General features: G+C 69.3%; 49 protein-coding genes, 2 tRNA genes and 1 pseudogene (1 of these 52 running past the window's edge). 36 read left to right on the forward strand and 16 right to left on the reverse strand.

What is annotated here, in order from left to right:
• Nucleotides 1–225 precede the first annotated feature (225 nt).
• Both HT102_RS13620 and HT102_RS13625 read left to right on the forward strand, forming a co-directional pair.
• On the forward strand, nt 226–612 hold the full coding sequence (locus tag HT102_RS13620) for a DUF3817 domain-containing protein (protein ID WP_192039992.1): 387 nt from the start codon (nt 226–228) through the stop codon (nt 610–612).
• 85 nt (nt 613–697) lie between these two features.
• The gene (locus HT102_RS13625) at nt 698–1660 is read left to right on the forward strand and encodes a tetratricopeptide repeat protein (RefSeq protein WP_192039993.1); all 963 of its coding nucleotides are present in this window, start codon (nt 698–700) and stop codon (nt 1658–1660) included.
• A 7-nt stretch (nt 1661–1667) separates the two neighbouring features.
• Here HT102_RS13625 and HT102_RS13630 read toward each other — a convergent pair whose 3' ends face one another.
• Nucleotides 1668–3008: a neutral zinc metallopeptidase gene (locus tag HT102_RS13630; RefSeq protein WP_192039994.1), complete on the reverse strand. Its 1341-nt coding sequence runs from the start codon at nt 3006–3008 to the stop codon at nt 1668–1670.
• Nucleotides 3001–5313, reverse strand: coding sequence for a 1,4-alpha-glucan branching protein GlgB (gene glgB, locus HT102_RS13635; RefSeq protein WP_192039995.1), 2313 nt, complete (start codon nt 5311–5313; stop codon nt 3001–3003). Before glgB ends, HT102_RS13630 begins: the two co-directional genes overlap by 8 nt.
• A gap of 136 nt (nt 5314–5449) precedes the next feature.
• Between glgB and HT102_RS13640 the strand changes: the two genes are divergently transcribed.
• The 6 genes from HT102_RS13640 (at nt 5450) to HT102_RS13665 (ending at nt 11339) form a co-directional block, all read left to right on the forward strand.
• The gene (locus HT102_RS13640; RefSeq protein ID WP_192039996.1) at nt 5450–6271 is read left to right on the forward strand and encodes an ABC transporter ATP-binding protein; all 822 of its coding nucleotides are present in this window, start codon (nt 5450–5452) and stop codon (nt 6269–6271) included.
• Nucleotides 6272–6306: 35 nt separating this feature from the next.
• Complete coding sequence (locus tag HT102_RS13645) at nt 6307–7086, forward strand: enoyl-CoA hydratase/isomerase family protein (RefSeq protein WP_192039997.1); 780 nt, start codon at nt 6307–6309, stop codon at nt 7084–7086.
• A 53-nt stretch (nt 7087–7139) separates the two neighbouring features.
• On the forward strand, nt 7140–8156 hold the full coding sequence (locus HT102_RS13650) for a class I SAM-dependent methyltransferase (RefSeq protein WP_408611365.1): 1017 nt from the start codon (nt 7140–7142) through the stop codon (nt 8154–8156).
• Nucleotides 8157–8171: 15 nt separating this feature from the next.
• Nucleotides 8172–9341, forward strand: a complete 1170-nt coding sequence (locus tag HT102_RS13655) for a THUMP-like domain-containing protein (protein WP_192039998.1) — start codon at nt 8172–8174, stop codon at nt 9339–9341.
• Between the two features lie 40 nt (nt 9342–9381).
• Nucleotides 9382–10491, forward strand: coding sequence for an alanine dehydrogenase (gene ald, locus HT102_RS13660; RefSeq protein WP_192040142.1), 1110 nt, complete (start codon nt 9382–9384; stop codon nt 10489–10491).
• Between the two features lie 89 nt (nt 10492–10580).
• On the forward strand, nt 10581–11339 hold the full coding sequence (locus HT102_RS13665) for an acyltransferase (protein ID WP_192039999.1): 759 nt from the start codon (nt 10581–10583) through the stop codon (nt 11337–11339).
• A gap of 233 nt (nt 11340–11572) precedes the next feature.
• On the opposite strand, the gene HT102_RS13670 is transcribed toward HT102_RS13665, so the two are convergent.
• The 4 genes from HT102_RS13670 to HT102_RS13685 all read right to left on the reverse strand — a co-directional run bounded on the left by HT102_RS13670 (nt 11573) and on the right by HT102_RS13685 (nt 16093).
• Nucleotides 11573–12415: an SDR family NAD(P)-dependent oxidoreductase gene (locus tag HT102_RS13670; protein ID WP_192040000.1), complete on the reverse strand. Its 843-nt coding sequence runs from the start codon at nt 12413–12415 to the stop codon at nt 11573–11575.
• 71 nt (nt 12416–12486) lie between these two features.
• On the reverse strand, nt 12487–13716 hold the full coding sequence (locus HT102_RS13675; RefSeq protein WP_192040001.1) for a glycosyltransferase family 4 protein: 1230 nt from the start codon (nt 13714–13716) through the stop codon (nt 12487–12489).
• Nucleotides 13713–15275 (reverse strand): 1,4-alpha-glucan branching protein domain-containing protein, encoded by a 1563-nt coding sequence (locus HT102_RS13680; protein ID WP_225443693.1) that lies wholly within the window; start codon nt 15273–15275, stop codon nt 13713–13715. The genes HT102_RS13675 and HT102_RS13680 overlap by 4 nt, the downstream gene beginning before the upstream one ends.
• Nucleotides 15276–15319: 44 nt before the next feature.
• Nucleotides 15320–16093, reverse strand: coding sequence for a class I SAM-dependent methyltransferase (locus HT102_RS13685; protein ID WP_192040003.1), 774 nt, complete (start codon nt 16091–16093; stop codon nt 15320–15322).
• Between the two features lie 306 nt (nt 16094–16399).
• On the opposite strand from HT102_RS13685, the gene HT102_RS13690 reads away from it, so the two are divergent.
• From HT102_RS13690 to HT102_RS13740, 11 genes are all read left to right on the forward strand, one after another.
• Entirely contained in the window at nt 16400–17185 is a 786-nt protein-coding gene (locus tag HT102_RS13690; protein WP_192040004.1) for an electron transfer flavoprotein subunit beta/FixA family protein, read from the forward strand.
• A 42-nt stretch (nt 17186–17227) separates the two neighbouring features.
• Nucleotides 17228–18181 (forward strand): electron transfer flavoprotein subunit alpha/FixB family protein, encoded by a 954-nt coding sequence (locus tag HT102_RS13695; RefSeq protein WP_192040005.1) that lies wholly within the window; start codon nt 17228–17230, stop codon nt 18179–18181.
• A gap of 240 nt (nt 18182–18421) precedes the next feature.
• Nucleotides 18422–19267 (forward strand): GNAT family N-acetyltransferase, encoded by an 846-nt coding sequence (locus tag HT102_RS13700; protein WP_192040006.1) that lies wholly within the window; start codon nt 18422–18424, stop codon nt 19265–19267.
• Nucleotides 19264–20142: a lysophospholipid acyltransferase family protein gene (locus HT102_RS13705; RefSeq protein WP_192040007.1), complete on the forward strand. Its 879-nt coding sequence runs from the start codon at nt 19264–19266 to the stop codon at nt 20140–20142. The genes HT102_RS13700 and HT102_RS13705 overlap by 4 nt, the downstream gene beginning before the upstream one ends.
• A 65-nt stretch (nt 20143–20207) precedes the next feature.
• Nucleotides 20208–21413, forward strand: a complete 1206-nt coding sequence (locus HT102_RS13710; protein WP_192040008.1) for a cysteine desulfurase family protein — start codon at nt 20208–20210, stop codon at nt 21411–21413.
• Nucleotides 21413–22549 (forward strand): tRNA 2-thiouridine(34) synthase MnmA, encoded by a 1137-nt coding sequence (gene mnmA / locus HT102_RS13715; protein ID WP_192040009.1) that lies wholly within the window; start codon nt 21413–21415, stop codon nt 22547–22549. Before HT102_RS13710 ends, mnmA begins: the two co-directional genes overlap by 1 nt.
• Nucleotides 22546–22803: a hypothetical protein gene (locus HT102_RS13720; protein ID WP_192040010.1), complete on the forward strand. Its 258-nt coding sequence runs from the start codon at nt 22546–22548 to the stop codon at nt 22801–22803. Before mnmA ends, HT102_RS13720 begins: the two co-directional genes overlap by 4 nt.
• Before the next feature lie 72 nt (nt 22804–22875).
• Nucleotides 22876–23547, forward strand: coding sequence for a uroporphyrinogen decarboxylase/cobalamine-independent methonine synthase family protein (locus HT102_RS13725; RefSeq protein ID WP_192040011.1), 672 nt, complete (start codon nt 22876–22878; stop codon nt 23545–23547).
• Between the two features lie 209 nt (nt 23548–23756).
• On the forward strand, nt 23757–25844 hold the full coding sequence (gene ligA / locus HT102_RS13730) for an NAD-dependent DNA ligase LigA (protein WP_408611366.1): 2088 nt from the start codon (nt 23757–23759) through the stop codon (nt 25842–25844).
• Entirely contained in the window at nt 25841–26341 is a 501-nt protein-coding gene (locus tag HT102_RS13735) for a GNAT family N-acetyltransferase (protein ID WP_192040013.1), read from the forward strand. Before ligA ends, HT102_RS13735 begins: the two co-directional genes overlap by 4 nt.
• Nucleotides 26342–26383: 42 nt before the next feature.
• Nucleotides 26384–26887 carry a GNAT family N-acetyltransferase gene (locus HT102_RS13740; protein ID WP_192040014.1) on the forward strand — a complete coding sequence of 168 codons (504 nt, stop codon included), beginning with the start codon at nt 26384–26386 and terminating at the stop codon, nt 26885–26887.
• Nucleotides 26888–26956: 69 nt separating this feature from the next.
• On the opposite strand, the gene HT102_RS13745 is transcribed toward HT102_RS13740, so the two are convergent.
• The gene (locus HT102_RS13745) at nt 26957–27607 is read right to left on the reverse strand and encodes an ACT domain-containing protein (protein WP_192040015.1); all 651 of its coding nucleotides are present in this window, start codon (nt 27605–27607) and stop codon (nt 26957–26959) included.
• Between the two features lie 423 nt (nt 27608–28030).
• Here HT102_RS13745 and gatC point away from each other — a divergent pair, with 423 nt between their 5' ends.
• The 4 genes from gatC to gatB all read left to right on the forward strand — a co-directional run bounded on the left by gatC (nt 28031) and on the right by gatB (nt 32489).
• On the forward strand, nt 28031–28330 hold the full coding sequence (gene gatC, locus HT102_RS13750) for an Asp-tRNA(Asn)/Glu-tRNA(Gln) amidotransferase subunit GatC (protein WP_192040016.1): 300 nt from the start codon (nt 28031–28033) through the stop codon (nt 28328–28330).
• Nucleotides 28327–29808, forward strand: a complete 1482-nt coding sequence (gene gatA, locus HT102_RS13755) for an Asp-tRNA(Asn)/Glu-tRNA(Gln) amidotransferase subunit GatA (RefSeq protein WP_192040017.1) — start codon at nt 28327–28329, stop codon at nt 29806–29808. Before gatC ends, gatA begins: the two co-directional genes overlap by 4 nt.
• A gap of 40 nt (nt 29809–29848) precedes the next feature.
• Nucleotides 29849–30880 carry an ATP-dependent 6-phosphofructokinase gene (locus tag HT102_RS13760; protein WP_192040018.1) on the forward strand — a complete coding sequence of 344 codons (1032 nt, stop codon included), beginning with the start codon at nt 29849–29851 and terminating at the stop codon, nt 30878–30880.
• A 73-nt stretch (nt 30881–30953) separates the two neighbouring features.
• Nucleotides 30954–32489, forward strand: coding sequence for an Asp-tRNA(Asn)/Glu-tRNA(Gln) amidotransferase subunit GatB (gene gatB / locus HT102_RS13765; RefSeq protein WP_225443694.1), 1536 nt, complete (start codon nt 30954–30956; stop codon nt 32487–32489).
• 268 nt (nt 32490–32757) lie between these two features.
• On the opposite strand, the gene HT102_RS13770 is transcribed toward gatB, so the two are convergent.
• Nucleotides 32758–33897 (reverse strand): PQQ-dependent sugar dehydrogenase, encoded by a 1140-nt coding sequence (locus tag HT102_RS13770; protein ID WP_192040019.1) that lies wholly within the window; start codon nt 33895–33897, stop codon nt 32758–32760.
• Between the two features lie 92 nt (nt 33898–33989).
• Here HT102_RS13770 and HT102_RS13775 point away from each other — a divergent pair, with 92 nt between their 5' ends.
• Nucleotides 33990–35138 carry a DoxX family membrane protein gene (locus HT102_RS13775; RefSeq protein WP_192040020.1) on the forward strand — a complete coding sequence of 383 codons (1149 nt, stop codon included), beginning with the start codon at nt 33990–33992 and terminating at the stop codon, nt 35136–35138.
• Nucleotides 35139–35202: 64 nt separating this feature from the next.
• On the opposite strand, the gene ilvD is transcribed toward HT102_RS13775, so the two are convergent.
• Both ilvD and HT102_RS16195 read right to left on the reverse strand, forming a co-directional pair.
• On the reverse strand, nt 35203–37044 hold the full coding sequence (ilvD, locus tag HT102_RS13780; protein ID WP_192040021.1) for a dihydroxy-acid dehydratase: 1842 nt from the start codon (nt 37042–37044) through the stop codon (nt 35203–35205).
• A gap of 134 nt (nt 37045–37178) precedes the next feature.
• The gene (locus tag HT102_RS16195; protein WP_192040022.1) at nt 37179–37640 is read right to left on the reverse strand and encodes a PH domain-containing protein; all 462 of its coding nucleotides are present in this window, start codon (nt 37638–37640) and stop codon (nt 37179–37181) included.
• A gap of 317 nt (nt 37641–37957) precedes the next feature.
• Here HT102_RS16195 and HT102_RS13790 point away from each other — a divergent pair, with 317 nt between their 5' ends.
• The 3 genes from HT102_RS13790 (at nt 37958) to ilvC (ending at nt 41583) form a co-directional block, all read left to right on the forward strand.
• Nucleotides 37958–39967: an acetolactate synthase large subunit gene (locus HT102_RS13790; RefSeq protein ID WP_192040023.1), complete on the forward strand. Its 2010-nt coding sequence runs from the start codon at nt 37958–37960 to the stop codon at nt 39965–39967.
• On the forward strand, nt 39964–40467 hold the full coding sequence (gene ilvN, locus HT102_RS13795) for an acetolactate synthase small subunit (RefSeq protein ID WP_192040024.1): 504 nt from the start codon (nt 39964–39966) through the stop codon (nt 40465–40467). The genes HT102_RS13790 and ilvN overlap by 4 nt, the downstream gene beginning before the upstream one ends.
• A 102-nt stretch (nt 40468–40569) precedes the next feature.
• The gene (gene ilvC / locus HT102_RS13800) at nt 40570–41583 is read left to right on the forward strand and encodes a ketol-acid reductoisomerase (RefSeq protein WP_192040144.1); all 1014 of its coding nucleotides are present in this window, start codon (nt 40570–40572) and stop codon (nt 41581–41583) included.
• 108 nt (nt 41584–41691) lie between these two features.
• Here ilvC and HT102_RS13805 read toward each other — a convergent pair whose 3' ends face one another.
• A complete protein-coding gene (locus HT102_RS13805) occupies nt 41692–42342 on the reverse strand; it encodes a trypsin-like serine protease (RefSeq protein WP_192040025.1) in 651 nt (216 codons plus the stop codon).
• A 244-nt stretch (nt 42343–42586) separates the two neighbouring features.
• Here HT102_RS13805 and serA point away from each other — a divergent pair, with 244 nt between their 5' ends.
• Together serA and HT102_RS13815 are read left to right on the forward strand one after the other, a co-directional pair.
• On the forward strand, nt 42587–44182 hold the full coding sequence (gene serA, locus HT102_RS13810; protein ID WP_192040026.1) for a phosphoglycerate dehydrogenase: 1596 nt from the start codon (nt 42587–42589) through the stop codon (nt 44180–44182).
• 61 nt (nt 44183–44243) lie between these two features.
• Entirely contained in the window at nt 44244–45254 is a 1011-nt protein-coding gene (locus HT102_RS13815) for a 3-isopropylmalate dehydrogenase (RefSeq protein ID WP_192040027.1), read from the forward strand.
• A gap of 27 nt (nt 45255–45281) precedes the next feature.
• Here HT102_RS13815 and HT102_RS13820 read toward each other — a convergent pair whose 3' ends face one another.
• Nucleotides 45282–46517 carry an MFS transporter gene (locus HT102_RS13820; protein ID WP_192040028.1) on the reverse strand — a complete coding sequence of 412 codons (1236 nt, stop codon included), beginning with the start codon at nt 46515–46517 and terminating at the stop codon, nt 45282–45284.
• 113 nt (nt 46518–46630) lie between these two features.
• On the opposite strand from HT102_RS13820, the gene HT102_RS13825 reads away from it, so the two are divergent.
• From HT102_RS13825 to HT102_RS13840, 4 genes are all read left to right on the forward strand, one after another.
• Nucleotides 46631–47416, forward strand: a complete 786-nt coding sequence (locus tag HT102_RS13825; RefSeq protein WP_192040029.1) for a fumarylacetoacetate hydrolase family protein — start codon at nt 46631–46633, stop codon at nt 47414–47416.
• Nucleotides 47417–47498: 82 nt separating this feature from the next.
• Nucleotides 47499–48977 carry a glutamate--tRNA ligase gene (gltX, locus tag HT102_RS13830; protein ID WP_192040030.1) on the forward strand — a complete coding sequence of 493 codons (1479 nt, stop codon included), beginning with the start codon at nt 47499–47501 and terminating at the stop codon, nt 48975–48977.
• 104 nt (nt 48978–49081) lie between these two features.
• Nucleotides 49082–49153, forward strand: a tRNA-Gln gene (locus HT102_RS13835).
• Nucleotides 49154–49252: 99 nt separating this feature from the next.
• Nucleotides 49253–49325, forward strand: a tRNA-Glu gene (locus HT102_RS13840).
• A gap of 394 nt (nt 49326–49719) precedes the next feature.
• On the opposite strand, the gene HT102_RS13845 is transcribed toward HT102_RS13840, so the two are convergent.
• Nucleotides 49720–50421: an IclR family transcriptional regulator gene (locus HT102_RS13845; protein WP_192040031.1), complete on the reverse strand. Its 702-nt coding sequence runs from the start codon at nt 50419–50421 to the stop codon at nt 49720–49722.
• A gap of 196 nt (nt 50422–50617) precedes the next feature.
• Between HT102_RS13845 and leuC the strand changes: the two genes are divergently transcribed.
• The 3 genes and pseudogenes from leuC to HT102_RS13860 all read left to right on the forward strand — a co-directional run.
• Entirely contained in the window at nt 50618–52060 is a 1443-nt protein-coding gene (gene leuC / locus HT102_RS13850) for a 3-isopropylmalate dehydratase large subunit (protein WP_192040032.1), read from the forward strand.
• A gap of 80 nt (nt 52061–52140) precedes the next feature.
• The gene (gene leuD / locus HT102_RS13855) at nt 52141–52743 is read left to right on the forward strand and encodes a 3-isopropylmalate dehydratase small subunit (RefSeq protein ID WP_192040033.1); all 603 of its coding nucleotides are present in this window, start codon (nt 52141–52143) and stop codon (nt 52741–52743) included.
• A gap of 136 nt (nt 52744–52879) precedes the next feature.
• A pseudogene (locus HT102_RS13860) lies at nt 52880–53620 on the forward strand (HU family DNA-binding protein); the annotation flags it as partial.
• Nucleotides 53621–54013: 393 nt separating this feature from the next.
• On the opposite strand, the gene HT102_RS13865 reads toward HT102_RS13860, so the two are convergent.
• The 3 genes from HT102_RS13865 to cofC form a co-directional block, all read right to left on the reverse strand.
• Nucleotides 54014–54955: an NUDIX hydrolase gene (locus tag HT102_RS13865; RefSeq protein WP_192040035.1), complete on the reverse strand. Its 942-nt coding sequence runs from the start codon at nt 54953–54955 to the stop codon at nt 54014–54016.
• A 2-nt stretch (nt 54956–54957) separates the two neighbouring features.
• Entirely contained in the window at nt 54958–57102 is a 2145-nt protein-coding gene (locus HT102_RS13870) for an RNA degradosome polyphosphate kinase (protein WP_225443712.1), read from the reverse strand.
• 121 nt (nt 57103–57223) lie between these two features.
• Nucleotides 57224–57671: the 3' portion of a 2-phospho-L-lactate guanylyltransferase gene (gene cofC, locus HT102_RS13875; protein WP_192040036.1), read on the reverse strand. 305 nt of this gene lie beyond the right edge of the window; only the last 448 of its 753 coding nucleotides appear in the window; its start codon lies off the right edge, out of view — the gene reads right to left on this strand; the stop codon is at nt 57224–57226.

The following is a 57671-nucleotide window of genomic DNA, read 5'->3' on the forward strand; positions in this document are numbered from 1 at the left end:
CGTGCCAGGTGGTGTCTCACCACCAGCCTGGCAAACTACGAACTTCTATCGCGTTTGGCCGGTTCCGGTGCTTTTGCCGTCCCGCGGCCGTCCCGCGGCCAGCCGCGGCCGTCCAGCAGCCAACCAACGCCGCCCCGCGGCCAGCGCTCGGGGGTAGCAGCATGAGGGGCGTGATGTCTACGACATGATGTCGTAGCGATTGGCGTCGTGCGGCACAATGGCGGCATGCGCGCATCCCCCTACTTCCAGGACCTGTTCTCTCTCGCGACACCGGCCAAGCGGTTCCGGCTCATCGCCGTGATCGAGGCCCTGACCTGGGCGGGCCTGCTGGTTGGCATGTTCCTCAAGCATGTCACCCACACCACCGAGCTGGGTGTGCAGGTATTCGGGGCGCTGCATGGTGGCGCCTTCATGCTGTTCATCGCCATCACCGCCGCGACCGCCTGGAGCTTGCGCTGGAACTGGCGGGTCATTGCGCTCGCGCTCCTGTCGAGCATCCCGCCCCTGGCCACGGTTGCCTTCGAGGTGTGGGCGGCACGCCGCGGGCACCTGGCGGAGCTCTCCGCCGCGGTGCAGCAGGACGAGACCGTCGGCGCTCGCCCCCAGCGATAAGCCCCCAGGGATAGGCGCCCAGGGATAAGCCAACGGCGAACGCTCCTGGCTGTGAGCACGGCCTCGCTCATGCCAGACTAGGAACGTGACTGGACCTGGACGACAAACCCCTGCCGCCTCATTCGCTGGTGCCGTGGATCTCTCGGCGCTCAAGGAACGCGCTGCCCGCCGCTCCGCGCCACAGCCCAGCGCCCCCGCTGCTTCGCGGTCCGCATCGGACTCGCCCGCCGCGGCCTCGTCGGGCGTGCCGGTGATCGTTGATGTCACCGAGGCGACCTTCGAGGCTGAGGTGGTGGAGCGCTCTCACCAGGTGCTGGTGGTCGTGGATCTCTGGGCTCCCTGGTGCGAGCCGTGCAAGCAACTGTCCCCGGCGCTGGAGAAGCTGGCGCGGGAGGGCAATGGCAGCTGGATCCTCGCGAAGGTCGATGTCGAGGAGAACCCCCGCATCGCGCAGGTCTTCGGCGTGGAATCCATCCCGACGGTGGTGGCCATCGCTGGCGGCCAGCCGGTCCACGCGTTCTCGGGCGCGCAGTCGGAGGACCAGATCCGCAACTGGCTGGCCGAGCTGAAGAAGGCCATCGGGGACAAGCTTCCCGGCCTGCCCGCCGAGGGGGAAGCCGCGCCAGCGGAGCCTCCTGCCGATCCTCGTTTCGAGGCTGCCGAGGAGGCCCTCAACGAAGGGGACTTCGACAAGGCCGAGGCCGAGTACCAGAAGATCCTCGTCGAGGAGCCCCGCAATGCCGAGGCGAAGTCCGGGCTGAACCACGCTCGCTTCCTCGCCCGCGTGCGGTCGATCGATCCCGAGGCCCCGCGCAAGGCCGAGGCTGACCCGTCCGATATCGAGGCGCAGCTCGCAGCGGCTGACCTGGAAATCATCTCGCAGCAGCCCGGCAAGGCTTTCCAGCGGCTCATCGACGTCGTTCGTGCCACCGCTGGTGATGATCGCGCCGTGGCCAGGGAGCGGTTGCTCTCGCTGCTCGAGATGTTCGATCCCGCTGACCCGACCGTGCTTGCCGCGCGGCGGGATCTCGCTGCCGCCCTGTTCTGAGTGCCCGTCATCGGCTGCTGCATGCGGCTAGCCCGTCGCGGAAGCCATCCCCGAACGTGGCGATGCGGGTGATTCCTACGGGGATGGCGGCGGCGGCGAGGCTGTTGAGCGCTGGGTCGAGCAGGGCGGTGAGCGCTTCGTCGAGGTCGCCGGGAGAGAGATAGATCCTGCCGACGTCCTCGCGCGCGGTGGCGGCCGCCCATGCGCCCGCCTGGCAGAGGCCTCGTTGCACGGTCTCCGAACCGAGGTCGTCGGGTGATTCGAGGGCGTGCTGGGCCAGGATCGCGTGCAGCGCGATGATGCTGAACGCGCTGAAGTCGCCGTGTGGCCTCGCTGTATCGCGCGCTTCCGCCGCGTTCTGGAGCTGGGGGAGATCGAGCTCGAGAGCGTTGGTGCTCGGGCAGTGCTCCACTGGCGGCTGGAGCGCGCGGTCGAGGCACTCGCTCGCCGCCCGCGTGACCACCGCGGGCGGCGCTGGCCAGTCCAGGAACTCGGCCACGGAGGAGATCACGAGCCGCGCTGTTCCCTCGGTGACGGGCAGCTCTCCGCGATCGAGGGCATGCGCGTACCGGTCGGGCATCCCGGCCCTGCGCTGCTCGATCGTCCGGGCGGTGATGCTGGTGCAGGCTCGTGCCCCGTGATGCACGCCGATGGCGAAAGCGTCGATGCGGTCGAATCCGGTGCCGTGCCGGGCTTGCCCGATCGGGGAGGGGTCGCGCACGGTGAGCAGCGCGATGAGCACCGCGTCGAGCGCGTCGCTGGTATTCATGCGGAATCGTGCCGAGTGGCCACGCATGATGCTGCCCAGGTAGGTGCCGGCGAAGCAGTCTGCTTGTTGCTCCCACACGAGCGGATCATCGTGCATGCCGGGCAGTCCGCGCGTCGTGCTGATCGCGTGCCCGTGCTCGTGGGCGAGCACGAGAACGCCGGCGAGCGGGCCGAACTCGTCGATCAGCGCGGGGAAGCGGGCGGTGCGGTCCCATCCGATGGTCCGGGTGGCTGGGCAGTAGGCGGCGACTCCGAGGCTCGCCGCCGGGGCGGAGCAGAACATCATCGTGGGACTGGTGCTGTCGTATGGATCGATGGCTAGGTCTGCCGCCGCCGGTTCCAGCTCGTCGGCCCAGAATTCCGCGAGATCGGTGAGGGCGTGCGCGGCGATGATGTCGGCAGCGTGGTCTCCGGGCGGGCCCGCGAGCTCCACGGTGGGCGCGGGCGCGCCGGGCCGGACGCCGCTCGGCCCATAGGTGACGGGCAGGGGAGCGGCCTCCTCGCCTGGGGGCGAGGAGCACGCCGCGGCAGCGAGGGCACAGGCCACCAGGAGGCCGGGCCAGCGGTGCGGGCTAGCCATCGGTGTCGGGCCCGGCCCAGGCAAACCACATCGTGGTCAGCGCTGGAATAGTGATCACCGCGCATGCCTGGTGCCCGTGCCAGGGCGTCGGGAACGCCTCGGTCCTGCCGAGGTTGCCCTTGCCGCTGCCGCCGTACTCGCGCGCCGCGGTGTTGAGCACCTCGTTCCACTGGCCAGGCCTTGGCAGCCCGACGCGGTAGTGGGCGAGATCGGTGCCGCCGTGATTGGTGATGCAGGCCAGCAGGTTCTCCTCGCTGGCGCGGAGGAAGGACACGACACTGTTGCGTGAGTCGGCCGCGTCGATCCAGGCGAACGATTCGGGTGCTCCTTCCGAGCGCGAGAGCGCGGGGAGGTGGCGGTAGAGGTGGTTGAGGTCGCCGACGAGCAACTGGATGCCGCGGTGCAGGGAACTGTCCGCGGAGCCGGTCGAGATCTCGAACCAGTCGAGCCCGCGCATCTCGCTCCATTCCGCGGTCTGCGCGAACTCCTGGCCCATGAAGAGGAGCTTCTTGCCCGGATGTGCCCACATCGACGCGAGGAGCGAGCGCACGGTGGCTGCGCGCTGGCTGGCGGGGCCGGTGGCCCGGGACCACAGGGTGCCTTTGCCATGGACGACCTCGTCGTGGCCGAGGGGTAGCACGTACTGCTCGGTGAGGCTGCTCATCAGCGAGAACGTCACCTCGTTGTGGTGGTAGGCGCGATGCTCGGGCGATCGGGCGTGGTAGCGGAGCGCGTCGTTCATCCAGCGCATGTTCCATTTGAAGGTGAAGCCGAGACCGCCGAGCCGCACGGATCTAGTGACGCCGGGCCATGAGGTGGAGTCCTCGGCGATGGTGAGGCAGCCCGGGGCGTGGTGCTGCACGCTGCTCGTGAGCTCGCTGAGGAACTCCACAGCCTCGAGGTTCTCGCGCCCGCCGAGCTCATTGGGCGTCCAGCCACCGGGTGGCCGCGAGTAGTCGAGGTAGAGCATCGAGGCGACGGCGTCTACGCGCAGCCCGTCGATGTGGAACTCGTCGATCCAGTAGAGGGCGCTCGAGATCAGGAAGTTGCGCACCTGCGGCTTGGACCAGTCGAAGATGTAGGTGCCCCAGTCGGGGTGCTCGCCGCGTTGCGGGTCGGGGTGCTCGTACAGCGTGGTCCCGTCGAACCGGGCGAGGGCCCACTCGTCGCGCGGGAAGTGGGCGGGGACCCAGTCAAGGATCACCCCGATGCCCGCTGCATGGCAGGCATCGATGAGATAGCGCAGGTCATCCGCGGTGCCGTGGCGTGCGGTGGGCGCGTAGTAGGAGGTGACCTGGTATCCCCAGGAGCCGCCGAAGGGGTGGCCGGCCAGGGGCAGGAACTCGATGTGGGTGAAGCCCCGCGCCCGGGCATAGGGCACGAGCACATCGGCGAGATCGCGGAACGTCGCGGCGCCCTCGGCGAGCTCGCGCGACCACGAGGCCGCATGCACCTCGTAGATGCTGATCGGCTCGCGGGTCCAATCGGTGCGGGCGCGGGCGGCGAGCCACGCGGAGTCGCTCCACTCATGAGTCGCGGGCGCGGCGATGCGGGAGGCGGTGCGCGGCGGAACCTCGGTGTCGCGGGCGAGGGGGTCCGCTTTCTCGTGGACTTGCCCATCGTGGCCGTGGATGTGGAACTTGTAGAGCTCGCCGGGCTGGGCCGACGGCACGAGCACCTCCCATACGCCCCCGTCGAGCTGACGCATCGGGAAGGTGCGGCCCGACCACTGAGCGAAGTCACCTGTCACTGTGACGCCAGCGGCATGGGGCGCCCAGACGGAGAACGCGACTCCGGTCATGCCCTCGAGGGTCACGGATCGCGCGCCCAGCACTTCCCACAGTCGAGCGCAGCGCCCCTCTCCCAGCGCAGCGAGGGCGGCGACCGATAGAGAGGGAGCGAGCCGGTACCCATCGGCGGTGGTGTGCTCGCCGTTGGCGTAGCGGGCGGTGACCCGGTAGTCGAGTCGCGCGGCCTGGGTGCCATCGGGCAGCCGGGCGACGAAGATCCCGTCGCCCTCGGGCTCGAGCGGGAGCGGGCTGCCTCCGGGCAGCGCGGGGCCGGTCAGCTCCACGGCCAGCGCGTAGGGGCGCAGCACCCGGATCGTGCTTCCATGCGGTCCGAGGATTGCGTGCGGGTCGGGGTGATGGCCGCGCAGCAGGTGCTCGCGCTCGGCCGGGTCCACTGGAGCGGGGGGCACGGTAGCAGGGGGCACGGGAGCGGGGCCGAGCGGCGCGGGCGCGGGGGATCCCGCCCGGTGGTGGTCCCGCGGCCGGGCCTGCCGCTCGCCCGGGGGAACCGTCATCGCTTGCCCCGTCCGGTGATCCGCACCTATCCAGTGTGCCAGCCAGGCCCGGTAGCGCTGGAGCGGGGCCGCGCCTCGCTGCGCTTTCCGACACACTGGGGGTCCAGGCGTGTGGGCGGGGCGGATGTGGGACAAGATGGTAGCCGTGGGTGAACCGAATCCTGACCTGTTGCTCGAGTTCGATGACGTGCTGCTCCGCCGCGGCCGCAATACCCTCGTGGGGCCCGTTGATTGGCGGGTGGCGCCGGGGGAGCGGTGGGTGGTGCTCGGTCCGAACGGCGCGGGCAAGACGTCCTTGCTGCGGATCGCGGCCGCCGAGCTGCATCCCACGGCGGGCGAGGCGCACTTGCTGGGCGAGACCCTGGGCCATACCGATGTCTCGGAGCTGCGTCCCCGGATCGGCTTGTCGTCCGCGGCGCTGGCCCTGCGCGTCCCCGGCGAGGAATCCGTCGCTGACCTCGTTGTCTCCGCCGCCTACGCGGTGCTGGGCCGCTGGCGGGAGGACTACGACGAGATCGATCACGAGCGGGCGCGCGAGATGCTCGACGCGGTAGGGGCAGGACACCTCGCGGACCGCACCTATGGCACGTTGTCGGAGGGGGAGCGCAAGCGCGTGCTGATCGCCCGGTCCCTGATGACCGATCCCGAGCTGCTCCTGCTCGACGAGCCCGCGGCCGGCCTCGACCTAGGTGGCCGGGAGGACCTAGTGGCACGCCTGGCGGAGCTGGCGGCCGATGATGCCGCGCCGGGGATCGTCCTGATCACCCATCACGTGGAGGAGATCCCGCCCGGGTTCACGCATGCGCTGCTGCTGCGGGAAGGGCGCGCGGTCGCGCAGGGCCCCCTCGAGCAGGCCATCACGGCGGAGAACCTTTCCGAGGCGTTCCACCAGCCGATCAGCCTGACGGTGGAGCACGGCAGGTTCTTCGCTCGCCGCAAGTCATCGCACCAGCGCTGATCGGGAAGCGGGGTAGAACAGGGTAGCCTTCCAGCATGGCTGAATACGTCTCCCTCGAAGTGTCCGATGGAATCGGGACCATCTGGCTTGCCCGGCCCCCCATGAACGCGCTCAACCGGCAGGTGCAGGGCGAGCTGCAGGAAGTGGCCCGCGAAGCCACGCGCCGCGCTGATGTGCAGGCGGTCATCGTCTATGGCGGCGAGAAGGTCTTCGCCGCGGGCGCGGACGTCAAGGAGATGGCGGGCATGTCCTTCCAGGAGATGTCGGATGCCATCGCGGACCTGCAGGCCGGGCTCGGCGCGATCGCGACGATTCCCAAGCCGACCGTGGCGGCCATCACGGGCTATGCGCTTGGTGGCGGCCTCGAGGTCGCGCTGGGCGCGGACCGCCGCATCGTGGGCGACAACGCCAAGCTGGGCGTGCCCGAGATCCTGCTCGGCGTGATCCCTGGTGGCGGCGGCACCCAGCGGCTCGCGCGGCTGATCGGCCCTGCCCGCGCCAAGGACATGGTCTTCACCGGTCGTTTCGTGGGCGCAGAGGAAGCGCTCTCCATCGGACTGGTCGATGAGGTCGTCGCGCCCGACGAGGTCTACAACGCGGCGCGTGCCTGGGCGGGGCGCTTCGTGGGCGCGGCGGGCCGGGCGCTGGCTGCGGCGAAGGCCTCGATCGATCAGGGGCTGGATACGGATCTGGGCACCGGCCTGGCCATCGAGCGGCACTTGTTCGCCTCCTTGTTCGCCACCGAGGATCGCGCTATCGGCATGGAATCGTTTGTCGAGAACGGCCCCGGTAAGGCAAAGTTCACCGGCAAGTAGTGCCGGTACGAGGCCACCAGGACGACCATCTCCACGAGACAAGCAGGAAACACATGACGATGACTTCGAACGAGCCCACCCCCGTTGATGCGCGTGGCGAGGATCCCGCGCCCCGGCCGCACGCCACGGCGGAGGAAGTGGCGGCCGCCTTCGAGGACACCAAGCTCGCCCAGGTGCTCTATCACGACTGGGAGGCGGAGACCTACGACGAGAAGTGGTCCATCTCCTACGACGAGCGCTGCGTCTCCTACGCGCGGGGCCGGTTCGAGGCCATCGCGGGCGAGGATCAGCCGCTGCCTTATGAGCGCGCGCTCGAGCTTGGCTGCGGCACCGGGTTCTTCCTGCTCAACCTCATGCAGGCCGGAGTGGCCCGCACCGGCTCGGTGACCGACCTCTCGCCCGGGATGGTGAAGGTGGCGCTGCGCAACGCCGAGAACCTCGGCCTCGATGTCGACGGCCGCGTCGCGGACGCGGAGCGCATCCCGTATGACGACAACACATTCGACCTCGTCGTGGGCCACGCGGTGCTGCACCACATCCCCGATGTGGAGCAGTCGCTGCGCGAGGTGCTGCGCGTGCTCAAGCCGGGCGGCCGGTTCGTCTTCGCTGGCGAGCCCACCACTGTGGGCAACCTCTATGCCCGCAGGCTCGGCCAGCTGACGTGGTACGCCACCACCAACATCACGAAGCTGTCGGCGCTGCAGGCCTGGCGTCGTCCGCAGTCGGAGCTCGACGAGTCCTCGCGGGCGGCCGCGCTCGAGGCCGTCGTGGACCTACACACCTTCGAGCCGCGCAAGCTCGAGCGCACTGCCCGCAACGCTGGGGCCGTGGACGTCAAGGCCCGCACCGAGGAGTTCGCCGCCGCGCTGTTCGGCTGGCCCGTGCGCACCTTCGAGGCCGCCGTGCCCGCTGACAAGCTCAGCTTGCAGTGGCGGCTGTTCGCCTACCAGGCGTGGCAGAAGCTCAGCTGGCTCGATGAGACCGTGATGCGGCGCGTGGTTCCGCGCGGATTCTTCTACAACGCCATGATCACCGGTGTGAAGCCCGCGCCCGGGAACACCGCCGGCTAGGCCGCGCGCGGCGCCGTGGCCTACGAGTTCACTCTTGAGGATGTGGAGTTCCTCCGTTCCCCGCGCGGGACGGAGGAACTCGCCCGCGTCGACCACATGCCACTGACCGACCAGACCCTCGTCCGCGATATCACGAGGGCCAGGGAGCAGCATGGCTCCCGCGCCGGGGCACTGATCGAGACGATCCGGCTGCGCCGCCGGGCGCGGATCAAGCTCGATAGCCAGCGGCCATGGTTGCTCACCGCCGATGCCCTCGAGCAGGCCACGCCGGAGGTGGTTGCCCGGCACCGCGCCCAGCGGCTGCACGGCCTCGACATCCATGATGTGACGTGCTCCATCGGGGCGGATCTTGCTGTGCTCGCCGAGCATGGCGGGAGGGTCATCGGCAGCGATATCGACCCCGTCCGCGCCGCCATGGCCGCCCGCAACGCTCCCGCCGCGCTGGTCGTCCGCGCGGACGCGCTCGTGCCCTGCAGCCGCGGCGCAGTGGTCGTCGCTGACCCCGCGCGCCGGGCAGATGGCCGCCGGACCCATGATCCGAGCAAGCTTGTCCCCCCGCTGCCGGATCTGCTTGCCGCCTACGCGCGCCGCGACCTCGTGGTGAAGTGTGCCCCGGGGATCGACTACGACGCGCTGGGCTGGCCTGGCGAGGTGGAGACCGTCTCGCTCGATGGCGGTGTCCGGGAGACGACGCTCTGGTCGCCGGGGCTCGCGGGGCCGGGCGTCACGCGGCGGGCAACGCTCCTCCGTTCCGATGGTGCTCGCGACATGATCACCGATGCCGAGGCCGATGACATTCCCGAGCGTGCCGAGGGCGAATGGATCGTCGACCCCGATGGCGCCATCGTGCGCGCCGGGCTGGTCCGCCATTACGCCGCGCGGGAGGGCCTCTGGCAGCTTGATCCGCGCATCGCCTACCTCACGGGTGATCAACGCCCGCCCGGGACGCGCGCCCACCGCATCCTTGAGCGGGCGCCCTTCCGGGAGAAGCAACTGCGCGCGGTGCTGCGGCGCTATGACTGCGGTGCCCTGGAGATCCTCGCGCGGGGAGTGCGGATCGACCCGGACGAGCTGCGACGCCGCCTCAAGCCCACGGGCACGCGATCGCTGAGCCTCGTCATCGTCCGCATCGGTGATCGACCCGAAGCGTTCGTGTGCGAGCCGGCGTCCGCGAGCATCCCCTAGCGGGCACGCACTAGACTCGGAGGCCAAGGAGGCGATGACCGTGATCATTGGGGTTCCTGCCGAGGTGAAGAGCGGCGAGCATCGGGTCGCGCTCACCCCGGACGCGGTTCGCGAGCTAGTGGAAGCTGGCCACGACGTGCGCATCGAGGCAGGAGCGGGCGCGGGCTCGTCCTTCCCCGATGCCGACTACGAGTCCGCCGGAGCGGTCCTGTGCGACGCCAGCGATGCCTGGGCGGCCGAGCTCGTCACCAAGGTCAAGGAGCCCCAGCCGAGCGAGCACGACTACCTGAGGCCCGGCCTGATCCTGTTCACCTACTTGCACCTGGCAGCCACGAGGGAGTGCACCGAAGCACTCGTGGAGAGCGGGTGCACCGCCATCGCTTACGAGACGGTCGAGTCGCCGGACGGGGCTTTGCCGCTGCTTGCGCCGATGAGCTTGATCGCTGGCCGCCTCGCCACCCAGGTGGGGGCCTGGGCGCTGCAGAAGGCCAACGGGGGCAGGGGCGTGCTGCTCGGTGGCATCGCGGGGGCACCGCTGGCTGATGTGGTGGTGCTGGGGGCGGGAGCAGCGGGCAGCCAGGCCGTGGATGTCGCGGTGGGAATGGGCGCGCACGTCACGGTGCTCGATGTGAGCACCACCCCCTTGCGAGGGCTCGTGGCGCGGTACGGCAACCGGGTTCGCACCGTCACCGCCACTGCCGGGGCCGTGGACGCCGCGGTGCTGGCCGCGGACCTCGTGATCGGTGCTGTGCTGGTGCGCGGAGCGCGGGCACCACGCCTGGTGACCAATGACGTGGTGGCGCGGATGCGCCGCGGCAGCGTGCTCGTCGACATCGCGGTCGATCAGGGCGGCTGCTTCGAGGACACCCGCCCCACGACCCACGATGCTCCGCTCTACAGCGTGCATGGCTCGCGCTTCTACGCGGTGGCGAACATGCCCGCGGCCGTGCCCCGGACGTCGACGTTCGCGCTCGTGGACGCGACGCTGCCCTACATCAAGGCCATCGCGCAGCTCGGTTGGCAGGCTGCGTGCCGCGAGGACGAGGGCCTTGCCGCGGGGGTGAACATCACCGAAGGCAGGATCACCTGCGAGCCGGTCGCGCGAGCGCATGGGATGCGGCACGCGCCGCTGGATCTCGGCACCGCCTGAACCCAGCCGTGGCCTGAGCGTGCCTGAACCGGGCTTATCCGGCGAGTGCGGTATGGCTCCCCACCCCTCACGCCGTAGGCTTGCATGCCATGACGAGTATGTGGGGTTCGCCGTACAGGTTGCGGTGGCGGGCGCGGCAGCGCGAGGACGGGCAGGCACGGTTCCTGACGGTGGCGTCGCTGCGCTGGGTGCTGCGCAACAAGGCCTATACGCCGTGGTACCTCGTGCGGTACTACCGGCTGCTGCGGTTCCGCATCGAGAATCCCCACATCATCCTGCGCGGCATGGTGTTCCTCGGCAAGAACGTCGAGATCCACGCCACTCCGGGCCTCGCCCGCATGGAGATCGGCCGATGGGTGCACATCGGCGACGGCAATGCGATCCGCTGCCACGAGGGCTCGCTGCGCATCGGTGACAAGACCGTGTTCGGGCGCCAGAACGTGGTGAATGCCTATCTCGATATCGAGCTCGGCGATGCCGTGCTCGTCGCGGACTGGTGCTACATCTGCGATTTCGACCATGTCGTGGACGACATCACCCTGCCGATCAAGGACCAGGGAATCACCAAGGGGCCGGTGCGCATCGGGCCCGACACCTGGATCGCCACGAAGGTCTCCGTGCTGCGGCACACCATCATCGGCCGTGGCTGCGTGCTCGGCGCTCATGCCGTGGTCAAGGGCGAGATCCCGGATTTCAGCATCGCCGTGGGCGCTCCAGCAAGGGTCGTGAAGAACCGCAAGGACGCCTGGGAGCGCACCGCGGCGGAGCGGGCCGCGCATGAGGCCGCGCTCATGGACATCGAGCGCAAGAAGGCCGGCGAGAAGCCGGTGGATTCCGAGGCCAGCTAGCTGTAGACCGCTCTAGCGGGGTGAAGGGCAGGGCTCATGGCGGCGGCACGCGCAGCTGCTAGCCAATGTCACGCCCAGCCCCGGTGTGTGGCGGAGTCTCGCGTGACAACCACCAGCAGATCCTGGAGAGGAAGCCTGGCCAGGAGCACGCCATCGGCCCGCGCCGGAACGTGCAGCAAGAAGCCTCCCCGGTAGCGTGAAGCCGGGGAGGCCTCGTGCGTTGCGGTGAGCGGCTACTTCGTCGCGTCGGGAGCCTCGCGGCCCTTGAACTCCTCCATGCTGTGGTACACGCCGAGGACGCGTCCGGCGAGGAAGTCCCACGCACGGGTGGGGAGCACGCCCTTGAGGCCCTTGGACAGCAGGACGGTCTTGGGCAGGAAGAGCAGCGGCGTGCCGGCCTTCATCGCGGCCCAGCCCTTGTCGACGACTTCCTGCGGCTCGAGGATCGGGGCGAGCAGCGGTCCCTTGGCGCCCTCGAACATGCCAGTGTTGATGTAGCTCGGGCACACGGTGGTCATCTTGACGTGCTTGTGGCCCTCCTGCTCGAGCTCGAGGCGGACCGAGTCGCTCCAGCCGAGCACGCCCCACTTCGATCCGGCGTACACAGCCATCTTCGGGTTCGCGACGGTGCCGGCGGCGGAGGCGAGGGTGATCAGGCGCGAGTCCTCGTTGCGCTCGATCATCTCGTTGAGGAACGCGCGCGCGATGTACATCGGGGCGAGCACGTTGATATCGATGGTGAACTTGGTGTCGCGGATGTTGTCGTGCTCCCAAAAGAGCTTGCCGCGCACAACGCCGGCATTGTTGATCAGCACGTGAGGCGCGCCGACCTTCTTCTTGACCTCTTCGGCAGCCTTCTCGATCTGGTCGAGATCAGCGACGTCGACGACCTGGGCGAGGATCGTGCCGCCCGCTGAAGTCAGCGCGGCCTCGGTCTTCTCCAGCTCGGGACGGTTGATGTCCCAGATGACGACGTTCGCGGCGCCCTCCTTGACGGCCTTCTCCGCGAACAAGCGTCCCATTCCCATTGCTGCTCCCGTGACGAGCACGGTCTTGCCCTTGACTGAAAATCCCATGGCGTTGAGCCTATCCGAGCGGGGCCGCGCGCCGGCACTCAGATGCCGGATTCGCGGCAGAACGTGTCGCGTCAGCGTCCCGGGAGCGGGCGCTGCGGGACGTCGGGCCGGTGCAGGGGCGGGCGTGGGCGGCGCTGGGCGGAGGAGTAGACGTCGACGGTCGTGCGGGTGACGGTGGACCAGGCGAACTCGGTGGTCAGTCGCTCGTTGGCGGCCAGCGCCATCTTCTGGGTCAGCTCAGGCTCGTCGAGCGCGTTGCGGACCGCCTGGGTGAGCGCGGTGACCTCGCACGGCGGGAAGGTGCGGCCGGTCACGCCATCGATGACGGCCTCCCCGAGGCCGCCCGCGGTGGAGGTGATCAAGGGGGTACCAGCGGCCGCTGCCTCGAGCGCGACGATCCCGAACGGCTCGTAGCGGCTCGGCAGCAGGATCGCGGTGGCGCGGTGCAGCCAGCCGAGCAGCTGCTCGTGGTCGAGGGAGCCGAGGAACGTCACCCAGGGAGCGACGCCGTGCCGGGTCGCTTCGTCGGCGAGCCACTGCCGCTGGGTGCCCGTTCCGGCGATGGACAGGGTGGCGCCGGGGTGCGTCTTGCGAACCTCCGCGAGCGCGGCGATGGCATCGTGCACGCCCTTCTCATACTCGAGACGGCCAGCGAAGAACAGCTCGGGCGGGCCCTGGCGGCGGGCGCGGGCCGCGAAGCGCCACATAGTGGTGTCGATGCCATTGTGGATGACGGTGATGCCGGACAGGGCCGGGCCAAAGAGGGCCGCCACCTCGTCGCGCATGGATGCGGAGCAGGTGATGAGCGCGTCAGCGGAGTTGGCGAGCCACCATTCCACCGAGTGCACCTGGCGAGTGATTCGCCCGGAGATCCAGCCGCTATGGCGGCCGGCCTCGGTGGCGTGGATCGTCGCGACGAGCGGTGCGTCGCAGCGGTCGGCGATAGCGATCGCCGGGTGGGCAACGAGCCAGTCGTGGGCGTGGATCACATCAGGTGTCCAGGTGTCGAGCAGGGCCAGGCCGTGACGGATCATGGCGTGGCCCATCGCGAGCGTCCAGGCCAGCATGTCCTCGCCGAAGAGCAGGTGCGGGGGATCCTCGGCGACGGCGAGCACGCGCACGCCCTCCACGATGGTGTCGGTGGTCGGATGGGTGCCGGCATGCGTGCCCGACGGCTGGCGCGACAGCACGACGACCTCGTGCCCGGCCTCGGCGAGGTGGATCGCGAGGTTGTGGACGTGGCGACCAAGGCCACCAACGACAACGGGCGGGTACTCCCAGGAGATGATGAGGATCTTCATCGTGAGCCTTCGGTGCTGGTGGAGGTGGTGCTGCGCGCTGGGCGGAACCCGCGGGCATCGAGGGAGGGGAACAGCCCGTCGGCCTGGTTCCAGGCGGCAGCGAGCTCGCGTGCCCGCTGCTCGTCCCCGCGCAGGGCCGCCGAGGCGATCTCCCGCGCGGCGTGGGCATGCTTGTGGGCGCGACCGCGGGCGTACTCGACGGCGGAGTCCTTGCTGACCATGAAGGCCCAGTCGCTGGCGAGGCACAGCAGTACCTCGCGCAGCACCTGGTCCGCGACGGGGTCGCGCCCGGGCCCGGCGCTGGATCCCCGCTGGGCGAGCAGGTCGAGCCCGAGGTCACCGACCTCCTGGTTGAGCCGGACCAGGTCGGCGACCTGATCGCCGGCCCAGACCCGCCAGTCCTTGCCGGAGCCCCAGGAGGAGTCCTCGATGTCGGCGGGGGCGCCCACGTATCCGGCGGAGAGGGCGTCGGCAAGGGTGCCGACGGTGATGCCGCGCTCGGGCATGAGGCGCAGCACCGCGGCGAGCCAGTCGGGGCCCTCGTGCCACCAGTGGCCGAACAGCTCGGTATCGAACGCGGCGATGACATGGGCCGGCCGCCCGATGCGGGCGGACTCGTCGATGAGCCGCTCGCGCACGGTCTCGACGAAGTCCGCGGCGTGCTCCTGCACCGCTGCCGCTGCGCGGGCGGGGTCGTAGGGTGCTTTCCGCTCGGCGGGGGTGGTCTTGCTCGTCACCCGCGCGGGCTTGAGCCCAGTGCCGTGGTGGAAGGTGTGGAAGTCGCGGTAGTCGCGGTGGCCGGGATAGCCGGACTTCGGGGACCAGACGCGGTAGCTCACGGTGAGGTCGCGCCCGAACGCCACGACACTGGAGCCGCGCACGGGGCGGCCGAGCGTGGTGTCGCCGTGCAGGCTCGGCCCATCGACCATGAAGTGGGTGATGCCGCTGGCCTCGTAGAGGTTCTCCATGCCCGGGGTGTAGGCGCACTCGGGTGCCCAGATGCCGGTGGGCCGCGTCCCGAAGCGGTGCTGGGCATCGGTGAGGCCCGCGCGCAGCGCGCCCTCGCGCAAGGCCGGCTGGGTGAGCGGCTGGAACGTGTGGGTGAGCGGCCCGCCGAGCAGCTCGATGGTGCCCGCGGACGCAAGCTCCCGGACCAGTCCGGCTCCGCCGTGGCGCCAGTGCTGCTCGAAGTCATCGAGCGCGGCGGCGGCGTTGCGGTGCTCGCGCCAGCCGAGCTCGCGCAGCGCGGCGGGGCACGAGGCTGTTGCTCCGTTCCCGGCCCCCGGGGAGAGGGCGGCCTCGTGGGAGCGCAGTTGCCAGTCGGCGAGCCAATGATGCATCGCGGAGAGCGCGTAGGGGTCGTCGAGCTGCGCGGCGAGCACCGGGGTGACACCAAGGGTGAGGAGGTGATCGCGGCCCTCCGCGGCGAGGGCCCGGAGCGTGCGCAGGACCGGGATGTAGCTCGCTGCCCAGGACTGGTACAGCCATTCCTCGCCGACGGGCCAGCGGCCGTGGTGCGGCAGCCAGGGCAGGTGGCTGTGGAGTACGAGGGTGAACATGCCGGGAACCGGTGATGCGCCTGCCCCGGGGGAACGTGCCGCGCTCATTGCTTGGTGGCGATGGCGAGCAGGTCGAGGCTGTCATCGATCGATCCTGGGCGGATCTCGAAATCCTCGGCGGTCACGCCCGCCACGTCCGCGGCGAGGTCGTCGGGCCAGGGGATCCCGGCGATGGCGAGCTCGAGCTGGCGGTCGATGAGCGAGCCGCCGTGGTGCTTGTCGAGCGCGGAGAGGCGGGGGCCGTGGTGCACCCCTTCCATGGAGGTGACCCGCAGCCCGCCCTCGATGAGCAGCTCCGCGAGCTCGCGGGCGTCGAGCTCGCGGGTGTGGAACGGATTGAGGGGGGTATCGCGGCCGGGGGAGAAGGTGATCCGGTTCGGCGTGGAGATCAGTAGCTCGCCATCGGGCCGCAGCACGCGCGCGCATTCGCGGATGAATTGCACCTGGTCCCACAGGTGCTCGATGACCTGCAGGTTGATGACGACATCCACGGACTGGTCGGCGAGGGGCAGCGCGGCGAGGTTGGCGCGGGCGGCGGTGACGGCGGGGTAGCGCCGCGCGACGTGCTCGGTGGCCTGCTGGTCATAATCGAGACCGATGACGGTGCGTGCCTGCCGGGCGATCAGGTCTGCCCCGTAGCCCTCGCCGAAGCCGGCGTCCACGACGACCTTGCCGGCGCATCGCTGGGCGAGCGCGAGATAGACGATCTCGTGGCGGCGGAACCAGTAGTTCTCCTCGGCGATGCCGGGCACGGTGCGCTCGCCGGTGAGGGGCAGTGGCTCGGAGGTGTTCGTCGATGCGCTGGCGGAATCGGTCACGAGGGCAGCCTAGAGGCTGATCGGGCCGTTGTTCGAATCACGTCGTAGCCGTGTGGGATGGCGTGTCCGTGCTATTTGCTGTGTTGTGGTGCCTAAGCGTGCCATTCAGGGCGGTTGTAGAGTATGTTCAGCTTGGTACTTGCACATATGTTACTCGTCGGTAACCTAGGTGTAGGACACGGTTGCGTATCAAGCTTGACGAGCGCTCGGCCACCGGACGAGATCCGTGGCTCGTCGCGAGCGTCGGGTTCACACGCGCTACCGAAGCCTAGAATGCCACCACTCGCAGGAGGTCAAGGAAGACCCATGACAAATGTTGTCGTCTTGATCAAGCAGGTCCCGGACACCTGGTCCGAGCGCAAGTTGCGGGAGTCCGACTGGACCCTCGACCGCGACTCCGCTGACCCGGTGCTCGATGAGATCAACGAGCGCGCCGTCGAGGAAGCGCTGCTCATCAAGGAGAAGAACGGTGGCGAGGTGACGGTGCTGTGCGCCGGTCCCGACCGCGCTACCGATGCCATCCGCAAGGCCCTTTCCATGGGCGCGGACAAGGCGATCCACATCAACGACGATGGTATGCACGGCAGCGATGCCCTGCAGACCAGCTGGGTGCTCGCCAAGGCGCTCGGAACGGTCGAGGGTGTCGAGCTCGTCATCGCCGGCAACGAGTCCACCGACGGTCGCGTCGGCGCGGTGCCCGCGATCATCGCTGAGTACCTCGGCCTGCCGCAGCTCACCCAGCTGCGCAAGCTCGAGGTGGAGGGTGACACCGTCCGCGGCGAGCGCGAGACCGACGACGGCGTGTTCGGCCTCGAGGCCAGCCTGCCCGCGATCGTCAGTGTCAACGAGAAGATCAACGAGCCCCGGTTCCCCTCCTTCAAGGGCATCATGGCCGCGAAGAAGAAGCCGATCGAGGTGCTCACCCTGGCCGAGCTCGGTGTCGAGGGCGATGAGGTCGGTGTGTCCAACGCTGCCTCGCAGGTGACCTCGGCCGCCCCGAAGCCGCCGAAGGCCGCGGGCGAGAAGGTCGCCGACGAGGGCGACGGCGGCAGCAAGATCGCCGAGTACCTCGTTTCGCAGAAGATCATCTGATCGCCTCTCTGACGACACACAGACGAACAGGAGTAGCAACAAATGGCAGAAGTTCTTGTGCTCGTCGAGCATGCCGAGGGCGCAATCAAGAAGCTCACCACTGAGATGCTGACCGCTGCCCGCAACCTGGGCGAGCCGTCCGCAGTGGTCACCGGTGCCCCCGGCACCGCGGCCGCACTCGCCGACAGCCTCAAGGAGGCTGGCGCCGAGAAGATCTACGTGGCCGAGTCCGACACGTTCGACAACTACCTCATCACGCCCATGGTGGACGTGCTTGCCGAGCTGTTCGAGCAGGCCGATCCGGCAGCGGTCATCACCGGTGCCACCACCGAGGGCAAGGAGATCAGCGGGCGCCTCGCAGCGCGCCTTGGCCTGGGCCTGCTTTCGGACGTCGTCGCGGTCAACAGCGATGGCTCCGCCGTCCATTCCATCTTCGGTGGCGCGTTCACCGTTGATGCGAAGACCAACGGCACCCCGATCATCAGCATCCGTCCCGGCGCCGTCGAGGCGGAGCCGCAGGCCGGCGCTGGCGAGCAGGTGACCGTCGAGGTCAGCGAGCCCGATGAGAGCGCGGTCAAGATCACCTCGCGCGATCCGGTCGTCGCCGGCGATCGCCCCGAGCTCGCGGAGGCAAGCGTTGTTGTCTCCGGTGGCCGTGGCGTCGGCAGCGCCGACAAGTTCCACGTGGTCGAGGAGCTCGCCGCCTCGCTCGGCGGCGCCGTCGGTGCCTCGCGCGCCGCAGTCGACTCCGGCTACTACCCGGGCCAGTTCCAGGTGGGCCAGACCGGCAAGACCGTCTCCCCGAACCTCTACATCGCCCTCGGCATCTCCGGTGCCATCCAGCACCGCGCGGGCATGCAGACCTCGAAGACGATCATCGCCGTCAACAAGGACGAGGAAGCACCGATCTTCGAGATCGCCGACTACGGCATCATCGGTGACCTCTTCGACGTGGCTCCGCAGCTGACCGAGGCCGTCAAGAAGCGCAAGGGCTGATCCCAGCACCGCGCACGAACGGCCTAGCGGCCCCCGCAGGGATGCAAGTCCCAGCGGGGGCCGCTCTCGTCGCGCGGGGCGATGCGCATCACAGCGCGCCCACCTGTTCGCGGCCCGTTCACCATGGCGTGGCCTGCTCCATGCGATCCGGTCAACACGGACAAAGAGTTAACCAGCCTGGCATGGCACCTTCACTCCCGTGATGCGCGCCCGCCGATCTGCGCCGGTAGACACCGAGGCATGACCACTTCATCGGTGCTGATCCCGGCTCCCGCGGCGACAGCGAGCACACCGCGCTACTCCCTGCTGCTGTCCACGCGGCCGGACGACATCGAGGCCGCCCAGCGGCTCCGCCATGACGTGTTCCGGGCCGAGCCAGGCTTCAGCGACACCATCGGCGAGGACGGGCGCGACGCCGACGAGTTCGACGCCCACTGCGACCACCTCCTCGTCCGCGACGAGCACACCGATCGCATCATCGGCTGCTACCGCATGCTGCCCTCCGCCACCGCGAGCAGCATCGGCGGCTTCTACACCGCCACCGAGTTCGCGCTCGAGGGATTCGAGGAGATCCTCCCCAGCACCGTCGAGATGGGACGGGCCTGCGTGCACCCCGACCACCGCAACGGCGCGGTCCTGAGCATCATGTGGTCCGGCATCCTGCGCTACCTCCAGCACACCGGCAACGAGTGGGTGCTCGGGTGCGTGAGCGTTCCGACCCTCCCGGCCCCGGGCGATGTCCCCGGCGCCAACGTGCGAGCCGTGCGCGACCACGTGCTGGCCCGCCACCGCGCCCCCGGGCACATGATCGCGCGCCCCTACGAGCCGGTCGTCCTCGGCGGGGCCACCCTCGACGAGATTGCCCCGCCGGCGAAAGCGGACATCCCGCCGCTGCTGCGCGGCTACCTGCGCCTCGGAGCCTGGATCTGCGGCGAGCCAGCGCACGATCCCAGCTTCGGCGTCGCCGATTTTGTCACCGTCCTCGGAGTGCGCCACGCCAACGCCCGCTACCTCGCCAGGCTGGCCTCCGCCTCGGCCCCCGTCCCCGCGCCCACCGCCGCCCGGAATGGGTCGGAGGCACGATGACGAGCAGCACGCGCCACCACTGGTACCCGAGCAGCCCTTGCGGCTGCGGCTGCCTGCCCGCCGAGCGCGAGACCGTGCCCGCCCTCGTGGTTGCTCGCCGCTGTGCCCGGCTCGCTCTCGCGCTGGCCTCGGCTCCCGTGCTGCTCGGCGCGCGCCCTTGCCTGCCACAGAGCGTCAAGGGGGAGAGGCAGCGCACGTTCTTCCGGCAACTGCTCGGCGCGCTCGGCATCACGGTGCGTGTCCACGATCGCCGTGGCGGGCTCGAGGAGGGTCGCGCGCAGGGCCTGATCGTGTCCAATCATATCTCGTGGCTCGACCCGCTGGTGATCTCCACCACTGTCTCGGCCTCGTTCGTCGCGCGAGCCGATCTCGTCGAATGGCCGATCGTGGGATCGCTGGCACGGTGGGCCCGCACCATCCCGGTCCGCCGGGAATCGCTGCGCGACCTGCCCCGGGCGCTCGATCTCGTGACGGAGCGGCTGCGCCGTGGCGAGCGCGTAGCCGTCTTCCCCGAGGGCACCACGTGGTGCGGCCGATCCTGGGGCCGGCTGCGCCCCGCCTTCTTCCAGTCCGCGCTCGACGCGGGCGCATGGGTGCATCCCGTGCACGTGCGCTACCTCACCCAGGACGGCGAGGTCACCACCGTACCGAGCTTCGTCGGCGACGACGGCCTTGCCGCATCGATCGGGCGGGTGCTCAGCCAGCGCTCCCTCGTGGTGGAGCTCACGCTGCTCGCGCCCGAGCTCGCGGTGGGCGATCGGAAGCTGCTCGCGCAGCGGTGCGATCGCAGCCTCCGCAGCGCCGAGCACAGCGCCGAGCGCGAGGCTGGCCTGCGGCTGATGGCGGTTGGCCACACCGAGCGCACGGCGGCCTGAGGCCCACCCCCGGGGCGCTCGCGTTTGGTGGCCGGGCGCGGGTGGCGTCTATCCTGGCAGGTGCCATGAACCATCCCGTGTATCTCGATCATGCCGCTGCCACGCCGATGCGTCCCGCGGCGATCGACGCGATGGCCAAGGGATTCGCCGTCACCGGGAACGCCGCATCGGTGCATCGGTCAGGGCGCGTGGCCCGCCGCTTGGTGGAGGAATCCCGCGAGGCCATCGCCGGGGCCCTCGGTGCCCGCCCATCCGAGGTGATCTTCACCGCTGGCGGCACCGAGAGCGACAACCTCGCGATCAAGGGGTTGTTCTGGGCCCGCCGGGCCGAGGATCCGCGCCGAAGGCGAGTGCTGATCGGCAGCACCGAGCATCATGCGGTCCTCGATGCGGCGCAGTGGCTCGTCGAGCAGCAGGGCGCCGAGATCACCTGGATACCCGTCACGAGCACGGGGATCATCACGCCCGGGGCGCTGCGCGAGGCCATCGGTAATGATGCCTCGAGCGTCGCGCTGATCTCGATCATGTGGGCCAACAACGAGGTTGGCTCGATCAATCCCATGCCCGAGCTCGCCGCGGTCGCCGCGGAAGCTGGCCTGCCGATGCACAGCGATGCGGTGCAGGCCGCGGGCTCGCTGCGCTGCGACTTCGCCGCGAGTGGCCTCGCTGCGCTCACCCTGACCGCCCACAAGCTTGGTGGCCCCCACGGCGCCGGGGCGCTGTTGCTGCGCCGCGACGTGGCCTGCCAGCCACTGCAGCACGGCGGCGGGCACGAGCGCGATGTGCGGTCCGGCACCCCCGATGTCGCGGCCGTCCTGGGCATGGCTGCGACGCTTGAGCAAGTGGCGGACGAGCGGTCGGCCGAGCATGCCCGGCTCGCGGCACTGCGTGACCGGCTGCGAGAGGGCATCATGGGCATCGATCCCACCGCGATCATCAATGGGCCCACCAGCCACGACGCCGCTCTGCCCACCATCCTGAACGCGACATTCCCAGGATGCGAGGGTGATTCGCTGCTCATGCTGATGGACGCGCACGGCGTGGAATGCTCCACCGGCTCCGCCTGCACCGCCGGGGTGGCGCGGGCCAGCCATGTCCTGGTAGCGATGGGCATGGACGCGCGGATCGCGCGCGGCACCTTGCGCTTCTCGCTCGGGCACCCTTCATCGGTGGCCGATGTCGATCGAGCCCTCGAGGTGCTGCCGCAGGCCGTGGAAAGAGCCCGGATGGCAGGGCTTGCCAGCACGGCGACAGCGGAAAGGACGAAGTGATGCGTGTACTCGCGGCAATGAGCGGAGGCGTCGACTCGGCGGTGGCCGCGGCCCGGGCCGTCGCGGCCGGCCATGACGTGGTGGGCGTGCACCTCGCCCTGTCCACCGCGCCGGGCGCGCTACGAACAGGCTCCCGGGGCTGCTGCTCCCGGGAGGACGCGGGCGATGCCCGTCGCGCCGCCGATGTGCTCGGCATCCCGTTCTACGTGTGGGACTTCGCCGAGCGGTTCAAGGAAGACGTCATCGACGACTTCGTCGAGTCCTACGCGGCGGGCGAGACCCCGAACCCGTGCCTGCGCTGCAACGAGCGCATCAAGTTCTCGGCCCTCGCGGAGCGCGCTCTCGCGCTCGGCTTCGACGCCGTGGTCACCGGCCACTACGCCCGCCTCGAGGACGGCGTGCTGAGGCGCGCGGTCGACAACGACAAGGACCAGTCCTACGTGCTGGCCGTGCTCACCGCGCAGCAGCTCGCGCGCGCGATGTTCCCGATCGGTGATACTCCCAAGCCGGAGATCCGCGCGGAGGCGGAGCGCCTTGCTCTTGCTGTGGCGAGCAAGCCCGATAGCCACGACATCTGCTTCATCCCGTCCGGCAACACGCAGGCGTTCCTCGGAGCACGCATCGGCGTGCGGCCGGGCAAGGTCGTCGACGCCGAGACGGGCACCGAGCTCGGTGACCATGATGGGGTGCACGGCTTCACGATCGGGCAGCGCAAGGGACTGGGCCTGCCCGGGCCCGCGCCCGATGGCCGGCCCCGATACGTCACGGCTATCGACCCGGGAACGGCCACCGTCACCGTGGGCGCGGCGGAGTCGCTTGACGTGTGGACGATCGATGCCCGGGGCGCCGTGTGGACCTCCGGGACCACCCCGAGCGGCCCCGTGCGCTGCCAGGTGCAGGTGCGGGCGCACGGTGGCATCGCCACGGCCATTGCCGAGCCGGTCGAGGACGCGGCCGGGGAGCCCGGATTGCGGGTACACCTGCTCGAGCCGCTGACCGGGGTCGCGCGAGGGCAGGCGGCCGTGCTCTACCAGCCCGATGAGCGCGGCGACATCGTGCTCGGCAGCGGCACCATCAGCGCGACGAGCCCGCATCGGCACACCGTGGACGAGGCAGCGCCGGTGGCCAGCCGATGAGCCTGCTCGCGGGCACTGTCACCGGAATGGGGCACTGGCCGGGCACCAGCATGGCCGAGGCGATCACCACCGTTCTCGGCGAGCTCGCGGGCAATGGCGTGCCGTTCCAGCCCACCATGGACGACCGGGGCCCCGGCGCGGATCGCATCGGGCAGACAGCAGCGATGCTGGTCGACATGCCTGTGGAGGCGTCGACAACGGGCTATCGGCTCGCCCATCACCAGGGCATCATCGGCCGCCGCGCCCGGGACTGACTGAATCGCGATACCGACCAGGTCGTCGAGGCCTGGGAAACCAGCGGCGGCTCGCCCACGTGGAAGATCCAGGTGACCGGCCCCGTCACGCTCGGCCGGGAGATCGAGCTGCCCAGCGGGCATGCCGTGCTCGAGGACCGTGGCGCGCTGCGCGATCTCGCGGCCTCCCTCGCCGAGGGCGTCAGCGGGCACGTCTCGCGCCTCGAGCGCTCCCTGGGCTGCAAGATCATCGTGCAGTGGCTCGAGCCCGCCCTCCAGGAGGCCCTCGATGGCAGCAGCCGGCCGGTAAGCATCCTGCAGCCACCCCGGCGCCTGCCGGTCCCCGAAGCGGTCGGACTGTGGTCGGGGTGCGCCGAGATCGGTGCCGACCAGGCCCTGTGGTGCGGTGACACCGTGCCGTGGAACGCGGTGGAGGAAGGGCCGTTCGGCACCCTCGTGCTGGGGCCAGCAGCGACGGGCGCGAGCGGCGGGCCACGGGACCATGCACTGGTCGATGGTCTCGGTCGATGGTTCGACAGGGGGCGCCACGGAGTCCTCGCGGTCGACGGCCGCGACGGTGCGCAGGCCGTGGCTCGCCGCATCCTCGCCCTCGGCCGCGAGGCCGGGCTCAGCGGCGAGCAACTGCTCGAGCGGACCGGAGTGGCGTTCGACGGCGCCGGAGCCGGATCTACTCGGGAGATGATCGCGGGCATCCGCCATGCGCGGGACATCCGCGCGGGTTTCGCCGAGGTCGGCGAGGAATAGAGGCTTCGACGGCGGCTGGCCCGCCCGCTGGCCCGCTCCGGCCGCTGGCCCGCTCCGGCCGCGAGTGTGCGAAATGCGACAGCTCGGGGCTCGAGACCTGTCGCGGATCGCACATGCGCGCGGCGATCGTCGCGACGGGGCGCGGGCCGGGCGCGGGGCGCGGGTCACACCTGAGGATTCCTGACAGTGCTCTGCGCTACTCTGCCCGAGTGGACGATGGCCAGGCACCGGGCAGCGCGCCCGTTCGGGATCAATGGCAGAAGCTGGCGGAGGAAGTGCGCTTCCACCAGTTCCGTTACTACGTCAAGGACGCGCCTGTCGTCAGTGACGGCGAGTTCGACGAGATGTTCCGCGCGTTGCAGGAGCTCGAGGAGAAGCACCCCGAGCTGCGCGCCCCGGACTCGCCGACGCAGCTTGTCGGGGGTGGGTTCTCCACCGAGTTCACGCCCGTCGATCACCTCGAGCGGATGCTCAGCCTCGATAACGTCTTCAACGCTGACGAGCTGCGCGAGTGGGCGTACCGCGTCGAGAGCGAGGTTGGTGGTGGCGTGCACTACCTGTGCGAGCTGAAGATCGACGGCGTGGCGCTGAGCCTGGTCTACGAGAACGGTGCGCTGGTGCGTGCCGCGGCCCGAGGCGATGGTCGTACCGGCGAGGACGTGACGCTCAACGCCCGCACGATCGACGACGTTCCGGAGAAGCTCGCCCCGAGCGAGGAGTTCCCGGTGCCCGCGCTGCTCGAGGTGCGAGGCGAGGTGTATTTCCGGCTCGACGATTTCGCCGCCCTCAACGCGGCTCTCACCGGGGAGGGCAAGCCCCCGTTCGCGAATCCGCGCAACTCGGCCGCGGGGTCCCTGCGCCAGAAGAATCCCGCGATCACCGCGCGGCGCAGGCTGCGCATGCTGTGCCACGGCATCGGCAAGCGCGACGGCTTCGCGCCGGGATCGCAGTCCGAGGCCTACGAGGCGTTGCGCGCCTGGGGGCTGCCCGTGTCCGAGGACACGGTGCGGCTCGCCGACGTTGATTCCGTGGTCGCCCACGTCGCGGACTGGGCGGAACGTCGCCAGAATGTGGATCATGAGGTCGACGGTCTCGTCGTCAAGGTGGACGAGGTCAGCATCCAGCGCCGACTCGGCTCGACCTCCCGCGCGCCGCGCTGGGCCACCGCCTACAAGTATCCGCCGGAGGAGGCCACCACCAAGCTGCTCGATATCCGGGTCAGCGTGGGTCGCACTGGCAGGGTCACGCCCTTCGCGCACATGCAGCCCGTGCTCGTCGCTGGCTCCACGGTTTCCCTGGCCACGCTGCACAATGCCGAGGAGGTCAAGCGCAAGGGCGTCCTCATCGGTGACACAGTGGTCATCCGCAAGGCCGGGGAGGTGATCCCGGAGGTGCTCGGGCCCGTCGTGGACCTGCGCGATGGCAGCGAGCGCGCGTTCGTGATGCCCACGCATTGCCCAGAGTGCGGTGCTCAGCTCGCCCCGTCGAAGGAGGGGGACGTCGATATCCGGTGTCCCAATTCCCGCACCTGCCCGGCGCAGCTCCGCGAGCGGGTGTTCTACATCGGCGGGCGCGGCGCGCTCGACATCGAGGGGCTCGGCTACGAGGCCGCCACCGAGCTGCTCGCGCATGGCGTCATCACCGACGAGGGGGAGCTGTTCACCCTCACCGAGGACGACCTGCTGCGCACGGAGCTGTTCCGCAACAAGAAGGGCGAGCTGACTGCCAACGGCGCGCGGCTGCTCGAGAGCCTGGCGAAAGCGCGATCGCAACCCTTGTGGCGCGTGCTGGTCAGCCTGTCGATCCGGCATGTGGGCCCCACCGCGGCCCGGGCGCTCGCCACCGAGTTCGGCAGCCTCGATGCTATTCGTGCAGCGACCACGGAGGAGCTCGCCGACATCGACGGAGTGGGGCCGACGATCGCGCAGGCCGTGGAGGAGTGGTTCGCGGTCGACTGGCACCGCGAGATCATCGATCGGTGGGCCGCCGCGGGCGTGCGCATGGCCGACGAGCGCGACGCCTCCATCGAGCGCAACCTCGAGGGAATGTCCATCGTCGTCACCGGCGCGCTGCAGCGCTACTCGAGGGACGAGGCGAAGGAAGCGATCGTGGCGCGCGGGGGCAAGGCCGTGGGCTCGGTATCGCGCAAGACCGCATTTGTCGTGGTGGGCGACGCCCCTGGCTCGAAGTACGACAAGGCCGTATCGCTGGGCGTGCCGATCCTCGACGAGGATGGGTTCACCGTCCTGCTCGAGCAGGGCCCCGACGCAGTGGCGCCGATCAATGACGACTCATGAGGCCAGGCACGCAACCGGGGGAGCAGCACCCGCATCTGCTGCGACCGATCGATCCAGGCGACTACGCCCTTGTCTCGGAGATCACCGTGGCCGCGTACGCCCCGTACATCCCCGCGGGCAGCGACTATCTCGACTTGCTCGCTGACGTCGAGGGTCGTGCTGCGGCCGCCGAGACCATCGTTGTCGAGATGGCGGGCTCGGTAGTGGGCGCGATCGTCCTCGCCGATGCGGCCAGTGCTCTCGCGGAGATCGCGCGCGAGGGCGAGCTCGAGTTCCGCATGATTGCCGTGGCCGAGCAGGCACGGGGCAGCGGTGCTGGCACCGCAATGGTCCGGCACGGGATCGCTGAGGCACGACGGCGCGGCTACGAGGCGATCGTGCTTTCCTCGATGCGCGCGATGATCGAGGCCCGGCGCATCTACGCGCGCCACGGGTTCGTCGAGGTGCCCGAGCGCATGCAGTACCGCAGCATCGACGTCTTCCGGCTCGAGCTGTAGCTTCTCCACGATGACGGGAGCGTGGCTGCGGGAGGAAGCTGGATGGTGAACTCGGCTAGTGATCGGCTCAAGCTGGAGAAGCGCGCGCTCGGGCCGGGCGATGCGGCGATCCTCGTCGAAGCCACGCTCATCAACCTCAACTGGAACGAACCGCGGTTCTCTCGAAACGAAGTCCTGGCGAAACCCGAATTCGCCCACTACGCCGCAGTGGCGCCGGAACGGGGTGACTTTGGGATCGTTGCCGTGGAAGGCACCCGTTGGGTCGGTGCGGTGTGGGTGGTGTTCCTGCCGCCGGAGGATCCCGGCTACGGATTCGTGGACCCCCAGATCGGCGAGTTGAGCGTGTGCGTGAAGGAAGCAGCGCGTGGCGCGGGGCTGGGCCGAGAACTCATCACCGATGCCATTGCGATCGCCCGCAATCGAGGACAGCGCGGTCTCAGTTTGAGCGTGGAGGACGGCAACCCAGCACGAAGCTTGTACGAGCGCTTGGGCTTTATGGATGCAGGTGGGGAGGCGCTGCCCGGAACAATGGTGCTGGAGCTATGACACCACAGCGCCCCGGCCTGATATCCGATGTGATGGGAACGATGTGCTCATCGGGTACCAGCGAGCGCCCTACAGCAGGACGGTGCCGATGATGCCGGCGAGATAGCCGAGCCGCGCTACCTCCGAGGGCCGGAAGTCAGGCCCGCCAGGCCGCCCCAGGACCAAGGCCATGTCCTTCTGCCCCAGGGGCGCGGCGGCAAGCGAGGTGGCCATGTCCTTCCAGAGCTGGGGCACCCAGTCAGCTTCGGCATCGAGCATGACGGGCTTGCGCAGCGGCATCCACGGCAACTCGGCCGCGCGGGATTCGGGGGAGCCCGAGCTCGCGGCCACCCGGTAGGCGCCATGAGGGCCGAGCGCCACCACGGTGGCCCAGCCGACGCGCAGCACCCGCGGGGCTCCATCGACGAGCACCTGGATGCGGTCGGTGGACGCGACCGCCACCTGGTCGATCAGCTCGAGCTCCCGGTGGGTGTCGAGCACATCGGCATAGGGCCGGATCGAATCGACCCGCACATCCTCGAGCTGCTCGGCCGCGGTGATCAGCGTGTCAGGCAGCGATCCTGGCGCCATTTCGACCACCAGATCGTCAACGGCAAAGCCCGTGGAGCGCTCCACCACGTCGAGGGAGATGATGTCGGCGCCGACGGAGCCGAGCGCGAGGGCGAGGGAGCCCAGGCTGCCGGGGCGGTCGGGGAGTTGCACCCGCAGCAAATACGACATGAGTCCCCTTTCGCGCCTTGTGTTCACCTGTTCACCATGCCCGCCAGCTCGCTCGGCTGGCATGGCCTGCCTCACACCATCCTCGCACGCCAACCTAACCGCAACATCTGACAAGTCCGCCATCAGCAAACGTGACACGACGTTCACACGGCGCCAAAACGCGGCAATCTGGGCCGGCGACACTGGCTGACATGGCCATCCAGTCCACGCATCCCAGGCTCGCCGCGAGCCCGGCGGCCCCACGCTGTGCGTCACGATCGTGATGGTGTACGCGGTGCTGCCCCGCTGGGCCCGTGGCTCCGCGCGCGGCGCCGGTGACCGTTGCCCCGCCCCGCGCCGGCATGGGCGTGCCGTGCTGATCCGGCTAGGCTAGTCGGGTCCGAACCGTGATCCCACTGGAAAGGGGCCCGTGCAGTGCCTGACATGCCTGCAATCTCCCGCGACGAGGTGGCACACCTCGCGCGGTTGTCCAGGCTCGCGCTGTCCGATGCCGAGCTCGATGAGTTCGCCGGCCAGCTCGATGCGATCCTCGGCCATGTGAAGGCCGTGACCGAGGTCGCCGCCGATGACGTGCCCGCTACCGCTCATCCGGCGGCGACGGCGAATGTCTGGCGGGAGGACGTCATCGAGCCTGGGCTCACCGTTCAGCAGGCGCTCTCGGGCGCGCCCGAGGCCGACGGGGATCGCTTCGCCGTTCCGCAGATCCTCGGGGAGGAGCAGTGAGCGACCTGACGCGGCTGAGTGCCGCTGATCTTGCCTCCCGCATCCATGCCCGCGAGGTCTCGGCGGTGGAGGCCACCGAGGCGCACCTCGAGCAGATCCGCGCGGTCGATGGCACCTACAACGCATTCCTCCACGTCGGTGACGAGGCGGCGCTCGACGCGGCCCGCGATGTCGATGTGGCGCTGGCCAACGGGGAGGCCCCGGCATCCCCGCTCGCGGGCGTGCCCCTTGCCCTCAAGGATGTGTTCGCCACCGCGGACATGCCGACGACCTGTGCCTCGCGGATGCTGGAGGGCTGGGTGCCGCCCTACGACGCGACCGTGACCGCGCGGCTGCGGGCGGCGGGCATCCCGATCCTCGGCAAGACGAACATGGACGAGTTCGCGATGGGATCCTCCACCGAGAACTCCGCCTACGGCCCGACGCTGAACCCGTGGGGCGAGAACCGCATCCCGGGCGGCTCGGGCGGCGGTTCCGCCGCGGCGCTCGCCGCGTTCGAGGCGCCCCTGGCCATCGGCACCGATACGGGAGGCTCGATCCGCCAGCCCGCCGCGATGACCGCCACCGTTGGCGTCAAGCCGACCTATGGCACGGTCTCCCGCTTCGGCCTCGTGGCGTGCGCGTCCTCGCTGGACCAGGGTGGCCCGTGCGGCCGCACGGTGCTCGACACCGCGATGCTGCACGAAGTGATCGCCGGTCATGATCCGCGAGATTCGACGTCCATCGACACCCCCGTGCGTCCTGTGGTGCGAGCCGCCCGCGAGGGCGCGGCGGGCAGCCTGAAGGGCGTGCGCGTCGGGGTGGTCAAGGAGCTGCACTCCGGCTCCTACCAGGATGGCGTGCTGAGCACCTTCGACGCCGCGGTCGAGACGCTCCGCGGGCTCGGCGCCGAGGTCATCGAGGTTTCCTGCCCGCACTTCACCTACGCGCTCGCCGCGTACTACCTGATCCTGCCCAGCGAGGTGTCGTCGAACCTCGCGCGCTTCGATGCGATGCGCTACGGCTTGCGGGTCGACAATGACGGCACCAAGAGCGCCGAGCAGATCATGGCCGAGACGCGAGCCGCGGGCTTCGGCGCGGAGGTCAAGCGCCGCGTCATGATCGGCACCTACGCGTTGTCGGCGGGCTACTACGACGCCTACTACGGGCAGGCACTGAAGGTCCGCACGCTCATCGCGCAGGACTTCGCCAAGGCGTACGAGACCGTTGATGTGCTCGTGGCGCCGACGAGCCCGTTCACGGCGTGGAAGCTTGGCGAGAAGGTCGACGATCCAGTAGCGATGTACCTCTCCGACCTGTGCACCTTGCCGACCAACCTCGCGGGGCACTGCGCGATGTCGCTGCCCGCGGGCCTCGCTCCCGAGGACGGCCTGCCCGTCGGCCTGCAGATCATGGCCCCGGCGCTCGCCGACGAGCGGCTCTACCGGGTCGGTGCGGCGTACGAGGTGGCGCGCGGGGAGCATCCAGCGGCCGTGTGATGTGCCAGCAGCAGGATCCAACAAGACCGGAGGTGAGCCGATGCGCATCGGAGTGCTGACAGGTGGCGGGGATTGCCCGGGCCTCAACGCGGTGATCCGCGCGGTAGTCCGGACCAGCGAGGTCCGCTACGGCTCCACAGTGGTCGGCTTCCGCGACGGCTGGAGGGGACTGCTCGAGGATCGCAAGCAGCGCCTCCGGTTCGATGAGCGCGTGGATCAGATCCTCGACCGCGGCGGCACCATCCTCGGTACCGCGCGGGTGAACCCGACGATCCTGCGGGAGGGCCTGGACACCATCAAGCAGACCCTCGACGACAATGGCATCGACGTGCTCATCCCCATCGGCGGGGAAGGCACCCTGACCGCCGCGCATTGGCTCGCCGAGTCGGGCGTGCCGGGGGTGGGGGTGCCCAAGACGATCGACAACGACATCGCCTGCACCGACTACACGTTCGGCTTCAACACTGCCCTCGCGATCGCCACCGAGGCGATCGATCGGCTGCACACCACGGCGGAGTCCCACCAGCGGGTCATGCTGGTGGAAGTGATGGGGCGCCACGCGGGCTGGATCGCGCTGCACGCCGGGCTCGCTGGTGGTGCCCACCTCACGATCATCCCGGAGCAGCCGTTCGATGTCGATGAGGTGTGCCGCATGGTCAAGAGCCGTTTCCAGCGCGGTGACAGCCATTTCATCTGCGTCGTCGCGGAGGGCGCGGCCCCGATGCCGGAGTCGATGACGCTGCGCGAGGGCGGCTTCGACGAGTTCGGCCACAAGCGCTTCACGGGCGTGGCCCAGCAGCTCGGTGCCGAGATCGAGAAGCGCATCGGCAAGGACGTGCGCACCACGGTGCTCGGCCACGTCCAGCGCGGCGGCACCCCCACCGCCTATGACCGTGTACTCGCGACCAGGTTCGGCATCCACGCCGCCGATGCCGCCCACGCGGGCGAGCACGGGAAGATGGTGGCGCTCGACGGTACCGACGTCACGCTCGTGGCGCTCGCCGATGCGGTCGATCACCTCAAGACCGTTCCCCAGGATCGATACGACGAGGCCGCGGCGTTTTTCGGCTGACCCCCCATGGCAAGATCATTCGCCCGGCCCGGATCGACCGGAGCGGGCCCGACAACGAATAGACTGACGAGACATGACTTCGAGCACCCCGATGGACACTGGATTGGACGCACGCGCGGTGGACCCTCTCGCCTATGACGATGTGATCGAGCGAGTCGACCCCGTGCTGGGCATGGAGGTGCACGTCGAGCTGCACACCGAGACGAAGATGTTCTGCCCGTGCCCGACCGCCTTCGGCGCAGCGCCGAACACGCAGGTGTGCGCGGTGTGCCTCGGGCTTCCGGGAGCGCTGCCGGTGGTCAACCGAAAGGCCGTCGAGTCGGCGATCCGCATCGGCCTCGCGCTGAACTGCTCCATCGCCTCGTGGTGCCAGTTCGCGCGGAAGAACTACTTCTACCCCGATCAGCCCAAGAACTACCAGATCTCGCAATACGAGGAGCCCATCGCGTTCGACGGCCACCTCGATGTGGTGCTCGATGACGGCGAGGTGTTCCGGGTGGACATCGAGCGGGCGCACATGGAGGAGGACACCGGCAAGCTCACCCACGTGGGCGGAGCCACCGGTCGCATCGAGGGCGCTACCCATTCGCTGATCGACTACAACCGGGCGGGAGTGCCGCTGATCGAGATCGTCAGCAAGCCCATCGAGGGCGCTGGCGCGCGGGCGCCGGAAGTCGCGCGTGCCTATGTCTCCGCGCTGCGGGAGCTGCTGCGCGCGCTCGACGTTTCGGACGTGCGCATGGACCAGGGCTCGCTGCGATGTGATGCGAACGTCTCGCTGCGCCCGCACGGGCAGCAGGAGTTCGGTACCCGCACCGAGACGAAGAACGTCAACTCGCTCAAGAGCGTCGAGGTCGCGGTGCGCTACGAGATGCGCCGCCAGGCCGCCGTCCTCGAGGCCGGGGGCGAGATCAATATGGAGACCCGCCACTTCCAGGAATCCGACGGCACCACCAGCCCGGGCCGCAAGAAGGAGACCGCCGACGACTACCGGTACTTCCCGGACCCCGACCTGCAGCCCATCGAGCCCGCCGCGGAATGGATCGAGCAACTGCGCGGCACCCTGCCGGAGCTGCCGTGGGTCCGCCGGGCCCGGATCCAGCAGGAGTGGGGCGTCTCCGACGAGGTGATGCGCGACATCGTCAACGCGGGCGCCGTGGAGCTCATCACCGCCACCGTGGATGCCGGCGCCTCCGCGGAGGCCGCGCGCTCCTGGTGGGTGTCCTACCTGACGCAGAAGGCCAACACTGCGGGCGTCGCCCTCGATGGTCTTGCTATCACCCCGGCACAGGTCGCGGGCGTCGTCGCGCTCGTCGCGGACGGCAAGCTGAACAACAAGCTCGCCCGCGAGGTCGTCGATGGCGTGCTGGCCGGAGAGGGCGAGCCCGAGGCAGTGATGGTCGCGCATGGGCTGGAGATCGTGCGCGACGACTCGGTGCTCGACAAGGCCGTCGAGGAAGCGCTGGCCGCGAACCCGGGCATCGTGGACAAGATCAAGGGCGGCAAGATGCAGGCCGCGGGCGCGATCGTGGGCGCTGTCATGAAGGCCACCAAGGGCCAAGCAGATCCCGCGCGGGTGCGCGAGCTGATCCTCGAGAAGTGCCAGTAGGGGCTCGGGGCTAGGGGCTCGGGAGGCGCTGGTGGCTCAAACGCCGCCCGCCACCAAACGCGGCGCGCCACCAAACGCCGCCCCCCACCAAACGCCGCCCGCCACCAAACGCCGCCCGCCACCAAACGCGATAGAAGCCGCTAAACGCGATAGAAAATTCACGGCATCTCGGGCGGTTTCTATCGCGTTTACGGCCCCGGCGGCGGCCCCAACCGCGGCCGCGGCCGCCCCGGCCCCAACCCCAGCAGCCCTGCCGAGGCGCCCGCTGCTAGTCGGGCCCGACACCGCCGCCGCTGCCGGAGGGGATGAGCACGACGCGATCGTCGGTCTCCACGGGCTCGCCGATGTCCTTGTTGATCGTGCCGGACCAGATCTCGCCCGCGAGACCGACGGCGGCGCCGTGCAGCTTGCCGAACCGCCCTTCCGCGGCCCGCACCGGATCGCCACTGATCAGGCCAGTGTCCTCATCGCGGGTGAGGAACGCGACGGCTTCGGTGTCGGTGAGCACGACGGCGATATCGGTGCCGACGACCGCGCATTCGCTCGCGCCCTCGCTGCCCTGCCAGGACCATAGGGGCCGCAGGCTGCCATCACCGAGCACCTCGAGGAGCTGATCACCGCCCGGGGTGCGCTCGGTCAGGTAGATGGTGCCGGTGCCGGGATCGGGGCAGATGCCGCCGGTCCCGCGCGCCCCGGCGGCGACGATCTCCGGTGGGATCGACGAGTTGGGATTCAGCGAGCCGAGGCGCAGCACCTTGCCGCCGAGCGAGGCGGGGTTGGTCGCGCTCGCTGGGTTCCCGCCATCGGCGGTGCGGACGAGCAGCGAGCCGTCGGGGGCGAACGCCAGTGCCCCGGCGTTTCCCGAAGCGCCCCGGGGCAGGCCGGTGAGCAGGGGCTTGGCAACATCTCCGGGGGCGATGCGCACGACGCGGTTGTCGGAGGGCGTGGTGATCAGCGCGTAGAGGAGGCGGTCCTCGCCGAAGGCGGGGGAGAGCGCGATGTCGAGCAGGCCGCCGCCACCGCTCGCCTCGACATCGATGCGGAGGAACTCCACGGGATCGAGATCGGGCGCGACCTCCATGATGCGACCGGTAGCTCGTTCCGCCGCGAGCGCGGCCTCCCCGGATGGCAGGACCGCGATCCCGGTCACGGGCTCGAGGCAGGTAGCGATGACGGCGGGATCAGGATCGTCGCAGGGGCCTAGCTCCTCGTTGGCCTCGTCATCGCGGGGCTCCTCGGTGGGCTCGGCGGGCCGGATGTGCGCGAATCCGCCGTCGGTGGGCTCGGGCTCGAACGGCGTGGTTGCCCGCTCGTCGAAGCGGGCGCAGCCTGCTGCTAGCACGGTGGAGGCGAGGAGCGTCGCGACGACGATTGCCCGCGGGCGCCGCCGCGAACTCGATTCAGCCATGTCCACCAACGTAACCCAAAACACGAGGCGACCGCGTGGCGCGCCCGGGCGCCTACCGCCCTTTCAGCGCCGGATCGACCTACTCTGGGAGAATGAGCGACAAGCGCGACGACGCGGAAGCGTCCTCCCCCAACGATTCCTGGGGCGCTGCACCCAGCGCCAGCGATTCCGGAAAGGATGGCTCGGGCACCGCGCCGAGCCCCTTCGATCATGCCACCGAGGAGATCGCGGTGGGCCGTCCGCCACGAGAGGAGTCCGCGGCCGAGCAGACCTCGGCGATGCGGCTCGGCGATTCCGACGACGAGGACGCCGGCACTCCTGGATTTGCTTGGTCGCGCACTCCTGAGCCGGAGACTGGCACGCCTGCCAATCCCTATAGCCAGCACGTGACGCGCGGCCGCCCGCCCCGGGCGACCGCGGCGTCGGGACAGGGTGAGGATCCGGCTACCGAGGAGCAGGCCCGCCCCGAGCCCGTCGAGTCCGCGCCGACCGAGCAGATCCCGATCAACCGGGATCCGGAGCCGGAGCAGGCGTACAGCAGCTCGCAGACAGTGATCCTCAAGCGGCCGGGGAACATGGACGACACGACGCCGGGCCTCGCGCCGCGCTCGGCGGAGTACCACGAGCCGCAGCCGGTGGCGTATGACGAGCCCGCGGCTCAGGCGATGGCCTACGGGGGCTACCAGGAGGCCGATCGCGGGGCCGTGATGGTCCCGCCGACGGCGGTTGAACCGCGCCGCGGAACGCTGGACCTCGGGCTGCTCATGCTGCGCCTGCTGATCGGTGGCGCGCTGATCGCCGATGGCGTGCGGCACCTGCTGGGCGAGGGCGGCGGCCTCGGCCTGGATGCCGTGGAGTCGTTGTTCGCCACTGCGGGCTATGACTACGCGAGCATCGTGGCGATCAGCGTGCTGAGCGCCCAGATCGGCGGTGGCGCGCTGATCGTGCTGGGGCTCGCGACCCCGTTCGGCGCGGCGGTGGCGCTCGCGGCGATGATCAACGTCTGGGCGGCGAACCAGGGAGCGCGCGCTGCGCTCGACGGCATCGGCACCCCGGCGCTCGAGCTCGCGACGATCCTCGGCGTGGGGGCGGCGGGCCTGGTGCTGACGGGGCCTGGGCGGATGAGCCTGGAGCGCAACGCCAAGTGGGCTGTGCGGCCGAGGTGGGGCGCGAGCGTGCTGCTCGTGCTCGGCATCATAGGTGGCATCGCGGCCTGGGTGGTGCTCACCGGCAAGGTGTAGCGGCCGGCAACGGCGGCGGGGCGGGAAGCTGGATGCTTCCCGCCCCGTTGTCGTCGAGCCGTGGCTACTTGACCTCGCGCACCGCGCCCCGGTCAGCGGAGGTGGCCAGCGCGGCGTAGGCGCGCAGCGCCATGGTGACGGGCCGCTGCCGCTCCTTGGGCTGCCACGGACGCTCGGCGGCCTCCATCTTGGCGCGGCGGGCAGCGAGCTCCTCGTCATCGATGAGCAGCTCGAGGGCCCGGGTGGCGACGTCGATGAGGATCTGGTCCCCGTCCTCGACGAGCCCGCTCGTGCCGCCGGCCGCGGCCTCGGGGGAGATGTGGCCCACCGAGATTCCGGAGGTGCCGCCGGAGAACCGTCCGTCGGTGATCAGCGCGCACTTCGCCCCGAGGCCCGCGCCCTTGAGGAATGCCGTCGGGTGCAGCATCTCCTGCATGCCGGGGCCTCCGGCCGGGCCCTCGTAGCGGACGACGATGATCTCGCCGGGCTGCACGACGCGCTGCAGGATGATCGAGACGGCCTCCTCCTGGCTCTCGACCACGCGGGCGGGGCCCTGGAAGCGCCAGAGGGATTCGTCGATCCCTGCCGTCTTGATGACCGCGCCGCGGGGGGCGAGGTTGCCGCGCAGCACCGCGAGGCCACCGTCCTTGGTGTAGGCGTGCGCGATGTCGCGGATGCAGCCGCCCGCGGCATCGGTGTCCAGGGAGGACCAGCGGTTGGAGGTGGAGAACGGCTCGGTGGTGCGGACGCCCCCGGGCGCGGCGTGGAACAGCTCCACGGCCTGCTCGGTGGCGGTGCCGGAGCGGATGTCCCACTCGTCGAGCCAGGCGCCGAGGCTCGGGGCGTGCACGCTCGGGATGGTGTCGTCGATGAGCCCGCCGCGGCGCAGCTCGCCGAGGATCGCGGGGATTCCGCCGGCCCGGTGCACGTCCTCCATGTGGTAGTCGGAGTTGGGGGAGACCTTGGCCAGGCACGGGACCTGTCGGCTCGTGGCGTCGATGTCCTCGAGGGCGAAGGGCACCTCGCCCTCCTCGGCGGCGGCGAGGATGTGCAGGACGGTATTGGTCGATCCGCCCATTGCCACGTCGAGGGCCATGGCATTGCGGAACGCGGTGGGGGTGGCGATGCTGCGGGGCAGCACGGATTCGTCGCCATCGCGGTAGTAGCGGGTCGCAGCCTCGACGATCACGGTCCCGGCCCGCTCGAACAGCGCGCGGCGCGCGGAGTGCGTGGCGAGGATGGAGCCATTGCCGGGCAGGGCGAGGCCCAGCGCCTCGGTGAGGCAGTTCATCGAGTTGGCGGTGAACATGCCGGAGCAGGAGCCGCAGGTGGGGCAGGCGGAGCGCTCGATCTCGTCGAGCCCTTCCTCGGCGATGGCGCTGTTGGCGCTCGCGGAGATGGCAGTGACGAGGTCGGTGGGCGCGTGGGCGATGCCGTCGACGACGACCGCCTTTCCGGCTTCCATGGGGCCGCCGGAGACGAACACTGTGGGGATGTTCAGCCGCATCGCGGCGTTGAGCATGCCGGGGGTGATCTTGTCGCAGTTCGAGATGCACACGAGGGCATCGGCGGTGTGCGCGTTGACCATGTACTCGACGGAGTCGGCGATGATCTCCCGGCTAGGCAGGGAGTAGAGCATGCCGCCGTGGCCCATGGCGATGCCGTCATCGACGGCGATGGTGTGGAACTCGCGGGCGACTCCGCCGGCCTCCCGGACGGCCTCGGCAACGATCTCGCCGAGGTTCTTCAGGTGCACGTGGCCGGGGACGCACTGGGTGTAGGAGTTCGCGATGGCGATGATGGGCTTGCCGAAGTCGGAATCGGTCATGCCGGTGGCGCGCCACAGGGCGCGGGCCCCGGCGGCGTTGCGGCCGACGGTCGTGGTGCGTGATCTCAAGGGTGGCATCGGTTGGTCCTTGGCTGGAGTTCGCGGGCTGGAGGATCGTGGGCTGGAGGCAGTGATGCGTAGGGGCCGGTCCGCGGGGCTGGTCGCGACCGGGCTTGCGCGATGCTGCCGCGGGGGCGGCGGATCGCGGTGGTCTATTCGGTGCTGTCCTGGGGGCTGGCGGTCGCGGGGGAGCGGGTTTCTTCCTGCTCGGCGCGATACGAGGCCTCGATGTCCGGGATGAGTCCGTTGCTCAGCGGCGTGATGCTGGGCAGGTCCTCAAGGGTCACGGCGGGCAGCGGTACTTGCTCGCCGGAGCGCAGGACGGCGCGGGCGGAACGATGCTTGGGGAAGGTAAGCCCCTTGATCTCCTCCCATGCAACGGTACGTGTTCTCAGCATCGTTCGTGTTCTGAGCCCGTTCTCGGATACCCTGGTCTGTACTCGCAGGATCCAGACCGCGAGAATGATGGGTGCTGCTAGCAGCCAGCCAAACAGGCGTGGCGAGGTAGCGGCGACGAGTGCGACGCAGCAGGCGAACAACAGGACGCCGAGCAGCGCGAGGCGTGAGATGCGGATGATCCGTGCTTGCGATTCCGGTGGCTTTGCATTGGGCACTCCTCCATACTCCCATCCCGCCGCAACCGTCTTAACATGTGGGACGCGCGGTGTTTTCGTTTGACGCCATGAGCAGGGCTTCACTAACGTCGGGTGCATGAATCGAACTGAGGTACTCGTAATCGCTGGGCGCGTCGCCGCCTGAGTGGGATTACGGATCACTCACCAGAGACGACGCGCACCCTCGTTTCGCAGAGACCTGCGAGCGGGGGTTTTTTGTTGCCCGCAGTTAGGATTCATGTAACACCCACGCGCGGTGGCCACGATGACGCCCCCGTGATTGGTACAAGCCCGAGAACTAGCCAGAGGAACTTGCAGTGAGTGCACCGACAGCACGGCCAACACCAGGCCCGCAGCCAGGACATCTCGCCGCGGGCAGCACCGCGGGTCACAGCGGCGACAGCGGTGGTGCCCAGGCCGAGCACGGTTCCGGGGCCACCCCGTCGAGCCTGCCCAGCACGCGGCCCGGGACGCCCGAGAGGATGACGGGCGCGCAAGCAGTGGTCCGGAGCCTCGAGGAGCTCCACGCCGACATCGTGTTCGGCATCCCGGGCGGAGCCATCCTGCCCGTCTACGACCCCATGCTCGACTCCCGCAAGGTCCGGCACGTGCTCGTCCGCCACGAGCAGGGCGCGGGCCACGCGGCCACCGGGTACGCGCAGGCCACCGGCAAGGTCGGGGTGTGCATGGCCACGTCCGGCCCCGGCGCGACGAACCTGGTCACGCCCCTTGCCGATGCTTACATGGACTCGGTCCCGATGGTCGCGATCACCGGGCAGGTCGGGCGTCCGCTCATCGGCACCGACGGCTTCCAGGAAGCGGATATCTCCGGCATCACCATGCCGATCACCAAGCACAACTTCCTGGTCACCGAGGGCGATGACATCCCCCGCATCATGGCCGAGGCGTTCCACCTCGCGGCCACCGGCCGGCCCGGCCCGGTGCTCGTCGACATCCCGAAGGATCTCCTGCAGGGCCAGATGAGCTTCGCCTGGCCGCCGGAGATGCACCTGCCCGGCTACCGCCCCGTCACCAAGCCGCACGGCAAGCAGGTCCGCGAGGCCGCCCGCCTGATCGCTGCGGCCGAGCATCCCGTGCTCTACGTCGGTGGCGGGGTGATCAAGGCGGAGGCGTCGGCCGAGCTGCTGGCGCTCGCCGAGCTGACCGGCATCCCGGTGGTCACCACGCTGATGGCGCGCGGCGCGCTCCCCGACAGCCACGACCTCAACCTCGGCATGCCCGGCATGCACGGCACCGTGGCCGCTGTCGCGGCGTTGCAGCGCAGCGACCTGCTCATCACTCTCGGTGCGCGCTTCGATGATCGCGTCACCGGAATGCTGTCGACCTTCGCCCAGAACGCCAAGGTCATCCACGCGGACATCGACCCGGCGGAGATCGGCAAGAACCGCCACGCCGACGTGCCGATCGTCGGTGATTGCAAGGAGGTCATCACCGAGCTGGCCGAGGTGATCCGCGCGGACCGCGAGATCGGGCGCGTGCCGGACCTCACCGCGTGGTGGCGCTACCTCGATGGGATCCGCAAGACCTTCCCGCTCAGCTACGGGCCGCAGAGCGACGGCTCCCTGTCGCCCGAGTACGTCATCGAGCAACTCGGCAAGCTTGCAGGGCCGGAGGCTGTGTACGTGGCGGGCGTCGGCCAGCACCAGATGTGGGCCGCGCAGTTCGTCAAGTACGAGAAGCCCCGCACCTGGCTCAACTCCGGTGGCCTCGGCACCATGGGCTACTCCGTCCCGGCCGCCATGGGCGCCAAGATGGGGCTGCCCGACACCGAGGTGTGGGCCATCGACGGTGACGGTTGCTTCCAGATGACGAACCAGGAGCTCGCGACCTGCGCCATCGAGGGAGTGCCGATCAAGGTCGCGCTCATCAACAACGGCAACCTCGGCATGGTCCGGCAGTGGCAGACCCTGTTCTACGGGGAGCGCTACTCCAACACCGACCTGTCCACGCACTCGCTGCGCATCCCGGACTTCGTCAAGCTCTCCGAGGCTCTCGGCTGCGTCGGCATCCGGGTCGACAAGGAGGAGGACGTGATCCCCGCGATCAAGAAGGCGCAGGAGATCAACGACCGCCCCGTTGTCATCGACTTCATCGTCGGCGCGGACGCGCAGGTGTGGCCCATGGTGGCCGCGGGAACGGGCAATGACGAGATCATGGCCGCGCGCGGCATCCGGCCACTGTTCGACGATGATGAAGGCATGGGGGATTCCCCCGCGGCGATCCACCAAGTGATGCATACCGAGGACCAGGCCGTCGCGAGCAAGGACGAGCAGGGCGCGGACGAGGAAGAAGGGGCCGATCAGTGAGAAGCAGTCACACGCTCAGCGTGCTCGTCGAGGACAAGCCTGGCGTTCTCGCGCGCGTGGCCTCGTTGTTCTCGCGGCGCGGCTTCAACATCGAGTCCCTCGCGGTCGGTCCGACCGAGATCAAGGGTGTCTCGCGGATGACGATCGTGGTCGTCGTCGAGGACCAGCCGCTCGAGCAGGTCACCAAGCAGCTCAACAAGCTGATCAATGTCCTGAAGATCGTCGAGCAGGATCCTGTCGCGTCGGTCGCCAGGGAACTCGTCCTGATCAAGGTGCGCGCCGATGCCGCTGTTCGCGGCCAGGTCGTCGAGGTGGCCCAGCTGTTCCGGGCCAACGTCGTCGATGTCGCGCCGGAGTCCCTCACCATCGAGGCGACCGGGACCCAGGACAAGCTCGAGGCGCTCCTGAAGCTGCTCGAGCCCTACGGCATCCGCGAGATCGTGCAATCCGGGATCGTGGCGCTCGGGCGCGGACCGAAATCCATCACCGCGACCCGCTAGCCTTTACTACCCTGGATGCGGCCAGTCCAGCATCCAGGGCAATGCCTGACCACATGGTCGACGATTGTCGAGCATGCCCATAGCGAAGAAGGGAACTACCACGTGGCCGTCGAGATCTTCTATGACGATGATGCCGACCTCTCGATCATCCAGGGCCGCAAGGTCGCTGTCATCGGATACGGAAGCCAGGGGCATGCCCACTCGCTGAGCCTCCGCGATTCCGGCGTCGACGTGCGCATCGGCCTGAAGGAGGGGTCCAAGTCCTGCGCCAAGGCAGAGGAGCAGGGCCTGACCGTCCTCACTCCCGCCGAGGCAGCAGCCTGGGCCGACGTCATCATGGTGCTCGCGCCCGATACCGCGCAGGCCTCCATCTACAGCAATGACATCGAGCCCAGCCTCAAGGACGGCGACGCGCTGTTCTTCGGCCACGGCCTCAACATCCGCTTCGGCCTGATCAAGCCCCCGGCCAACGTCACCGTCGCGATGGTCGCGCCGAAGGGCCCCGGCCACCTCGTGCGCCGCCAGTTCACCGACGGCAAGGGCGTCCCCGCGCTTGTCGCCGTGGAGCAGGACCCGAAGGGCGAGGGCCTCGCGCTCGGCCTGTCCTACGCCAAGGCCATCGGTGGCACCCGCGCCGGGGTCATCAAGACGACCTTCGCCGAGGAGACCGAGACCGACCTGTTCGGCGAGCAGGCCGTGCTGTGCGGTGGCACCGAGAAGCTCGTTCAGACCGGCTTCGAGGTCCTCATCGAGGCCGGCTATGCCCCCGAGATCGCCTACTTCGAGTGCCTCCACGAGCTCAAGCTCATCGTTGACCTCATGTACGAGGGCGGCATCGGCCGGATGAACTACTCGGTGTCCGACACCGCGGAGTTCGGTGGCTACCTCTCCGGCCCGCGCGTCATCGACGCCGACACCAAGGCTCGCATGAAGGACATCCTCGCCGACATCACCTCCGGCGAGTTCGTCAAGCGCCTCGTCGCCAACGTCGAGGGCGGCAACAAGGAGCGCGAGGGACTCCGCAAGGAGAACGCCGAGCACCCCATCGAGGTCGTGGGCGCGAAGCTGCGCGGCCTGATGAGCTGGGTCGATCGTCCGATCACCGAGACTGCCTGACACTCGTCATTGACGACAGTGCCCCCGGATCCGTACGGATCCGGGGGCACTGTCATGTCGCTCCGGGGCATGTTGCTCCGGCCCGGCCCAGCGGCCGGGCCCGGTCTGCTAGATCGGGCGGAAGCCCGCGCCGACCCCACCGACGAAGCTGCTCTCCGCGACGATGGCGTCCATGTTGATGCTGACGTGCGGTCCCGCGCAGGGGATGAGGAAGTAGGCGCTGACCAGACCGATCAGGCGGGTGCCCGAGGTGATGGGGCCGCCGGAGTCGCCCTCGGTGATGCACACGAAGCCGTACTGCTCGGCGAACACCGTATCCACGAACAGGTTGACGCCGCAGGTATGGCCGGTGGTGCGGCCCTGCTTGCACACGAGCTCCGGGACCGGAGCGGGCGCGCCGACCTCGGTGATCGTCGTGCCCCCCACCGTGCGGCTCGGTGCCACGCGGGCCTCATCGAACTGGATGACGGCGTAGTCGAGGAGGGGGTTGGTCCGCACGACCGTGCCGACGCGGCCCGCTGCGGGTGTGGCCTCGGCGTGGACCGAGGAGCCGGGCCCGCCGCAGTGGGCGGCGGTGAAGCCCACGAGCCGCCCCTGGTCGTCCCGGCCGATGGTGGTCAGGGAGCAGAGGAAGTCCCCGCCCACCACGATGCCCGATCCGCCCCCGAGTGTGGCCTTCGCGGACTGCGCGCTCGCGGCGGGCAGGCCGACGAGCAGCGTGGCGGCCAGCGCGACCAGGGCGATGACAAATCTTCTCAACCGAGGGCTCCTTAGCTTGATGTGACTCCGGGCCGACGGCGTGGCTCGCGGCGGCGGATTTCCGTTGAGGCTACGTGACTGCATTGATATGCAGTCGCAATTTAATGATGGTAACCCCGCGAGTGTCGGTCGGCCTGATCGGCCATGCTCCGGCTCCACTAGGTGGGACGATGTGGAATGTGACCGGGTAGCCGACTAGGCTATCGGCGATCACAGCATCTACAGACCCGAGGAGAGTTCGCAGGTGACCCAGTCAGGCCGTCCGGTAGTTCTAATCGCGGACAAGCTCGCCCCCTCGACAGTGGAAGCGCTCGGCGATGGAGTGGAGGTCCGCTGGGTCGATGGGCCCAACCGCGCCGAACTGCTCGCGGCGGCCCCCGAGGCTGATGCGCTGCTCGTGCGTTCCGCGACCACCGTCGACGAGGAAGTCCTCGCGGTGGCATCGAAGCTCAAGATCGTCGCGCGCGCCGGGGTCGGCCTCGACAACGTTGATGTCCCCGCCGCCACGGCCCGTGGCGTGATGGTGGTCAACGCCCCCACCTCGAACATCCACAGCGCTGCCGAGCACGCCGTGGCGCTGATGATGGCAACGGCCCGGCAGATCCCCGCGGCCGACAAGACCCTGCGCGACCGCGAGTGGAAGCGCAGCAGCTTCAACGGCACCGAGATCTTCGGCAAGACCGTCGGCGTCGTCGGCCTCGGCCGCATCGGCCAGCTCTTCGCCCAGCGCGCCGCTGCCTTCGAGACCACCATGATCGCTTATGACCCCTACGTCTCGGCCGCTCGCGCCGGCCAGCTCGGCATCGAGCTCGTGTCGCTCGAGGAGCTGCTTGAGCGGGCCGACATCATGTCGATCCACTTGCCGAAGACCCCGGAGACCAAGGGGCTCATCGGCGCGGCGGAGCTCGCCCGCACCAAGAAGGGCGTCATCATCATCAACGCCGCTCGAGGTGGCCTGATCGATGAGTCCGCCCTCGCGGACGCGGTCACCAGCGGGCAGGTCCGCGCGGCGGGCATCGATGTTTACGCCTCCGAGCCGTGCACCGACAGCCCCCTGTTCGACCTTCCCCAGGTCGTTGTCACCCCACACCTTGGCGCCTCCACCGTCGAGGCCCAGGACCGCGCTGGCACTGATGTCGCGAAGAGCGTTCGCCTCGCGCTCGCTGGCGAGTTCGTCCCCGACGCGGTCAACGTCGCCGGCGGCCCGGTCGGCGAAGAGGTCGCCCCGTGGCTCGAGATCTCCCGCAAGCTCGGCGTGCTCGCCGGTGTCCTCACCCCCGAGCTGCCCGCCAGCCTGTCGGTCGATGTGCGCGGCGAGCTGGCCAGCGAGGAGGTCGAGATCCTGGGCCTCTCCGCGATCCGGGGACTGTTCTCCGCGGTCATCGATGATTCGGTGACCTTCGTCAACGCGCCCGCCCTCGCCGAGGAGCGGGGCGTGACCGCCGAGGTGACCAAGGCTGCCGAGAGCCCCAACCACCGCAGCGTGGTGGACCTGCGCATGGTGCTCTCCGATGGCGAGATCATCAATGTCTCCGGCACCCTGACGGGCCCGTCGCGCGTGGAGAAGATCGTCAACATCAACGGTCGCAACTTCGAGATGCGCGCCGAGGGCATCAACCTGCTCGTGCACTACGAGGACCAGCCCGGCGCGCTCGGCAAGATCGGCACCCGCCTCGGCGAGGCCGGCGTGAGCATCCTCGCTGCCCAGCTTTCCCAGGATACCGAGGGCACCGGAGCGACCATCCTGCTGCGCCTCGACCGCGAGGTCCCGCAGGAAACCGTGGATTCCATCGCCGCGGGCGTCTCTGCCTCCAACATCAAGGTCATCAATCTCGACTGATCAGATCCCCAGGGCCGGGCCTCGACGGGCCCGGCCCTGCTTGGGCAATGGGAAGGAAGTCATGAAGCTCGCGGTCATCCCCGGGGACGGCATCGGCCAGGAAGTCACCGCCGAGGCGCTCAAGGTCCTCGACAAGGTCTCGCCCGGGATCGACAAGACCACGTTCGATCTCGGTGCGCGGCGCTACAACGCCACGGGGGAGATCCTCCCTGACTCCGTGCTCGAGGAGATCCGCGAGCACGATGCCATCCTGCTCGGCGCTATCGGTGACCCGTCGGTCACTCCTGGGATCCTCGAGCGGGGCCTGCTGCTCAAGCTGCGGTTCGCGCTCGACCACCACGTGAACCTGCGTCCGTCCAAGCTGTTCGAGGGCGTCACCGGTCCGCTCGCGGGCAACAAGCCTATTGACATCGTCGTGGTGCGCGAGGGCACCGAGGGCCCGTACATCGGCAACGGGGGAGCGCTGCGCGTCGGCACCCCCCATGAGGTCGCGACCGAGGTCAGCGTCAACACCCGCTTCGGCATCGATCGTGTCGTCCGCTATGGCTTCGACCTGGCGATGCAGCGCGGCAAGCACGTCACCCTCGTCCATAAGACCAATGTGCTCACCTACGCGGGATCACTGTGGTCGCGCGCCGTGGATGCCGTCGCCGCCGAGTACCCCGAGGTGGAGGTGGCATACCAGCACATCGACGCCACCACCATCCACCTCGTGACCGACCCGAAGCGCTTCGACGTGATCGTCACCGACAACCTCTTCGGCGACATCATCACCGACCTCGCTGCCGCCGTCACCGGCGGGATCGGGCTCGCAGCAAGCGGAAACATCGATGCGAGCCGCGCCAACCCCAGCATGTTCGAGCCGGTGCATGGCAGCGCGCCGGACATCGCCGGCCAGCAGAAGGCAGACCCGACCGCAGCGATCCTGTCGGTGTCACTGCTGATGGCCCATCTCGGCGACAATGACGCCGCCGCGCGCATCGAGGCGGCAGTCGCGGCCGATCTCGCGAGCCGGGGCTCGGCGACCGCATCCACCAGCGAGATCGGTGACAGGATCGCCGCCGCGCTCTAGCGAGCCCGGATAGCCTTGCCGGGCGCCTCACTGCCGCGAGGTGATGGCGCCCGGCACCAGCGGCACCGCGAGCAGCGCGAAAGCGGCGCTGCCCGCGAACAACCACGGGAATCCCCACAGCTCGACGACGATGCCCGCGACCGGTGGCACCGCGCTCGCCAGGGCGTTCTGCGCCGTGTTGTGCAGCCCCAGCACCCGCCCGCCCCAGAACGGCCCGGCGATCTCTGCCGCGGCCGTGTATGCGAGCCCATTGTCAGCGACCGTGATCACGCTCGCGGCGACAAGCACGATCAGCGCCACGGTGGTTGCCCCGACGAGGTCCGCGACGGCGAGCACGAGCATCACGAGGACCGCGGCGATCGCGATGATCCGCATGGGCCCGGTGCGGGAACCAGCACGATCCGACCACACCCCGGCGCCCACCCGGCCCGCGGCTCCCGCGAGCTGGGTGATTCCCACGAACACGCCCGCGGCGAGGGGCGAGAAGCCCTGCTCGCTGATCAACCACACCATGGCCAAGCTCCACAGCGTGAACTGCGGGACCACGAGCAGCACCGCCGCGGCGTGCACCCGCACCAGCCCAGAGCCCTGCGTGTAGGGGGAGCGGCGCAGTTCGAGGGCCTCGCTCGAGCCGGCGCGGGGGCGAGCGGGGTCATGCGCCCAGCGGACCAGCACCGCGACCGCTCCCAAGCAGGAGGCGGCTGCCACGGCGAGCACGGCCGCCACCCCGGAGGCTTCGGCGGTGACCGGAACGATGACCGCGGCGGCAGCGATCCCGAGCGGCTGCGCCATCTGGCGCAGGCCCATCGCGAGCCCTCGCTGGTCGGCGGGGAACCAGCCGACGACGAGGCGGCCGCTCGCGGCGTTCGCGCTCGCTGCGGCGATGCCGGCGAGGAACAGGACCGCGGCGATGCCCGCGGGAGGCACGGTGGCGCCCAGCGCGCCGCCCGCCACTGAGACGACGAGAACTGCGGTTCCCGTAGCGATGGCACCGAGCAGCATTCCCGCGAGGAGGACGCCGCGCTCGCCGAGCCGGTCGACGACTGCCCCCCACGCCACCAGCGTGAGCATCAGCCCGACCGTCGGGGCGGCGGCGATCGCGCCCGCATGGCCGAGGCCCAGTCCGTAGGGGCCGTCCGCGGAGTGCAGATGGGGTATGAGGAACGCGCCGATGCCCACGAGCAGGGAGGAGACGGTCTGCGCGATCGTGCCCGCCGCAAGGACGCGCCATTTCACGCCGGGGGAGCGGATCTCGACACTCATCGCGACTCCTATAGAGTGGGACTACAGTCCTAGTATATGAACTACCTTGCCGAGAACGCTAGCATCCGGGCGCCGGTGCCGCGAGCCCCCCCGCACCCGCTACCCTTGACCGCATGCGTCTAGGCCGAGTAGCACCCCCCGACGGCGTCGCCTTCGTCTCCGTGGACGGCGACCCCATCACAGACCCGAGCGCCGCCACCGTCCGGGAGATCGCTGAGCATCCCTTCGGCGAGCCCACCTACACGGGCAGGAGCTGGAACCTGCCGAATGTGCGGCTGCTCGCCCCGATCCTCTCGAGCAAGGTCGTGTGCATCGGCAAGAACTACGCCGCGCACGCGGCCGAGATGGGGGGAGCGCCGCCGGAGGAGCCGGTCATCTTCATGAAGCCCTCCACCGCCATCACCGGCCCCGGATCACCCATCCTGCTGCCACCCGCCTCCGCCGAGGTCCACTACGAGGGCGAGCTCGCGGTCGTCATCGGCAGACCCTGCCGCGATGTGCCCGCGGCCCGCGCCAAGGACGTCATCCTCGGCTACACCGTGGCCAATGACGTCACCGCGCGGGACCTGCAGCGCCGTGATGGGCAGTGGACCCGAGCCAAGGGATTCGACTCGTTCTGCCCGCTCGGGCCGTGGATCGTCACCGATCTCGACCCCTCGGACCTGCGCATCCATACCGAGCTCGACGGCGCGATCGTGCAGGACAGCCGGACCTCGCTGCTCGTTCACTCGATACCCGAGCTCGTCGAATGGGTATCCCGCGTCATGACCCTGCTGCCCGGCGACGTCATCCTCACCGGCACCCCGGAGGGAGTCGGGCCGATCCGCGAGGGACAAAGCGTCTCCGTCACCATCGAGCGGATCGGAACGCTCACCAACACCGCGCAAGCCCGCCCCTGAACCGATCGCAGGCACGGGGCGCATACTTCCGAGGCTGGGAGCCCCAGGCCGTACCGCATCATCCCGAATATCGAAGAGAGCCATGAATACTCCTGTCAGCCCCGTCCGCGTCCGGTTCTGCCCGTCGCCCACCGGCACCCCGCACGTCGGGCTCATCCGGACCGCCCTGTTCAACTGGGTGTTCGCCCGCCACCACGGCGGCGACTTCGTCTTCCGCATCGAGGACACCGATGCCCAGCGCGACAGCGAGGAGTCCTACCGCGCGCTCCTCGACGCGATGCGCTGGCTCGGGCTCGACTGGGACGAGGGCCCCGAGATCGGCGGCCCCTTTGAGCCCTACCGGCAGTCCGAGCGGCGCGAGCTCCACCGCGACGTGGTCCGCCAGCTCCTCGAGGCGGGCGAGGCCTACGAATCATTCTCCACCCCGGCTGAGGTGGAGGAAAGGCATAAGGCAGCCGGGCGCGACCCCAAGCTCGGCTACGACAACCACGACCGCGACCTCACCGAGGCCCAGCGCGACGCCTTCCGGGCCGAGGGCCGGAAGCCCGTCATCCGGCTGCGCATGCCCGCCACGGACATCACCTGGAACGACCTCGTGCGCGGCGAGATCACCTTCAAGGCCGGAACCGTGCCGGACTTCGCGCTCACCCGCGGCAACGGCGCCCCCCTCTACACGCTCGTCAACCCCGTCGACGACGCCACCATGCGCATCACCCATGTGCTGCGCGGCGAGGACCTCCTGTCGTCCACGCCTCGCCAGATCGCCCTCTACGGTGCGCTCCAGCGCATCGGAGTGGCCGAGGCCGTGCCCGCCTTCGGTCACCTGCCCTACGTCATGGGGGAGGGCAACAAGAAGCTCTCCAAGCGCGACCCCCAGGCGGATCTCTTCCTGCACCGCGAGCGCGGCTTCATCCCCGAGGGGCTGATCAACTATCTCTCGCTGCTCGGCTGGAGCATCTCGGGCGATCGCGACATCTTCTCCCTCAACGAAATGGTCACCGCCTTCGACATCACCGAGGTCTCCGCCAACCCCGCGCGCTTCGACCAGAAGAAGGCCGATGCGATCAACGCCGAGCACATCCGCCTGCTCGAGCCCGAGGACTTCGCGCAGCGGCTCCGCGCTTTCCTCGCGGACCGGTTCGGCCTGCCCGCGAGCATCCCGGACGACGAGTTCGCCATCGCCGCCGACCTCGTGCACACGCGCATCGTCGTTCTCGAGGACGCCTGGGGGCTGCTGCGATTCCTCTACATCGATGAGGGTGACTTCGCCATCGACCCCGCCGCCGCGCGCAAGAACCTCAAGCCGGAGAGCGCGCCCGTCCTCGACGCCGCGATCACCGCGCTCGAGGGCCTGCCGAACTGGGAGACCGGCACGATCGAGACGGCTCTGAAGTCCGCGCTCATCGAGGGGCTCGAGCTCAAGCCGCGCGTCGCCTTCGGCGCTGTCCGTGTCGCGGCCACTGGTTCCCACATCAGCCCGCCCTTGTTCGAGTCCCTTGAGCTTCTCGGACGCGAACGCACGCTGTCCCGGCTCCGATCAGCGCGGGAATCGCTCTCCTGACCAGCCGATTTGGTCAAACCGGTGGTGGGTTTGCTAACCTGTTCATCGGTTTGGGGCGCAGGCGCTCGGCCCACAAGGTCAAGCTCGTCTTCGCCCCAATGCTTTGGGGTATGGTGTAATTGGCAACACAGCTGATTCTGGTTCAGCCGTTCTAGGTTCGAGTCCTGGTACCCCAGCTTGCTCGCGCAGCAGCCGATTTGGTTGCCGGACGAACACCAGCTAAGCTGGCTGAGCTTCCAAGCGAGCAACCAAGGAACGACCTCGTTCCAAGTCCTGGCCCCGTCGTCTAGCGGCCTAGGACGCCGCCCTCTCAAGGCGGTAGCGCGGGTTCAAATCCCGTCGGGGCTACAGTGAGATCTCTCCTGAGATCACGCGAGGGCCGGATCCCTTCCAGGGTCCGGCCCTTTCGCTATTGCTAGGGCATTTTGCTGGGTGCCCTTGCTTGCTGGTTGCCCCTGCTGGGTGCCTTCGCGGCGCTGACGCGGGCGGGGGCTGGTTTGCGCACCTTGCGCTGGTTTCGGTGGCTGTGATGGCCGCGGGGAAGCGGTGGCCGGAGAGCTGCCACCCTTGCCAGTTCGAAGCCACAGATAGCCCACAGATGCCACCGATATATCCGTGGCGCCTGTGCCCAGGGGTGGCAGGAGCGGGCCAGGGGTGGCAGCCGCGCCGCCTCGCCGCCGCGCCGCCTGGGGAGCGCCGCCTCGCCGCCGCGCCGCCGCAGGACACCCAGCACTAGGTCAGGTCAGAGGCGCTTCTGGATCGCGTCCGCCGCGGCGAGAAGGTCCGCGGCCCAGCGCGCGCCGGGCTTGCGGCCCATGCGGTCGATGGGGCCGGAGACAGAGATGGCGGCGATGACAGTGCCCGCGCCGTCGCGGATGGGGGCGGCGACGCTCGCCACCCCGGACTCGCGCTCGGCGATGGATTGTGCCCAGCCGCGGCGACGCACCTCGCTGAGAGTGCGGTCGGTGTACTTCGCCTCGGCGAGCAGCGCGCGCTGCACCGGCAGATCGGCCCAGGCGGCGAGCACCTTGGCGCCGGATCCGGCGGTCATGGGCAGGCGGGCGCCGACGAGCACGGTGTCGCGCAGGCCGGTGGGTGGCTCCATGGACGCGATGCAGATGCGGTCGAGCCCATCGCGGCGGTAGACCTGCACGCTCTCGCCGGTGATCTCGCGCAGCCGGGGCAGCACGTAGGAGGAGGCGTCGACGAGGGTGTCCTTGGCGGTGGCAGCGAGCTCGGCGAGCGCGGGGCCGGGCGCCCAGAGCCCTTGCGCGTTGCGGATGAGCAGCCGATGGGTCTCGAGGCCCACGGCCAGTCGATGCGCGGTGGCCCTAGGCAATCCGGTCCGCTCGCAGAGTAAGCTGAGGTTGCATGGTTCGTCTGCCACTGCGTGCAGAACAGTCATCGCTTTGTCGAGAACTCCAATGCCGCTATGCTGTCTCACAAGACGATATTAGCGTTCCGAATGGTGAGATTTCTAGTACTTGCAGGAAACAGCCAGGCATCCGCCAGGAAGAGCGCCCGTGATACAGCGTGCGGCGGTGCGACCGCGCTGCCGCTAGGAGCAAGGCCGGTCACCCGGTTCGCGCACAGCCCCCCGCGCGATCCTTGGGCCCGGACCAGGATGAGGTGGAATCGACATGGCACACACATCGTCGGCGCAACCACGCCCCCGCACGATGGCGGAGAAGGTCTGGGAGGACCACGTCGTCGTGCACGGCAGCGGCGAGGGCGACTCCCGCGAGCCCGATCTGATCTACATCGACCTGCACCTCGTCCATGAGGTGACGAGCCCGCAAGCCTTCGACGGGCTGCGACTCGCCGGCCGCCCGGTCCGCCGCCCCGACCTCACGATCGCCACCGAGGACCACAACGTCCCCACCATCGATATCGACAAGCCCATCGCGGACATGGTCTCCCGCACCCAGGTCGAGACGCTGCGCCGCAACTGCGAGGAGTTCGGCGTGCGGCTGCACCCGATGGGAGACCTCGAGCAGGGCATCGTGCATGTCGTAGGCCCCCAGCTCGGCCTCACCCAGCCCGGCATGACCGTGGTGTGCGGCGATAGCCACACCTCCACCCACGGCGCGTTCGGCTCCCTCGCCATGGGCATCGGCACCTCCGAGGTCGAGCACGTGCTCGCCACCCAGACGCTTCCGCTGCGTCCCTTCCGGACCATGGCGATCAACGTCGATGGCGAGCTGCCACCCGGCGTCACCAGCAAGGACATCATCCTCGCGGTGATCGCCAAGATCGGCACCGGCGGCGGCCAGGGATACGTCCTCGAGTACCGCGGCAGCGCCATCCGGGCCCTGTCGATGGAAGCCCGCATGACCATCTGCAACATGTCGATCGAGGCCGGTGCCCGCGCCGGGATGATCGCGCCCGACGAAACGACCTACGCGTTCATCAAGGGCCGCCCCCACGCGCCCCAGGGCGACGACTGGGACGCGGCCGTGGCAGCCTGGGACCAGCTCCGCACCGACGAGGGCGCCGAGTTCGACCAAGAGGTCTACATCGACGCCTCTACCCTCACCCCCTTCGTCACCTGGGGCACGAACCCCGGCCAGGGCGTACCGCTCAGTGACGCCGTCCCCGACCCCGAATCGTTCCTCGATGAAGGCAGCCGGTACTCGGCAGCGAAGGCGCTCGACTACATGGGACTGAGTGCCGGGACCCCGATGCGGGAGATCGCCGTCGATACCGTCTTCGTGGGCTCCTGCACCAATGGGCGCATCGAGGACCTCCGCGCTGTAGCCGAGGTGCTCGAGGGGCGCTCCGTCGCGCCGGGCGTGCGCATGCTCATCGTGCCCGGATCGATGCGGGTCCGCGCCCAGGCGGAGGAGGAGGGCCTCGGCAGGATCTTCGAGGCCGCGGGTGCCGAGTGGCGGCAGGCGGGATGCTCGATGTGCCTCGGCATGAATCCCGATCAGCTCGCTCCGGGGGAGCGGTGCGCCTCCACTTCGAACCGCAACTTCGAGGGACGCCAGGGCAAGGGCGGGCGCACCCACCTCGTCTCGCCGCTCGTGGCTGCCGCGACCGCGGTGCGCGGCACCCTTGCCGCGCCCACCGATCTCGACTGAGCGGCCTGCTGGCGCCACCATTCCACGACGCAACAGCCCGACGAAGCTACAGCCCGACGAAGCTACGCAAGGAACTCACCATGGAAGCCTTCACCACGCACACGGGAATCGGCGTCCCGCTGCGCCGGTCCAATGTCGACACCGATCAGATCATCCCGGCCGTCTACCTCAAGCGTGTCACCCGCACCGGGTTCGAGGACGGGCTGTTCGCCGCCTGGCGCAATGACCCGTCCTTCATCCTCAACATCCCGCCCTACGATCGTGGCTCCGTCCTCGTGGCCGGGCCCGACTTCGGCACCGGCTCCTCCCGCGAGCACGCGGTGTGGGCATTGTCGAACTATGGCTTCCGCGTGGTCATCTCGTCGCGGTTCGCCGACATCTTCCGCGGCAACTCCGGCAAGCAGGGACTCCTCGCCGCCGAGGTCGAGCAGAGTGATGTGGAACTGCTGTGGAAGGTGCTCGAGGAGCAGCCCGGCCTCGAGATCACCGTCGATCTCGAGACCCGCATCATCACCGCGGGGACGCTGGTGCTGACCTTCAGCATCGACGACTACACCCGGTGGCGGCTGCTCGAGGGGCTCGATGACATCGGCCTGACCCTGCGCCATGAGCAGGCCATCGAGGACTTCGAGGGGACGCGCCCGGAGTGGAAGCCGCTCACGCTGCCAGCCCGCACAGAGTGATCCTGCTGGACAACGCGACGAATTATGCCGTCTCTGCACACGAGTTTCACTGTGGCACATAGACTCGGACTGATCACGGAACTACCGTGAACACTGGGGCCGGAGCCACCGGGGCCAGACTGTGCGGAGGCAAGGTATGAACAAGGCGGATCTCGTCGATGCCCTCACCCAGAAGCTGGGCACGGATCGGCGCAATGCATCGCAAGCCGTCGAGACGGTCGTTGACCTCATCGTGCGGGCAGTACATGCTGGAAAGACCGTGACCATCACGGGATTTGGCGTGTTCGAGCAGCGCAAGCGGGCGGCACGCGTAGCGCGGAACCCCCGTACCGGCGAGACCGTGCGCGTCGAGCCCACCAGCGTTCCCTCGTTCCGGCCCGGAGCCCAGTTCAAGGCGCTCATCGCAGGCGAGGCGGAACTGCCCGAGGAAGGCCCCGCCGTGAAGCGCGGCGCGGGAGCGGGCGGCGAGAAGGCAGAGCTGCCCGAGGCCGCGCGCGCCACCGTCGTCAAGGCGCCGCGCAAGTCCGCGACCAAGGCTGTCGAGGCAGGAAAGAAATCCAGCGGTGGCGCGAGCGGCGGGACCGCGGCCAAGAAGGCCCCCGCCAAGAAGGCGCCCGCGAAGAAGGCCCCGGCCAAGAAGGCGCCCGCCAAGGCCACGGGCGGTGCTGCACCCGCGAAGAAGGCTCCAGCGAAGAAGGCGTCCGCCGCCGGTGCCAGCGTGCCGAGCACGACTGCACCGAGCGCAGGGGTGCAGGAGGACGTTGCTAGCGCGCCCGCGAAGAAGGCGCCGGCGAAGAAGGCTCCAGCGAAGAAGGCGCCCGCCAAGAAGGCTCCCGCGAAGAAGGCGCCTGCGGCAAAGAAGGCTCCGGCGAAGAAGGCCCCGGCCACTCCTGCTGCGGAGACAACGGGTCCGGCGTCGGCGCCAGCGAAGAAGGCCCCCGCCAAGAAGGCACCAGCGAAGAAGGCTCCCGCGCGATCGGCCACTGCCGCGAATAAGGCCCCGGCGCGCAAGGCGCCCGCGAAGGGCACGAGCTCAACCTCGGCCGATGCCAGCCCCGGCTCGGACAAGGAGTCGTCGAGCTAGCGCTCGCTCCTAGCTCGTGCCGGGCCTGGCAGGCACCGGCACCTCCAACGCAGTGGAAACTTTTCCCGCTCCAACCGGGAAAAGTTTCCACTCGTTCTCGTGGGCCAACCCGTGGGCCAACCCGTGGGCCAGGCCAGCAGGCGCACGCCAGCAGGCCCACGCCAGCAGGCGCTCTCCACCCGGCAACTAGGTAGTGCTGAGCGCTGTGCCGGACATCGGTGATGCCAGGTAGTCGGCGGTGATGAGGTAGCCGTCGAGCAGGGTGAGCACCCACAGGCTGGCTTTCTCGTTCTCCGCGGGCGGCAGCGGGATACCGCTGCGGCGGGCAAGCCATTCCGTGAGGTGAGGGATGACCCCGCCCTGGCTGCAGATCAGGTGGGTTCCTGGTGCCTTGGCGAGCTCGAGGATGCGCTGGCGGGCCTTGGCAGGGTCATCCTGGTAGGCCTCCTCGCTGAGGGTGGGCTCGATGACGATGTCGGATCCGAGCTCGTCGGCGATGGGGGCGACGGTCTGGGTGCAGCGGACCCGGTCGGCGGAGTGCACGTCGGTGACACCGAATGCGAGGAAGTGCAGGAGCAGGGCCTCGGCCTGCGCGCGACCGGTGGCGTCGAGGGGCCGCTGGGTGTCATCGCCGATGAAGTCCTCGCGGCTGCCCGCGCTGGCGTGGCGCACGATCAGCAGGGTGGTGACGTCGATAGCGACCTTGGTGAAGCTCTTGATGACGCGCCGGTCGAGGTTGTAGCTGACTTTCTTGCAAGCCTTGTCGACGTCGAGCCAGAGCAACTGGTCGCATTCCTCGTTGGGCACGAACTCGCCGTGGAGGGCCTCCGCGGACCAGTAGTCGACTTCTTTGCGCTTGGCATCCTTGAGGGGGTAGGAGACGCGGATGAGGTGGCGGCCGAGCCGCGGCGTGTATCCCGTCTCCTCGGAGATCTCGCGCGCCGCGGCGACGGCGGGTGTCTCTCCTGCGTCGAGCTTGCCCTTGGGCAGCGACCAGTCGTCGTAGCGCGGGCGGTGGATGACGGCGATCTCGATGCCGTGGTGGGCGGCGTTGTGGCGCCACAGCACGGCACCGGCCGCGAGGACGCTGGTTTTGTCCTTCTTTTTCTTCTTCGGGCTCGGCGCCATGCTTATGAGCCTTGTGCCAGGTGCCGGCGGATCATCTCTTCCTGGTGGTCGCGGACCTGCTCGCCATCGGCGGGAGCGGCCACCCAGTTGCCGTCCGCTCCCAGGACCCAGCAGCGGGTGGTGGGGTCGAGCGCGGATTCGAAGAGGTCGTCGATCTGGGTGGTGATGCGGGCGTCGGTGACGCGCAGCAGGACCTCGATGCGCCGGTCGAGGTTGCGGTGCATCATGTCAGCGCTGCCGATCCAGAACTCGTCGGAGCCGCGGAACTGGAGGATGCGTGAATGCTCGAGGAAGCGGCCGAGGATGGAGCGGACGTGGATGGTCTCGCTGAGCCCAGGCATGCCCGGCTTGAGGGCGCAGATGCCGCGGACGACGATATCGACGGGCACGCCTGCCTGGGAGGCACGGTAGAGAGCGTCGATGACCTGCTCATCAACGAGGGCGTTGGCCTTGAGCCGGATGCCCGCGTGCTGGCCTGCCCGGTGCAGCTCGATCTCCCGCTCGATGCGGGTGATGATTCCCGCGCGGATGCCGCTGGGGGCGACGAGCAGGTTGCGGTACTGCTCGACGCGCGAGTAGCCGGTGAGGGAGTTGAACAGATCAGTGAGATCCGCACCGACCTCCGGGGCCGCGGTGAGGATGCCAACGTCCTCATATAGGCGGGCGGTCTTCGGATTGTAGTTGCCGGTGCCGATGTGGCAGTAGCGACGGATGGTGGATCCCTCGCGGCGGACGACGAGGCAGGTCTTGCAGTGGGTCTTGAGGCCGACGAGGCCGTAGACGACATGCACGCCGGCTTGTTCTAGCTTGCGGGCCCACTTGATGTTGGCCTGCTCGTCGAACCGCGCCTTGATCTCCACCAGTGCCACAACCTGCTTGCCAGCCTCCGCGGCATCGATGAGCGCGTTGATGATGGGGGAGTCGCCGGAGGTGCGGTAGAGGGTCTGCTTGATGGCGAGGACCTGGGGGTCCGCCGCGGCTTGCTCGACGAATCGCTGCACGCTCGTGGAGAACGAGTCGTAGGGGTGGTGGACGAAGACGTCGCCCTCTCGGAGAGTGGCGAAGACACTTTTGGGCGTCTCGCGTTCTCCGAACGCTGGGTGGGTCGCGGGGACGAAGGGCTTGTCCTTGAGGGCGGGCCGATCGACGCCGTACACCTGCCACATGCTCGACAGGTCGAGCAGGCCGGGGACGTGGACGACATCGGCCGGGTCGACATCGAGCTCGCGGAGCAGGAGCTCGAGCATGCGCTCGGTCATGTCATCGGAGACCTCGAGGCGCACCGGCGAGCCGAAGCGGCGACGGGCGAGCTCGCGCTCGAGGGCCTGCAGGAGGTCCTCGTCGCGATCCTCCTCGACCTCGAAGTCGGCGTTGCGGGTTATGCGGAACGCATGGTTCTCGACGATCTCCATGCCGTGGAACAGCACGTCGAGATGTGCGCCGATGAGCTCCTCCACCGGCAGGAACGCCACCGTGTCGGGCTCCTCCACGGGGACCTTGACGAAGCGGGAGACGTTGTCGGGCACCTTGACGCGCGCGAAGTGCTGCCCGGCGGCGTGGTCGCGGACGGTGACGGCGAGGTTGAGGCTCAGGCCGCTGATATAGGGGAACGGGTGCGCGGGATCCACGGCGAGCGGGGTGAGCACCGGGAATACCTGGTCATGGAAGTACTTGGTCATGGCCTTGCGCTGCTCGTCGGCCAGCTCCGCCCAGGCAACGAGCAGGATGCCTTCCTCGGCCAGCGACGGGCGCACCTGGTCCATGAACACGCGGGCGTGCTTGTTGGCGAGCTCCTGGGTGCGGGTGGCGATGAGGCCGAGTTGCTCGCGGGGGGAGAGCCCGTCGGCGGAGCGCACGGAGAGCCCTGTCTCGTCGCGGCGCTTGAGCCCGGCGACGCGCACCATGTAGAACTCGTCGAGGTTGGAGGCGAAGATCGCGAGGAACTTGGCGCGCTCGAGCAGCGGGATCGAGGCATCCTCGGCGAGGCTGAGCACGCGTGAGTTGAAGTCGAGCCAGCTCAGCTCGCGGTTGAGGTACCGGTCCGTGGGCAGTCCCTCGGGCGCGGACTCCGCCGCCGTCGCCGCGGGTGGCGCGGACGGGATGACATGCACCGGAGCGTTGGGCGCGGCTGGTGCCTCGGGGTCCAGCGCGAGGCCATCGGGCAGCGGGTTCCGCTCGGTCCGCTCGTCACCGCCGTCGGGGCCACTGCTAGCGCTGCGGCCGGGGGCCGGGGCAGGTGAGGTGTTCGCGCGATCGTCCACACCCCGATCATTCCAAATTGTCGCGCCACAGCAAGTTGGTTGGTGCCCGATCTGTCTGAACATTTGGTGATTTCTTCACAACATGCCCGAAAAACGGCAAAGATCCCAGGATCTCGGCCGTGAAACGTCCCACACCGATCGCGCGCGCGGCCTCGATATCGGCGATGCTGTCGATATCGGTGCGCAGCCCGGGCGCGGGAATGACAAGATCGCGGGCGCCGTCGAGCCGGTGGGATCGCGCGGAATCAGGGCCGAACCGGAATCGGGCGGCCCGGCCTGGCGGGTGGACGAGCATCGTGCTGCCGCGCCCGTGCCGGTCGGCAACCACCACGGTGGCTCCGGTGGCACGGCACTGTCCGAGGGCGGTCTCGATCTCGCTGGGCCGCGCCGCGGGAAGGTCGGCATGCACCACGGCCACCATACTGCCGCGCTGCCGGGCGAGCCGGGCGGCTCCC

It is taken from the genome of Lolliginicoccus lacisalsi (genome assembly GCF_014841105.1).
GTDB lineage: Bacteria > Actinomycetota > Actinomycetes > Mycobacteriales > Mycobacteriaceae > Lolliginicoccus > Lolliginicoccus lacisalsi.

Bases quoted from the DNA above. Each gene is read 5' to 3' on its own strand.
- gatC (WP_192040016.1), top strand. From the start codon at position 28,031: ATGCCTGCAATCTCCCGCGACGAGGTGGCACACCTCGCGCGGTTGTCC.
- HT102_RS13650 (WP_408611365.1), top strand. From the start codon at position 7,140: ATGACGATGACTTCGAACGAGCCCACCCCCGTTGATGCGCGTGGCGAG.
- HT102_RS13720 (WP_192040010.1), top strand. From the start codon at position 22,546: ATGAGCCTGCTCGCGGGCACTGTCACCGGAATGGGGCACTGGCCGGGC.
- HT102_RS13705 (WP_192040007.1), top strand. From the start codon at position 19,264: ATGACGAGCAGCACGCGCCACCACTGGTACCCGAGCAGCCCTTGCGGC.
- HT102_RS13675 (WP_192040001.1), bottom strand. From the start codon at position 13,716: ATGAAGATCCTCATCATCTCCTGGGAGTACCCGCCCGTTGTCGTTGGT.
- HT102_RS13690 (WP_192040004.1), top strand. From the start codon at position 16,400: ATGACAAATGTTGTCGTCTTGATCAAGCAGGTCCCGGACACCTGGTCC.
- HT102_RS13670 (WP_192040000.1), bottom strand. From the start codon at position 12,415: ATGGGATTTTCAGTCAAGGGCAAGACCGTGCTCGTCACGGGAGCAGCA.
- HT102_RS13695 (WP_192040005.1), top strand. From the start codon at position 17,228: ATGGCAGAAGTTCTTGTGCTCGTCGAGCATGCCGAGGGCGCAATCAAG.
- glgB (WP_192039995.1), bottom strand. From the start codon at position 5,313: ATGACGGTTCCCCCGGGCGAGCGGCAGGCCCGGCCGCGGGACCACCAC.
- mnmA (WP_192040009.1), top strand. From the start codon at position 21,413: ATGCGTGTACTCGCGGCAATGAGCGGAGGCGTCGACTCGGCGGTGGCC.
- HT102_RS13630 (WP_192039994.1), bottom strand. From the start codon at position 3,008: ATGGCTAGCCCGCACCGCTGGCCCGGCCTCCTGGTGGCCTGTGCCCTC.
- gltX (WP_192040030.1), top strand. From the start codon at position 47,499: ATGAATACTCCTGTCAGCCCCGTCCGCGTCCGGTTCTGCCCGTCGCCC.
- HT102_RS13740 (WP_192040014.1), top strand. From the start codon at position 26,384: ATGGTGAACTCGGCTAGTGATCGGCTCAAGCTGGAGAAGCGCGCGCTC.
- leuD (WP_192040033.1), top strand. From the start codon at position 52,141: ATGGAAGCCTTCACCACGCACACGGGAATCGGCGTCCCGCTGCGCCGG.
- HT102_RS13710 (WP_192040008.1), top strand. From the start codon at position 20,208: ATGAACCATCCCGTGTATCTCGATCATGCCGCTGCCACGCCGATGCGT.
- HT102_RS13700 (WP_192040006.1), top strand. From the start codon at position 18,422: ATGACCACTTCATCGGTGCTGATCCCGGCTCCCGCGGCGACAGCGAGC.
- HT102_RS13665 (WP_192039999.1), top strand. From the start codon at position 10,581: ATGACGAGTATGTGGGGTTCGCCGTACAGGTTGCGGTGGCGGGCGCGG.
- HT102_RS13680 (WP_225443693.1), bottom strand. From the start codon at position 15,275: ATGTTCACCCTCGTACTCCACAGCCACCTGCCCTGGCTGCCGCACCAC.
- HT102_RS13770 (WP_192040019.1), bottom strand. From the start codon at position 33,897: ATGGCTGAATCGAGTTCGCGGCGGCGCCCGCGGGCAATCGTCGTCGCG.
- HT102_RS13645 (WP_192039997.1), top strand. From the start codon at position 6,307: ATGGCTGAATACGTCTCCCTCGAAGTGTCCGATGGAATCGGGACCATC.
- HT102_RS13865 (WP_192040035.1), bottom strand. From the start codon at position 54,955: ATGGCGCCGAGCCCGAAGAAGAAAAAGAAGGACAAAACCAGCGTCCTC.
- HT102_RS13815 (WP_192040027.1), top strand. From the start codon at position 44,244: ATGAAGCTCGCGGTCATCCCCGGGGACGGCATCGGCCAGGAAGTCACC.
- HT102_RS13820 (WP_192040028.1), bottom strand. From the start codon at position 46,517: ATGAGTGTCGAGATCCGCTCCCCCGGCGTGAAATGGCGCGTCCTTGCG.
- HT102_RS13760 (WP_192040018.1), top strand. From the start codon at position 29,849: ATGCGCATCGGAGTGCTGACAGGTGGCGGGGATTGCCCGGGCCTCAAC.
- HT102_RS13775 (WP_192040020.1), top strand. From the start codon at position 33,990: ATGAGCGACAAGCGCGACGACGCGGAAGCGTCCTCCCCCAACGATTCC.
- ilvD (WP_192040021.1), bottom strand. From the start codon at position 37,044: ATGCCACCCTTGAGATCACGCACCACGACCGTCGGCCGCAACGCCGCC.
- HT102_RS13620 (WP_192039992.1), top strand. From the start codon at position 226: ATGCGCGCATCCCCCTACTTCCAGGACCTGTTCTCTCTCGCGACACCG.
- HT102_RS13825 (WP_192040029.1), top strand. From the start codon at position 46,631: ATGCGTCTAGGCCGAGTAGCACCCCCCGACGGCGTCGCCTTCGTCTCC.
- HT102_RS13640 (WP_192039996.1), top strand. From the start codon at position 5,450: ATGGTAGCCGTGGGTGAACCGAATCCTGACCTGTTGCTCGAGTTCGAT.
- leuC (WP_192040032.1), top strand. From the start codon at position 50,618: ATGGCACACACATCGTCGGCGCAACCACGCCCCCGCACGATGGCGGAG.
- HT102_RS13745 (WP_192040015.1), bottom strand. From the start codon at position 27,607: ATGTCGTATTTGCTGCGGGTGCAACTCCCCGACCGCCCCGGCAGCCTG.
- HT102_RS13735 (WP_192040013.1), top strand. From the start codon at position 25,841: ATGAGGCCAGGCACGCAACCGGGGGAGCAGCACCCGCATCTGCTGCGA.
- gatB (WP_225443694.1), top strand. From the start codon at position 30,954: ATGACTTCGAGCACCCCGATGGACACTGGATTGGACGCACGCGCGGTG.